General features: G+C 58.9%; 50 protein-coding genes (1 of these 50 running past the window's edge). 17 read left to right on the forward strand and 33 right to left on the reverse strand.

Annotated elements, in window-relative coordinates; genetic code table 11:
* On the reverse strand, positions 1-953 hold a 953-nt coding region (locus B071_RS0110070), incomplete at its 3' end, for a nucleotide sugar dehydrogenase (RefSeq protein WP_498365808.1).
* Between the two features lie 151 nt (positions 954-1,104).
* On the opposite strand from B071_RS0110070, the gene B071_RS17010 reads away from it, so the two are divergent.
* Positions 1,105-1,707, forward strand: a complete 603-nt coding sequence (locus B071_RS17010; RefSeq protein WP_018526969.1) for a nitroreductase family protein — start codon at positions 1,105-1,107, stop codon at positions 1,705-1,707.
* Here the strand turns inward: B071_RS17010 and B071_RS0110080 are convergent.
* The 6 genes from B071_RS0110080 to B071_RS0110105 form a co-directional block, all read right to left on the reverse strand.
* Entirely contained in the window at positions 1,662-3,713 is a 2,052-nt protein-coding gene (locus B071_RS0110080; protein ID WP_018526970.1) for an alpha-amylase family protein, read from the reverse strand. The two genes, B071_RS17010 and B071_RS0110080, sit on opposite strands and share 46 nt — an antisense overlap.
* 5 nt (positions 3,714-3,718) lie before the next feature.
* A complete protein-coding gene (locus B071_RS17015) occupies positions 3,719-4,570 on the reverse strand; it encodes a carbohydrate ABC transporter permease (RefSeq protein WP_018526971.1) in 852 nt (283 codons plus the stop codon).
* Positions 4,567-5,454, reverse strand: a complete 888-nt coding sequence (locus B071_RS0110090) for a carbohydrate ABC transporter permease (protein ID WP_040588086.1) — start codon at positions 5,452-5,454, stop codon at positions 4,567-4,569. Before B071_RS0110090 ends, B071_RS17015 begins: the two co-directional genes overlap by 4 nt.
* Before the next feature lie 31 nt (positions 5,455-5,485).
* Positions 5,486-6,796, reverse strand: coding sequence for an ABC transporter substrate-binding protein (locus tag B071_RS17020; protein WP_018526973.1), 1,311 nt, complete (start codon positions 6,794-6,796; stop codon positions 5,486-5,488).
* Positions 6,797-6,901: 105 nt separating this feature from the next.
* Positions 6,902-8,401: a response regulator transcription factor gene (locus B071_RS0110100; protein WP_018526974.1), complete on the reverse strand. Its 1,500-nt coding sequence runs from the start codon at positions 8,399-8,401 to the stop codon at positions 6,902-6,904.
* On the reverse strand, positions 8,398-10,164 hold the full coding sequence (locus B071_RS0110105) for a cache domain-containing sensor histidine kinase (RefSeq protein ID WP_018526975.1): 1,767 nt from the start codon (positions 10,162-10,164) through the stop codon (positions 8,398-8,400). The genes B071_RS0110100 and B071_RS0110105 overlap by 4 nt, the downstream gene beginning before the upstream one ends.
* 63 nt (positions 10,165-10,227) lie before the next feature.
* On the opposite strand from B071_RS0110105, the gene B071_RS0110110 reads away from it, so the two are divergent.
* Positions 10,228-11,370 (forward strand): PHP domain-containing protein, encoded by a 1,143-nt coding sequence (locus B071_RS0110110; protein WP_018526976.1) that lies wholly within the window; start codon positions 10,228-10,230, stop codon positions 11,368-11,370.
* A gap of 19 nt (positions 11,371-11,389) precedes the next feature.
* Here B071_RS0110110 and B071_RS18545 read toward each other — a convergent pair whose 3' ends face one another.
* Entirely contained in the window at positions 11,390-12,229 is an 840-nt protein-coding gene (locus tag B071_RS18545) for a phosphatase PAP2 family protein (RefSeq protein WP_018526977.1), read from the reverse strand.
* A 1,476-nt stretch (positions 12,230-13,705) separates the two neighbouring features.
* Here B071_RS18545 and B071_RS18550 point away from each other — a divergent pair.
* From B071_RS18550 to B071_RS0110145, 4 genes are all read left to right on the forward strand, one after another.
* Positions 13,706-14,629: an adenylyltransferase/cytidyltransferase family protein gene (locus tag B071_RS18550; protein ID WP_169336337.1), complete on the forward strand. Its 924-nt coding sequence runs from the start codon at positions 13,706-13,708 to the stop codon at positions 14,627-14,629.
* A gap of 33 nt (positions 14,630-14,662) precedes the next feature.
* On the forward strand, positions 14,663-15,193 hold the full coding sequence (locus tag B071_RS17035; protein ID WP_018526980.1) for an NfeD family protein: 531 nt from the start codon (positions 14,663-14,665) through the stop codon (positions 15,191-15,193).
* A gap of 10 nt (positions 15,194-15,203) precedes the next feature.
* Positions 15,204-16,151 carry an SPFH domain-containing protein gene (locus B071_RS0110140; RefSeq protein WP_018526981.1) on the forward strand — a complete coding sequence of 316 codons (948 nt, stop codon included), beginning with the start codon at positions 15,204-15,206 and terminating at the stop codon, positions 16,149-16,151.
* Positions 16,148-17,068 (forward strand): SPFH domain-containing protein, encoded by a 921-nt coding sequence (locus B071_RS0110145; protein WP_018526982.1) that lies wholly within the window; start codon positions 16,148-16,150, stop codon positions 17,066-17,068. Before B071_RS0110140 ends, B071_RS0110145 begins: the two co-directional genes overlap by 4 nt.
* A 54-nt stretch (positions 17,069-17,122) precedes the next feature.
* Here the strand turns inward: B071_RS0110145 and B071_RS17040 are convergent, their stop codons facing one another.
* Positions 17,123-18,547: a chloride channel protein gene (locus B071_RS17040; RefSeq protein ID WP_018526983.1), complete on the reverse strand. Its 1,425-nt coding sequence runs from the start codon at positions 18,545-18,547 to the stop codon at positions 17,123-17,125.
* Positions 18,548-18,698: 151 nt separating this feature from the next.
* On the opposite strand from B071_RS17040, the gene B071_RS0110155 reads away from it, so the two are divergent.
* Complete coding sequence (locus B071_RS0110155) at positions 18,699-20,354, forward strand: putative manganese-dependent inorganic diphosphatase (protein WP_083914829.1); 1,656 nt, start codon at positions 18,699-18,701, stop codon at positions 20,352-20,354.
* Positions 20,355-20,369: 15 nt separating this feature from the next.
* Here B071_RS0110155 and B071_RS0110160 read toward each other — a convergent pair whose 3' ends face one another.
* The 5 genes from B071_RS0110160 to gatC all read right to left on the reverse strand — a co-directional run bounded on the left by B071_RS0110160 (position 20,370) and on the right by gatC (position 26,716).
* Positions 20,370-20,996 carry a MarC family protein gene (locus B071_RS0110160; RefSeq protein WP_018526985.1) on the reverse strand — a complete coding sequence of 209 codons (627 nt, stop codon included), beginning with the start codon at positions 20,994-20,996 and terminating at the stop codon, positions 20,370-20,372.
* Between the two features lie 92 nt (positions 20,997-21,088).
* Positions 21,089-22,360 (reverse strand): aspartate--tRNA(Asn) ligase, encoded by a 1,272-nt coding sequence (aspS, locus tag B071_RS0110165; RefSeq protein ID WP_018526986.1) that lies wholly within the window; start codon positions 22,358-22,360, stop codon positions 21,089-21,091.
* Positions 22,361-22,458: 98 nt separating this feature from the next.
* Positions 22,459-24,903, reverse strand: a complete 2,445-nt coding sequence (gene gatB, locus B071_RS19230) for an Asp-tRNA(Asn)/Glu-tRNA(Gln) amidotransferase subunit GatB (protein ID WP_018526987.1) — start codon at positions 24,901-24,903, stop codon at positions 22,459-22,461.
* Positions 24,903-26,384 (reverse strand): amidase family protein, encoded by a 1,482-nt coding sequence (locus B071_RS0110175; RefSeq protein ID WP_018526988.1) that lies wholly within the window; start codon positions 26,382-26,384, stop codon positions 24,903-24,905. The genes gatB and B071_RS0110175 overlap by 1 nt, the downstream gene beginning before the upstream one ends.
* 35 nt (positions 26,385-26,419) lie before the next feature.
* A complete protein-coding gene (gatC, locus tag B071_RS19690) occupies positions 26,420-26,716 on the reverse strand; it encodes an Asp-tRNA(Asn)/Glu-tRNA(Gln) amidotransferase subunit GatC (RefSeq protein WP_026245148.1) in 297 nt (98 codons plus the stop codon).
* Positions 26,717-26,912: 196 nt separating this feature from the next.
* Between gatC and B071_RS0110185 the strand changes: the two genes are divergently transcribed.
* Positions 26,913-28,346, forward strand: coding sequence for an MGH1-like glycoside hydrolase domain-containing protein (locus B071_RS0110185; RefSeq protein ID WP_018526990.1), 1,434 nt, complete (start codon positions 26,913-26,915; stop codon positions 28,344-28,346).
* 36 nt (positions 28,347-28,382) lie between these two features.
* Here the strand turns inward: B071_RS0110185 and B071_RS17045 are convergent, their stop codons facing one another.
* The 4 genes from B071_RS17045 to B071_RS0110205 all read right to left on the reverse strand — a co-directional run bounded on the left by B071_RS17045 (position 28,383) and on the right by B071_RS0110205 (position 31,873).
* A complete protein-coding gene (locus B071_RS17045; protein WP_018526991.1) occupies positions 28,383-29,183 on the reverse strand; it encodes a succinate dehydrogenase/fumarate reductase iron-sulfur subunit in 801 nt (266 codons plus the stop codon).
* Complete coding sequence (locus B071_RS0110195) at positions 29,180-30,376, reverse strand: FAD-dependent oxidoreductase (RefSeq protein WP_040588089.1); 1,197 nt, start codon at positions 30,374-30,376, stop codon at positions 29,180-29,182. The genes B071_RS17045 and B071_RS0110195 overlap by 4 nt, the downstream gene beginning before the upstream one ends.
* Positions 30,377-30,461: 85 nt before the next feature.
* Positions 30,462-31,349 (reverse strand): NAD(+) diphosphatase, encoded by an 888-nt coding sequence (gene nudC, locus B071_RS17050; RefSeq protein ID WP_018526993.1) that lies wholly within the window; start codon positions 31,347-31,349, stop codon positions 30,462-30,464.
* Positions 31,346-31,873 carry a hypothetical protein gene (locus B071_RS0110205; protein WP_018526994.1) on the reverse strand — a complete coding sequence of 176 codons (528 nt, stop codon included), beginning with the start codon at positions 31,871-31,873 and terminating at the stop codon, positions 31,346-31,348. Before B071_RS0110205 ends, nudC begins: the two co-directional genes overlap by 4 nt.
* Before the next feature lie 45 nt (positions 31,874-31,918).
* Here B071_RS0110205 and B071_RS0110210 point away from each other — a divergent pair, with 45 nt between their 5' ends.
* Positions 31,919-32,836 (forward strand): DMT family transporter, encoded by a 918-nt coding sequence (locus tag B071_RS0110210; protein WP_026245149.1) that lies wholly within the window; start codon positions 31,919-31,921, stop codon positions 32,834-32,836.
* 13 nt (positions 32,837-32,849) lie between these two features.
* Here the strand turns inward: B071_RS0110210 and deoD are convergent, their stop codons facing one another.
* On the reverse strand, positions 32,850-33,587 hold the full coding sequence (gene deoD / locus B071_RS17055; RefSeq protein WP_018526996.1) for a purine-nucleoside phosphorylase: 738 nt from the start codon (positions 33,585-33,587) through the stop codon (positions 32,850-32,852).
* A gap of 102 nt (positions 33,588-33,689) precedes the next feature.
* Positions 33,690-34,652, reverse strand: coding sequence for a lipoyl protein ligase domain-containing protein (locus tag B071_RS17060; protein ID WP_083914833.1), 963 nt, complete (start codon positions 34,650-34,652; stop codon positions 33,690-33,692).
* Between the two features lie 15 nt (positions 34,653-34,667).
* Here B071_RS17060 and pth point away from each other — a divergent pair, with 15 nt between their 5' ends.
* Entirely contained in the window at positions 34,668-35,249 is a 582-nt protein-coding gene (pth, locus tag B071_RS17065; RefSeq protein ID WP_051075297.1) for an aminoacyl-tRNA hydrolase, read from the forward strand.
* Between the two features lie 81 nt (positions 35,250-35,330).
* Complete coding sequence (locus B071_RS0110230) at positions 35,331-36,878, forward strand: BamA/TamA family outer membrane protein (RefSeq protein ID WP_018526999.1); 1,548 nt, start codon at positions 35,331-35,333, stop codon at positions 36,876-36,878.
* Positions 36,879-36,931: 53 nt separating this feature from the next.
* On the opposite strand, the gene metF is transcribed toward B071_RS0110230, so the two are convergent.
* From metF to dnaA, 12 genes are all read right to left on the reverse strand, one after another.
* Positions 36,932-37,822 (reverse strand): methylenetetrahydrofolate reductase [NAD(P)H], encoded by an 891-nt coding sequence (gene metF / locus B071_RS0110235; protein WP_018527000.1) that lies wholly within the window; start codon positions 37,820-37,822, stop codon positions 36,932-36,934.
* Positions 37,823-37,833: 11 nt separating this feature from the next.
* A complete protein-coding gene (gene metK / locus B071_RS0110240; protein ID WP_018527001.1) occupies positions 37,834-39,021 on the reverse strand; it encodes a methionine adenosyltransferase in 1,188 nt (395 codons plus the stop codon).
* Positions 39,022-39,039: 18 nt separating this feature from the next.
* On the reverse strand, positions 39,040-40,563 hold the full coding sequence (gene ahcY, locus B071_RS0110245) for an adenosylhomocysteinase (RefSeq protein WP_018527002.1): 1,524 nt from the start codon (positions 40,561-40,563) through the stop codon (positions 39,040-39,042).
* Between the two features lie 104 nt (positions 40,564-40,667).
* Positions 40,668-41,057: a glycine cleavage system protein GcvH gene (gene gcvH, locus B071_RS0110250; RefSeq protein WP_018527003.1), complete on the reverse strand. Its 390-nt coding sequence runs from the start codon at positions 41,055-41,057 to the stop codon at positions 40,668-40,670.
* 219 nt (positions 41,058-41,276) lie between these two features.
* A complete protein-coding gene (jag, locus tag B071_RS0110255; RefSeq protein ID WP_018527004.1) occupies positions 41,277-41,996 on the reverse strand; it encodes an RNA-binding cell elongation regulator Jag/EloR in 720 nt (239 codons plus the stop codon).
* Positions 41,997-41,999: 3 nt separating this feature from the next.
* Positions 42,000-43,787 (reverse strand): membrane protein insertase YidC, encoded by a 1,788-nt coding sequence (gene yidC, locus B071_RS0110260; RefSeq protein ID WP_018527005.1) that lies wholly within the window; start codon positions 43,785-43,787, stop codon positions 42,000-42,002.
* 9 nt (positions 43,788-43,796) lie between these two features.
* On the reverse strand, positions 43,797-44,144 hold the full coding sequence (gene rnpA / locus B071_RS17070) for a ribonuclease P protein component (RefSeq protein WP_018527006.1): 348 nt from the start codon (positions 44,142-44,144) through the stop codon (positions 43,797-43,799).
* Entirely contained in the window at positions 44,125-44,280 is a 156-nt protein-coding gene (rpmH, locus tag B071_RS19240) for a 50S ribosomal protein L34 (RefSeq protein ID WP_083914835.1), read from the reverse strand. The genes rnpA and rpmH overlap by 20 nt, the downstream gene beginning before the upstream one ends.
* A gap of 61 nt (positions 44,281-44,341) precedes the next feature.
* Positions 44,342-44,833 carry a DciA family protein gene (locus B071_RS0110270; RefSeq protein WP_018527007.1) on the reverse strand — a complete coding sequence of 164 codons (492 nt, stop codon included), beginning with the start codon at positions 44,831-44,833 and terminating at the stop codon, positions 44,342-44,344.
* Positions 44,811-45,890, reverse strand: a complete 1,080-nt coding sequence (gene recF, locus B071_RS0110275; protein WP_026245151.1) for a DNA replication/repair protein RecF — start codon at positions 45,888-45,890, stop codon at positions 44,811-44,813. Before recF ends, B071_RS0110270 begins: the two co-directional genes overlap by 23 nt.
* 16 nt (positions 45,891-45,906) lie before the next feature.
* Positions 45,907-47,019 (reverse strand): DNA polymerase III subunit beta, encoded by a 1,113-nt coding sequence (dnaN, locus tag B071_RS0110280; RefSeq protein WP_018527009.1) that lies wholly within the window; start codon positions 47,017-47,019, stop codon positions 45,907-45,909.
* 208 nt (positions 47,020-47,227) lie between these two features.
* Positions 47,228-48,631: a chromosomal replication initiator protein DnaA gene (dnaA, locus tag B071_RS0110285; protein ID WP_026245152.1), complete on the reverse strand. Its 1,404-nt coding sequence runs from the start codon at positions 48,629-48,631 to the stop codon at positions 47,228-47,230.
* A gap of 301 nt (positions 48,632-48,932) precedes the next feature.
* Between dnaA and gyrB the strand changes: the two genes are divergently transcribed.
* Genes gyrB through B071_RS0110300 form a run of 3 tightly spaced genes read left to right on the forward strand, consistent with a single transcriptional unit; the run spans position 48,933 to position 54,028 of the window.
* Positions 48,933-50,852, forward strand: a complete 1,920-nt coding sequence (gyrB, locus tag B071_RS0110290) for a DNA topoisomerase (ATP-hydrolyzing) subunit B (protein WP_018527011.1) — start codon at positions 48,933-48,935, stop codon at positions 50,850-50,852.
* A gap of 14 nt (positions 50,853-50,866) precedes the next feature.
* Positions 50,867-53,404: a DNA topoisomerase (ATP-hydrolyzing) subunit A gene (gene gyrA, locus B071_RS0110295; protein WP_018527012.1), complete on the forward strand. Its 2,538-nt coding sequence runs from the start codon at positions 50,867-50,869 to the stop codon at positions 53,402-53,404.
* Positions 53,405-53,425: 21 nt separating this feature from the next.
* Positions 53,426-54,028, forward strand: a complete 603-nt coding sequence (locus tag B071_RS0110300; protein ID WP_018527013.1) for an IMPACT family protein — start codon at positions 53,426-53,428, stop codon at positions 54,026-54,028.
* Positions 54,029-54,090: 62 nt separating this feature from the next.
* On the opposite strand, the gene add is transcribed toward B071_RS0110300, so the two are convergent.
* Positions 54,091-55,152 carry an adenosine deaminase gene (add, locus tag B071_RS0110305; RefSeq protein WP_018527014.1) on the reverse strand — a complete coding sequence of 354 codons (1,062 nt, stop codon included), beginning with the start codon at positions 55,150-55,152 and terminating at the stop codon, positions 54,091-54,093.
* Between the two features lie 180 nt (positions 55,153-55,332).
* On the opposite strand from add, the gene B071_RS0110310 reads away from it, so the two are divergent.
* The 3 genes in view from B071_RS0110310 to B071_RS0110320 are tightly spaced (each overlapping or abutting the next) and all read left to right on the forward strand, a layout consistent with a single transcriptional unit that may run on beyond the window.
* On the forward strand, positions 55,333-56,106 hold the full coding sequence (locus tag B071_RS0110310; protein ID WP_018527015.1) for a ParA family protein: 774 nt from the start codon (positions 55,333-55,335) through the stop codon (positions 56,104-56,106).
* On the forward strand, positions 56,081-57,121 hold the full coding sequence (locus tag B071_RS0110315; protein ID WP_018527016.1) for a ParB/RepB/Spo0J family partition protein: 1,041 nt from the start codon (positions 56,081-56,083) through the stop codon (positions 57,119-57,121). Before B071_RS0110310 ends, B071_RS0110315 begins: the two co-directional genes overlap by 26 nt.
* Positions 57,118-57,671, forward strand: the 5' portion of a protein-coding gene (locus B071_RS0110320; RefSeq protein WP_018527017.1) for an arginase family protein. It continues 472 nt past the right edge of the window; 554 of the gene's 1,026 nt are visible here — the first part of the coding sequence; its start codon is at positions 57,118-57,120; its stop codon lies off the right edge, out of view. The genes B071_RS0110315 and B071_RS0110320 overlap by 4 nt, the downstream gene beginning before the upstream one ends.

Genomic DNA, 57,671 nt, shown 5'->3' on the forward strand with positions numbered 1-57,671 from the left:
CGGTCGGCCACGTAGTCTTTCCTGGTCCTGTTGGCGTCCACGATGGCCTTGATGATATTGTTGGGCACGGCATCGTAGTTTGCCAGGAGCTGTTTGGTGTCCTTGGGCAGACAGTAGCCCCCGTANCCGAAGCTGGGGTTGTTGTAATGATCACCGATCCGGGGGTCCAGGCCGACTCCTTCGATAATCTGCCGGGCATCCAGCCCGTTCGTCTCGGCGTAGCTGTCCAGCTCGTTAAAGTAGGCCACCCGCAGGGCCAGGAAGGTGTTGGAAAAGAGTTTTACCGCCTCGGCCTCGGTGGAGTTGGTGAAGAGCACGGGAATGTCCTTTTTTTCTGCCCCCTGGACGAGCAGGTCCGCGAACCCCCGGGCCCGGGCCGAATCCTCGCCCACGATGATCCTGCTGGGGTAGAGGTTGTCGTAGAGCGCGCGNCCCTCCCGCAAAAACTCCGGTGAGAAGATAATGTTCTCCACCCCGAAACGCTGGCGGATTTCCCGGGTATACCCCACGGGTACGGTAGATTTGATCACCATGACCGTCCCGGGGTTTATCTCCAGAACATCCTGAATCACCGCCTCTACCGTGGAGGTATTAAAATAGTTTGTCTTTGGATCGTAGTCGGTGGGCGTGGCGATGATCACGTAGTCGGCACCGGTGTAGGCTGTTTTCTTGTCCGTTGTAGCGGTGAGATCCAGCTCTTTCTCTGCCAGGTACTGTTCTATTTCGGCGTCCACAATGGGCGAACGACGCTCGTTGATCAGCTGGACCTTCTCCTCAAGAATGTCCAGGGCAACCACCCTATTCTGCTGTGCCAGAAGCACTGCATTGGAGAGACCCACGTAGCCGGTCCCGGCAACTGCTATTTTCACTTNGCTTCTCCTTGGAATAATCTCCCGCTCCGCAGGCACCGCTGCGGCCCACAGGATATCTCCACACAAGCCTAGCGCGAACACCAAAAGAAGTCTATCGATATTCTTTTACCATTGCCGGCCCGAGGGCCGTTCCAAGGGCCGGCACGAGGTCAGTCCTGAGGCCGTTCCGAGGCCTCTCCCGAAGGGGATCTCCCCCTGTGACAGGCGGCTCTTCCCGGTGTAGTCTGGTCTCATGAGCTTTCAGGAACTGGTTCAGCTGCGCCGCAGCCTTCGATCCTACGCACCCCGGGAGGTGGCGTCGGCCGATATCCAGGCCTGTCTTGAGGCAGCGCGCCTGGCACCCTCGGCCTGCAACTCCCAGCCCTGGCACTACGTGGTGGTAACCGATCCCCCCAGGGTACGCGCCCTGGCGGCACTCACCCGTGGCCCCGGGGGGCGACTCAACGGCTTTGCCAGTCAGGCCCCGGTTATGGTNGCCCTCGTGGCAGAACGGCCCAATATCAGCGCCCGCCTCGGAGGATTCCTGAAGAGAAAACCCTTCTACCTCCTGGACATCGGCATATCGGCCCAGCATTTCTGCCTTCAGGCGGAAGAGCTGGGCCTGGGGACCTGCATGATCGGCTGGTTCCGGGAGCGGGCNACGGCCCGCCTCCTGGGCGTCCCCCGGTCGCGAAGAATCCCCCTCATGATCACCCTGGGCTATCCCGGCACCCCCGCAGGGGAAGAACCAGCCCCGGCCAGGCCACCAAAAAAACGCAAGCCCCTGGAGCAGATCGCCAGCTCCGGCACCTACGGAACCCCCTGGCAGGAGCAGGCCAGAATCGCCCAGCCCTGAAGACGGGGAAGCCTTATCCGCACCTGGCCATCCCCCCCGGCCTGCACCGGCAGCTCCTCCCCGTCGGGAAGAATCCCGGCGCGGATAACCTCGAACTTCCCTCGCGTCCGCAACGTGATCGTCAGGTCGTGCAGGGGCACAACGTCCTCAATCACATCGAGGGAGCGACCCCGTCGCTCGGGAACATAATAGAGCAGGTGAATCAGAAGGCAGGCTTTTTCCGGATGATACCTGGCGGTCACGATGAGACCTGAAGGGCCGTCGTGGCTGCACAGATCGGGACCTATCAGCTCCTCCACAGCGTTGCGAACCAGCAGTTTCACCCACCGGGGACTCCGCTCAAAATAGGTGGTGAAGAGGGGATGGCAGAAATAGAGCGACCGNTCCGTAGATATCACCCCGGGAAGTCCCTGGCGGGAGCGGTCGGGAGGACTCTGCTGGTGNGAACAGTATCGTCGGGGAGACCTGTCAAAACAGGAGGGTGTGATCGCGAGTTCTACCCTCCCCTCCGGCCCGGGAATCACCTCCCGGCCCCGCAGGTACATCACGTGGGGAGTCTCGGGGAGATCCCGCCCCAGCGGACCCCGGGGCACCAGATAGTCGGCAAAATCGTTACGCTCGTAGGCCCTGCCGTGGGGGTCGCACCCCGCACCATCCCGGAGGGCCTGCGGTGCGGCGACAACACCGGCGGNGGAAAAGGTGGAATCGAAGGTTGCCAGGACACGCCCGCCGCCCTGCAAAAAGGACTCGACAAAGGCGGTCGTCCCGGGCGTCACGGGAACCCTGTCNGGAAAAATCAGGAGCTCGTAATGCGACGGGTCCGAGGCGAGGTCGATCACGGAAAACTGAAANCCGCACTCCTGGAGAAGTCGCACGGCGCCGATCATCTCTCCGGGCTGTTCCGACTGCGACCACTCCTCCGTGGTGACCAGGGCGATCCTGCCCAGGGGCCTGCTCCCCCGCACCCAGGGTTCCACAGCCCGTACCTTCCCGAAAACTTCGCCGATCAGCTCGTAGGCGCGTTCATCGAGTTCNCCCGAGGGAACCAGCTGATCNCCCACGGAACACCCCGCNCCGTGGGCGAGCATCTGAAAGCACTCAAACTCCAGGGCCGCCTCGTTCTTGTAGGAATGAAAATCCCCCCAGTAGGTATGAAATCTGCCGGTCATGCCGATCATCTCTTTTCCCAGCCCCTGGGCGTAGCGGGCAACGTAGGGAAAGTGCGTATACCCCCACCCTCCCGAGGGAAGCGATTCGATCTCCAGGTGAGAAAAACTCTCCAGGGAGGAACGGAGCCGAGGTGCCACATGAGAAGCGTTGTAGAACAGGGTGCAGTCGGGATTTTCCTTCCTGACCAGGCTGGACATATCGCGCCGGAACCGGTCCGCCACCAGCCGTGCAAAACGGGCCCGCTCCTCTTCGTTCCAGGGGTCCAGCCCCTCCTCTTCCATTCCCGCCAGACACCGGGGACAAACACAGGGCACATCCCGCACAATATCAAAAAACAGACCCTGGGGATCGAAGCGCTCCAGAAGCTCCCGGGTATGGTCAAAGAGAAAGTCCCGGTAGGAGCTGTTCACGCACAGCGTCGCGTAGAACCCCGGTTCCAGAGGCGCCTGACCGTGCCATCCCCCCCGGGGATCCTGACAGCACCATTCGGGGTGTTCGCGCATCATCCAGCCGTCCCACTGGACGGTTGTATACAGCGGAACTCTGATACCCCTTTCGCGGAGCGCGAGAATCTGTTCATCCAGCAGATTGGGCCGTTCCAGAAAGGGATGAACAAGGTGGGGGTGTTTTTCCGACTGGTAGTAGAGGTACCCGTGATGGCACCGGGCAAAACAGGTGATCGAATCAACCTGCGCCCTGGCGAGGCGCTCGGCAAACTCCTGGGGGTCGAAGGCCGATCCTACCCCGCGAATATGGCCACTGGTGTGNAAGTCCAGGTGAACCTGGCGAAACGAGATATCGCTCTGTCCGGTCTTTCGGTGTGTCTCATCTGTCATGGCTGTTACTCCTTCAGGGCTCCCGCCGCCAAACCGTGCTCGATCCTCTCCTGAAAGAGCATGTAAATGACGATCATGGGGATGACCGCCACCGTCACCGCTGCAAANACAGGGCCCAGCTCGATATGCCAGGATCCCTGGAAACGCAGAAGTGCCAGAGAGATGGTATTCATCCGGGGACGATTGATAAAAAGCAGGGCAAAGATCAGGTCGTTGTAGATACCCCGAAAGGTAATGATCCCCGCCGTGGCGAGCGCGGGTGTGCTCAGGGGCAGCACCACCCGAAAGAGCACGTGGCCCGGTNTGGCGCCATCGATGATCGCGCTCTCCTCCAGTTGCGCCGGGATACCCCGCATGAACCCCGTAATGATCAACACTGCCATGGGAACACTGAACCCGCTGTAGAGAACAATCAGCGAAGAGTAGCGGTTCGCCAGACCTGCCCGGTTAATCATTCGAACCAGGGGAATCAGGGTCGAGTGGATCGGAATCATAATACCCAGCGCAAAGAAGAGAAACACCCAGGGCAGGTAGCGCAACCGGTACCGGGCCAGCGCAAAGGCAGCCATACTCGCCGCTCCCAGCACCAGCGCAGTTGCCCCAACCGCGAAAAAGAGACTGTTCCCGATCGCCAGAACCATGTTATGGCGCCCGAAAGCAGCCGCGTAGTTTCCAACCCGCCAGATCCCGGGCAAGGAAAAGGGGTTGTAGTAAATCTCGTCGGTGGATTTGAAGGACGAGAGGAAGGAAAAGATCAGGGGATACAGAGTCAGNAGGCCCCATAACGCTGCAAATCCGTANCCCCCCAGACGNCCTGCCGAGATAAAACGCCTGGAACCNCTGGTCCGAACGATCATATATCCTCCCTGGGTGCAAAGACCTTCTGGAGCACCCCCGTCGCGAGCAGACTCAGGACCAGCACAATGACCCCGATGGCGCTTCCCACACCAAAACGGGAGTAGTTAAAGGCCTGATAATAGAGCATCGTCACGGGAACATCGGACGCACCGTTTGGCCCTCCACCGGTCATCACAAAAATCATGTCGAACACCTTCAGGGATCCCGTCACCATGAGAATGAAGTAGAGGCGAAAGCTCTCCCGCATCAGGGGAATCGTGATGTGNAGCAACCTCCCTCCGTACCCTACGCCGTCGATAGCCCCNGCCTGATACAACTCGTCGGGAATGGAAACCAGCCCCGCCGAGAATATGATCATGTTCAACCCCGCAAAGACCCAGGCGCTCACAAAGGCCACCGAGAAAATCGCCATCTGGGGATNNCCCAGCCAGTTTTGGGCAAGTCCGGGGAGCCCCGCCACCCGAAANAAGGTATTTATCGCCCCCGTGGCGGGATTCATGATGTGCTTCCAGAGGATGCCCACGGCCGTGACGGGAAGAACCACCGGCAGGAAGTAGGCAACCTTGAAAAACCGGGCACCCCGCAGCGTCGACGTGACCACCAGCGCCAGGACAAAGGCCAGAGGCCCCTGGAACAAGACGCCCTGAAGCAGAAAGACCCCCACGTTTCGCAGGGCCANGCGAAACTCCTGGCTCTCCAGAACGAACCGGTAATTATCGAACCCGCGAAACTCCAGCGGNGAAACGGGAATACCGTTCCAGGAGTGAAAACTCAGGTGAATTGCATCGAGGATCGGGTAGATCATGCAACCCACGTACAGAAGCAACGCCGGCAGCAAAAAACAGAAGGTCGATAACACCGGCCTGGCCGACCTNGACTCCATCACGGGGCACCTCCTTGCTCCATCACCGGACCTACCGGCNGCCCCGGTTCACTTCCTGNTGGATCTCACGGGCCGCTTCCCGGGGGGACTGGCCGGCGAACATTCCCTGGATGCTGTTTCGCAGACGGTCCGTCATCTGCGGCAGGGGATCGTAGGAGTCCAGATCGGTTCGAAGNGCCCGGGCTTCGGCGAGCGCCTGGGCGTGCTCTGCCGTCAGGCGATCTACGGCGTCCTGGTCTGCCTCGAGACGAACGGGGTACACTCCGCCGCCCACAGCCTTCTGGATCGTGGCGAAAGCCTCGGGAGAGGTGAGAAACTTCAGCAGCGACACAACGATNTCCTGCCGTTCCGGGGACATGGTGCCGGACAGGGAGAGCCCTCCCGCNGCGCCGCCCATCCAGACATCCCGGTAGCGGGGATAGTCGGCAAAGGAGGGAAAGGGGATAAACCCGATGTGCTCGGCCAGGGGCGATGCGTTGGCAGATCCGATGTACCAGCTGCCGTCCATGTGCATGGCGGTATCNCCGGCGTGAAAGAGAGCGACCTCTTCGTTGTGGGAAGCCGTGACCACGTTATCGCCGAAGAAGCCACGCCTGTGCCAGTCGTCGATCAGGGTGAGCACCTCGATCACCTCGGGGCCATCCCACGGGACCGATCGATCGGCGAGCTTNCGGGCAATCTCCTCGCCGTGCCGCTTGAGCATCAGGTTCGTAAAGAGATGCCCTCCCCGCCAGATCGCGTGGTTTCCGATCGCCATGGGAATGATCCCCTCACCCAGGAGCACGTCGGCCACCGCCTCAAAATCTTCAACCGTCCGGGGAGGTTCGAGCCCCAGATCCCGAAAAATCTGTCTGTTATAAAATATTCCCACCCCGAAGGACTCGTAGGGAACACCGTAGATTCCGTCGAGATCGTCGAACTGCCAGTTTTCGAAGAGCGGGAGGAAAAAGTCCCGCCACTGCGGGTCGGCNGTCAGAAAGGGTTCCAAATCAAGATAGACCCCGTTCTCGGCGTACTGGCGGAACGCAGCGCCTCCCAGGGTGTACACCACGTCGGGGGTATTTCCCGTGGCGATGGCCGTTCTCAGACGGTCGTTGAAGGATATCTCGTTTCCCACGGACTCATCGACAACGCGCACGTTCTCGTGGAGCGCGTCAAAATCCCGCAGCAGCTGCTGAAACGCCGCCTCGTGGGGGGCATCGCTGGCCCAGCGAGTCTGAACCCGAATTTCCTGACGCCTCCCCTGGCCCTCTCCGGCACCGCCGGCCCGGACCTCACCGGAGATACCACAAAAAAGCAAGAGACCCATGGCAATAGCCACGGCNGTTCGAACTGTTCCCATACCAACTCCTTTCGTTATTCCAGATCGCGGCGTGCATCTGGCCTGACGGTATTGTCCCCCTCCTTTTTCGTGCCGTGAATGGATTCTTTTTGGGAGATTCGGGATTTATTTTGTCTTTTGCCGGAATCGCCGGAGGACAACCGAGGGNGCCTCGCCGTAGTGACGCTTGAAACAGCGGCTGAAGTAGTAGGGATCCTGGTACCCGCAGGCCGACGCGACCTCGGCCAGATCGGCAGCGCCCTCGCTCATAACCGTGAGAGCGTGGGCCAGCCGCCGGGCCGTAAGATACTCGGTCACGGATTGTCCCGTGTGCTGCTTGAAAATTGTGGAGAGATAACTCGGGTTAGCCGCNGAGCCCTGGGCAATATCGTTGAGCGAGAGCCGGGAGTCGGCAAAGCGTTCTTCCATCACCTGCCGCGCCGCATCGACGTGGCGCAAAGCCGGTGAATAGGGAGCAGCGGCGTGGGGAAAATCCCNGGTCAGCCGTTCCACCAGCCGGCACCGGGCATCGTCCAGATCGCAGGACTCCCCCAGAATCTCTTCGGCCTCCCGGGGAAGAGGCCTTCGCGTTCCCCGGGTATCGTAGGCAAAGACGTACAGAAAGAGATCAGCCAGGACGTGTTCCAGCACGGAGTAGGCAGGAAGACGTTCCTGTACCAGCGAAAAGAGCCGTCCCAGAAGCTCTCCAACCATTTCCGCATCGTTCTGCATCAGCGCGGCAAAAATCTGTACCTGAATGCCCCGCATCACGTCGGGTTCAATCGCACCAGAGCCCCCCCGCTCGTTCGTGAAACGGGAAGAGCCGAAGGGCGAACCCGGAAAAAACCGCTCCGTTCGGGCACGCTCCCGGGCCAGAGCGGCCCGNCCCCGAAGCGCAGCGTCCCCGGGATCCCGCTCTCCCGCCTCATCCAGAACAAACCCCGCGCATAACCCCCGGCGCAGGGGCCGGCCCGGATCGGGCACCANCCTCCCCGCGAGGGCCTCCACGGCCCGACCCCGGCAAAAGAAGACAACCCCCGACGAATCCCTCTCCTGGCCGAGNAGAAACTCCCGCGCCGGGGTACCGGAGAAGCAGGCCGCTTCCACCCAGGAGAGAACCTCGCAACAGAGCCGTTCCGGGGCATCGGGGAGAAAGGGAAACCCCTGGATCGCCACGGAGAGCAGAGCCGATCCCTCGCCGGGAAGAGCACCACCGCTCCAGGAGAGCTCGGGAAGCTCCGATTCCCTGCGGGAATTCACCACCTCCTGCACCACCCGCAGCAGTTCCGCCGAATCCACCGGCTTGAGTACATAATCGCGCACGCGGGAGCGCAGGGCNCGGCGCGCAAAAGAGAAATCATCGTGCCCCGTAAGAACCACCACGGCGCCCTCGTACCCCTCACGACGAAGCTCCTCAACCAGCGAGAGGCCATCGAGACGCGGCATAACCACATCGGTGACGATCAGGTCGATATCCTCTTCCCGGTACCGCCGCAGTGCCTCCAGACCATCGGAGGCCTCAAGAATACGGGAAAACCCCGCCTCCTCCCAGGCAAGCGCCCCCCGGAGCCGTTCGAGGGCGAGCGGTTCGTCGTCTACAAGTAGTACGGTCCTGCTGTCCCTCATCCCTGCCTCAGGCCTCCCTCGCGCGCAGCATATCCCCCTGCCCGGGGGATCAGGATAGTCACTTCCGTCCCCTGGCCCGGCGCAGAGGAGACAGAAACAAGATCGGCCAGACCGAAGGCCGCCTCGAGCCGCTGGCGTACGCTGGACAGGCCGAACCNCTCTTTCTGGTGGCGGGGAGAGAACCCCACCCCGTTGTCCTGAACCCGGATCAGGGCGCCCCGTGCTCCGGAGTCAGCGGTGATGTGACACACCCCTCCCGGAACCATCGGCTTCAACCCGTGAAAAATGGCATTTTCCACCACCGGCTGCAGAAGCATGCGCGGCAGGGGAATCCCCGAAACCTCGGGATCAGCCGCTATGCTCCAGGAAAAGCCCCCCCGGTACCGGACCTGCAGGAGCTTGAGGTAGTCATCGCAGAGAGCGAGCTCCTCGCCAATCGTCGAAACCCCGCGACCTTCCCCCAGAACCCTGCGGTAAAATCGGCACAAGGTCTGAATNAAGGGTGGAATATCGCCGACCGCTCCCCGTTCGGCCAGGCCTGCCACGGTGTCCAGGGTGTTATAGAGAAAGTGGGGGTTCATGCGTANCCGCATCGCCTCCAGAGCCTGCTCCCGTTCTGCTTCGTGGCTGTGNCTGATCTCTTCCAGGAGCGCCGAGGTCTTGTCCAGCATTGCATTGAACGTCCGCGCCAGCTGGCCCACCTCGTCCTGGCTTGTCACCTCGACCCGAACCTCCATGTCCCCCGAGGCAACGTCGTTCATCGTCTCTGCCATGGCGCGNAGGGGTCGGGAAAACCAGGAAGCGATAACTCTGGCAGCCACCAGGGTGATCGCCACGGCCAGAACTCCCAGAAAGCCAAAACCCAGGAGCGCCGGCAAAAGATCCCGAAAGACCACCCCCCGGGGAATCACCCCCGCCACGGCCCATCCCGTGGCCGGCAGGGGCTCCATGAAGAGAATGCTCTGCCCCCGGGAGATCTGAATCGACTCCCATCCCCTGGAACCGGTTGTGGCGGGCAGGGCGGCTTCGATTATCCCGGGACGGGTGAAGAGCCGGTCCGTATCTGGAGCCGAGATGATCCTCCCCTGGTGATCCACCAGACAGATCTTCCCCCCAGGCCCCAGGGAAACCTCCTGGTACAGCCCTGCCAGGGTTCGCTCGGCGAGATGGATCTCGACAAACCCCAGATGAACACCGGTGTTCCAGCTGTAAATTGCCCGGGCAAGCGAAAGAAGCGGAAGGGGCCTGCCGTCGCGGGTATGTTCGCTGCTATGGGTTGGTCGCCAGAGCAGACTTCCCCGGTCTTTCAACAACCGCTGCCGCGCCTCATCGGGGAGGCCCTCAACCGCCGAGAGAAATCCCGAGGAGAACCGGTAGCCCCGGTGATCGTAAATTATCAGGGAATCCACCTTGGACCGGGGATAGACGATACTGTTCATGGGACCCTGGAGCCGCGTTATCACTTCAAAGGGGGGCGGCCCCTGCGCATGACGCCTCTCTTCAAGCACCTCCTGAACCGCAGGCGAGGCACTGATGAGCAGGGAATAATGATCCAGGCTCTCGCCGAGGAGTTCCATCTTGTCCCTCACCAGAACCAGGCTCTGCCTGGTTGCCTCCAGACGCTGCACACGAAGCCGCCTGTAGGCCTGGTGGCCAAGAACAAGTGTCACCAGGGCAATGAGCGTAACCGCGAAAATCGAGATAACCAGCCGGACCTTTCGCTCGATCGATACCGCGCTCCGGCCAGGCCACAGCCATTTCATAATGGCCACCAGTATACGCGCCCCGGCGCGTGCAGACCAGTCAAAGACTGCTATAATTATTCCATGGTCAAGACGATTCTGGGGGCTGCCCTGGCGGCGCCTCTTCTGCTCGTGGCGCTCCCCCTTCTGTTTCGCGCTGCCCCCGGTTCGCCCGCACCGGCGAGCCCCCCTGCCGAGGGGCACCCTCTCTACACCATTCCCCTGCCGGAGGATCTGCCCCCCCGGGAAATCCTCCTTCATAACCCCTATCAGGGAATCGACTGGGCCGGGGCAACCCGGCACACGGCGAACCTCCACACCCATACCCGCTTCAGCGATGGCCTCTACTCGCCCCGGCGCATGATCAGGGAGTACCGGGAACGGGGCTACACCATCCTCGCCATCACCGATCACAACCACGTGACCTGGCCCTGGCCCGACCTCGGTCACGGGGCAGAACAGAAACCGGAGCACCACGGGTTCCGCGCCATGACGGCGATCATGGGAAACGAGATCTCCGATGTACACCACCTGGGGAGTTATTTCACCAATTACAATATCGCGGGCCGCCGTTACCGCCCCATCCTGGGCCGTCTTGGCCAGCGCCGGGCCGACATCACCATCCAGGAGGTGCTCCACCAGATCGGCCAGCGCCGGGGCGCAGCCGTGCTCTTTCACCCGGGTCGCTATTCCCTCCCCCTGGAATGGTACTACGATCTCTTCCTCGACTATCCCCACCTGCTGGGGCTCGAAGTGATCAACCGGAACAACCGGTATCCCCGGGACGTATACCTCTGGGATGCCCTTCTCTCGGCCCTGATGCCCGAACGCCCCCTCTGGGGGTTTGCCTCGGACGACTCCCACCGGCTCGGCCACATAGGCTACGCCTTTTCAGTCTTTCCCCTGGAAGAAGCCACTCCCCGGAGGGTGCGGGCGGCCATGGAAGGAGGAGCGTTCTATTTCTCCCACGCCGGGAGGGGCAGAAAGGCTCCGGTGATCACCGAAATTATTCACGATCCCCGGGAGGGGGTCATCACGATCGTGCCCGACGAGGAGCACCTCTCGCTGCGCTGGATATCCCTGGGAAGAGAGATCCACCGGGGAGAGACCCTGCGCTACCGGGAAACTCCGGGGATCGGTCGCTACGTCCGGGCAGAGCTGCGCCGCCCGGGGGGCGAGGGGGTCACCTTCACCAACCCCTTTGCGGTCCTGCCCGCCACACCCTGAGCACCCGCGCCCGGCTGTTTCAGAAGGGGACGCTCACCTGCAGCCCCAGGCCCTCCTCCCCCAGGAGGGGGCTCAGGTGAAAGGGAGCGGCCTCGCTTCTGCGGTGCAACGCCGGCACGAGCCACCCCACGGCGCTCCCCCAGACCATTCCCGCAGCAACATCGGTGATGAAATGCCTCCCTGCTGCCACACGGGAGACGGCGACACCCGTGGCAAGCCCGTAGGAGGTGGCACTCACCAGATACCGGGTCCTGCGCTCCATCTCCAGATCGGCCATAATCACCGTAGCAAAGGTGGCTGCTGCGAAGGTATGGGTGGCGTGCCCCGAGAAGAAGGATTTTCGGGACCCCTGATCGGTCATGTGCTCGTCGGGAGTATCGTCGTAGTAGGCGTGGGGGCGGTAGCGCGGGAAAAAATGGAGCAGCGTCTCCTTGGATCCGTAGGAAAGAAGCAGGGTCTGCCCGTACATCATCCCCAGGGTAAAGAGTTCGGAAAAGTTCCGGTTGGCCGCAGCGGGGAAGGGTGCCAGGAGCGCCACAAAAAAGAGCGCGTGCCCCGTGACCTGAAGGGTCTCGTTATAGCGGTTCACTGCCAGCCGGTCCAGGGGATTGATATCACCCTTGTCGAGCCGTTCGGGGCCGTATTCCGCCGCCGTGGTGTGGGGATTGGTCTCTTCCAGAAGATAACTGAGACCGGTGAGTCCCAGACCGGTGGCAGTGATCGCCACCTCGCGGCGGAGCGAGAGTTCGTAGGGAAAATCGGGCGATACCTCGTACCAGTCCCAGGGAANCGCTCCCAGGGAGCCCCCCGGCAGAACCAGGATCGCCAGGGCGAGAAAAGAAAAAATCCTTCGTGTCATGGAGGGCGGAGCGTATCAGGAATCGGGCACCCAGAAAAGCTCCGGCCCCCGAAAAATCAGACCGGTCTAAGGAAACTGCCGGGGGCCGACCCGGGAAAACGCAGGCACTGCCGACGGCCACTGCTGGTACTGCTGGCGACACGCCCAGGGGGCACACGTCCGGGGGTACGTCCGGGGGTACGTCCGGGGGTACGCCCGGGGAAGGACACTCCCCGAGGGGATGGCAGCTAGAGCCGAACCCCCGCAAAAAGCCGCAGCACCAGGTCCTCCTGAAAAGCGCCAAACTCGCTGTCGGCGGCTCCGCTGGTCCAGATGATCTCGGCCCCCGCCTCAAAGGGGGCCATCCCCAGAAAGAGGATTTCCTGCTCCACCAGCATGCTCTGGTCGTCCAGATTTCGCGTAAGACGATGCTCGCTCCGCCACCGCGAGGAGCCCTCCAGCAGGAACCGCATGTGGAGGTAGTGCTCCCCGGGACGCAAGAACGCCCCCGCTCCATCGCTGGTCACCGGAAAGGGCATCTCTGTTCCCGTATGGTTCAGGGCAAGACCGTTATAATGATACTCCCCCGTCAGCTCCAGAGACCCTCCCCCGGGGAGGTCCTCGCGGATCCCCCCGGAGACCCCCGCCAGAAAACGGGGCTGCCACTCCTGCCGGTGGGGGTTATACCACTCCAGGGCGAGTTCTGTTCCCCCCCGCAGACGGTCCCCGGCCAGCCTGGCGTACAGCCCGGGCCGCACCATGGTGTCTCTCTGCATCACCACNGTTCCNCCCATCCGTCGCTCTTCCCCNGCGCTTTTCCCGACCCTTCGCTCCGCTGTGAGCGCGGCCCTGACCAGGCGCCAGGGCGTGTCGGTCCCCTGGGTGTCATCAAAGGCATCCTGAAAGGCCAGACNCGCCGAGAGGATTCCCCGGGATCCGTCCCCGAACCGGAGCTCCGCCCCGTCAAAGCCGGGGGATCTCTCCCGAAGAGCTCCCCGGGGGTGCAGGCCATCGGTGACAGAGAAGAAGAGGCCCGCCGGGTTCCCCTCCTCCCACAGCCTCTGCCGGCCCGCCGTAAGCTCCACCCCCGGGGCCAGGGTGGTCCTCAGAAAGNCCTGNTANAGCTCGTGGGAGAGCTCTGCCCGGGCGGGATTCTCCGCCCCTGTTCCCCCCGTTCCCGCTCCGGACCAGCTCCGCGGAGCGGGAAAGTAAAATATCCCGTGATCGGCAAAAAAAAGAGTGCCCTCCGANANAACCCGGTGGCGCGCCAGAATCTCCCCGGCAGAGCCCGATTCCCAGGTATCACGCTTGTCCTCATCCACCACGGCCAGGGAGTCCCGACTGTGGGCCGTCTCTCCGTAGATTCGAACCGTGGCCTCCACCGAATAGGGAGCTTCTGCCGCGAGCGGAATCACACTGCCCAGCACAAGAAACCCCGCAAGCACCCCTCTTCGCATTGATTCTCCCTCTTCAGATATGCATACTCTACCACTCTCAATGATAGGCGTCATCCTGGGGCGGTTCATGCCCCCTCACACAGGTCATCTCTACCTGGTCGATTTTGCCCGTGCCATGGTAGATCACCTCTATATTCTGGTCTGTACCCTCTCGTCGGAGCAAATCCCCGGTGAAAAACGGTTTGCCTGGATGCAGGAGCTGGCCCCTCACTCCACGGTCCTGCACATCACCCGGGAGATTCCCCAGGCACACCGGGATTCGCCCCAGGCTCCGGCCCTCTGGGCCCAGGCGATCCGCCAGGCCGTGCCGGACGAAATAACCCGCGTCTTTGCCTCCGAGAGCTACGGCCACGACCTTGCCCGGCACCTGAAGGCACAATTTATTCCCCTGGACCCCTCGCGGCACAACATTCCCGTATCGGCCTCGATGATCCGGCAGGACCCCTGGAAGCACTGGGACTATATCCCGCCCCCCGTGCGGCCCTGGTTTCTCCGACGCCTGGCCGTCCTGGGAAACCCNGCCCTGGCACGAACCCTGGCGGCCGACCTGGGCACCGTAGCGGCCCACCCCTACGAGGAGTTTCTGGGGACGACCGGCACCACCCTCTCCGGGGAAGAGTGCCGCCGTGCAAACCGGGCCACCCTGGAGGCCCTCTCCCGACAGGCCCGGCGNGTCCTCGTTCTGGATCTTCCCTCGGAGCGCTCCCTCGGGGACCTTCCCGCCGGGCACCTCCCCCACCTCGTTATCGGCGAGACCCCTCCCGGGCCCAAACCGGGGAGATCTCCCGGCACACCCTTTCTGCGAACCACCGAGGCCACGGTGCACCGGGTGGAGAGAATTCTCGCCCCGCCCGGCCCCGACCGTCTGCCCGAGGGGGACNCTTCCCGACTCGAGAACAGCTCTGTCCAGCTCGACCCAGGCCCTGCCCGCCCCGAAGAGAACTCTGCCCGGCAGAAGAATTGACATCCTGCCCCGAGACACCTAGAGTTATACCCTATGGACAGTGCAATCTGGGCAATCCTGGGCGGAGTTCTGCTCCTGGCGGAGTTTGGCTTTCCCGAGTTCATCCTGGTCTTTTTTGGCCTGGGAGCCCTNCTGAACGCCCTGGTGATCGCCCTGGCTCCCCACCTTCAGGGGGCCTACCACCTGCAAATCATCCTCTGGGCAGCCACCAGTTGCCTGAGCCTCCTGGCGTTGCGCCGCTATCTTTCGGCCTGGTTTTGCGGCACCCCGGGGAATCCCCCGCCCACCCCCTTCGAGGATGATCTGGGAGCCTCGGCCGAGACGATTGAACCGATCACCCCGGAAGAGCCCGGCCGGATCCGCTTCCGGGGTACCTCCTGGCAGGCGATCTCGGCGGGCGAAACCATCCCCCGGGGAACGACTGTAACAATCCTGGGCCGTGACAACGTCACGTATCTGGTCACTCCGGAAAAGATCACTCCGGAACAGAAGGAGGAACCGGAGCACCCAGAGACAGACCCCTCGTCCTCTGCCCGCGAGGGCAGAGATCATCCACTCACGTAAGGAGCATACCATGTCCATTTTTGGCGCCTATATCAGCTCGGTACTACTACTGCTGCTGGTATTCACCATCTTCTTCAAGCTGATCCGGATNGTCCCCGAACAGCAGGCCTGGGTTGTGGAACAACTGGGAAAGTTTCACGCCATCCTCGGTCCGGGGCTCCACCTGGTTATTCCCGTAATCCAGCGGGTCTCCTACAAGCAGGTCATGAAAGAAGAAGTCATCGACGTCCCGCCCCAGCTCTGCATTACCAAAGACAACGTCCAGGTCTCGGTGGACGGCATCCTCTATCTTCAGGTGGTTGATCCGGAAAAAGCAAGCTACGGCATCGACAACTACCGCTTTGCCACGGCCCAGCTCGCCCAGACAACCATGCGTTCCGAGATAGGAAAGATCGAGCTGGACCGCAGCTTCTCCGAACGGGACCAGATCAACGACGCCATCGTCCGGAGCGTGGACCTGGCCAGCGACCCCTGGGGTATCAAGGTAACCCGCTACGAGATCCGCGACATCACGCCCTCAGCCACGGTGATGGAGGCGATGCAACAGCAGGTTCGGGCAGAACGGGAAAAACGGGCCGAGATCCTCTCGAGCGAGGGAATTCGCGAAGCCAGAATCAACAGCTCCAAGGGAGACCGGCAACAATCGATCAACCTCTCCCAGGGTGAGCGGCAGCGGCGGATCAACGAGGCCGAAGGCCGGGCCCGGGCCACGGAGATCATCGCCTCGGCCACGGCCGAAGGAATCAGCCAGGTGGCATCGGCGATCAACCTTCCCCAGGGGAAATCAGCCGTGGCGGGCCGGGTGGCCCAGCAGTTCCTCGCCGGACTGGGTGATATCCTCCGGAAAAGCGATACCGCCGTTCTCCCCGCCGATCTCGCCCAGTTGCGGGCCGTGGTCGATTCCCTTCGGTCGGGTGATCCCCTTCGATCCGGTACAAACCAGGGAGGTGCCTCGTGAATCCCCTCTTCCCCTTGCAAGTCGTCCTGGCAGCCCTCTCGCTGGTGCTGGTGGTATCTATCCTCCGCAGCATCCGGGTTGTCCCGGCAAAATCGGTTCTGGTGATCGAGCGTCTTGGAAAATACGCCAAAACCCTCCACGCCGGATTTCACATCCTGGTACCCTTTCTGGACCGCGTGGCCTACACCCACAGCCTGAAAGAACAGGCCATCGACGTTCCTACCCAGCCCTGTTTCACCTGGGATAACGTCAAGGTCGATGTGGATGGGGTCCTCTACTACCGCGTGGTAGACCCCAGGAAGGCGAGCTACGGAATCACCAATTACGAGTACGCCACGGTTCAACTCGCCCAGACCACCATGCGGTCGGTAATCGGCAAGCTGGAGCTGGACAAAACCTTCGAGGAGCGGGACAGCATTAACGCCGCCATCGTTGCCGAGGTGGACGCCGCCGGCAGCGCCTGGGGCGTGGAAGTGACCCGCTACGAGATCCAGAACATCGATGTCCCCGCCGAGATTCTGCAGGCCATGGAGGCCCAGCTCAGGGCAGAGCGGGAAAAACGCGGGCAGATCGCACGTTCCCTGGGGGAGATGGAATCAAAAATCAACCACTCCGTGGGAGAAATGGAAGAGTCCATCAACCGGTCCGAGGGCGAAAAGGAAAAATGGATTAACGAGGCCGAGGGGCAGGCAGCGGAAATTCGTGCCCTGGCCACCGCCACGGCAGCCTCGCTGCGGGAGATCGCCAAAGCCCTGGAGACTCCCGGCGGCGACGAGGCCCTCTCGCTGCAACTGGCAGAACAGTATCTGGGGGAGCTCCGTCATCTGGCACGCGGCGAAACCCGGGTCATCCTTCCCCTGGACCTGACCGATATGGAGGGCATCCTCGGATCGGTCCGGGCGCTCATCAAGTCCTGACACTCGCGGCCGCCCCGATCCAGGGGCGGCACTGCGCGGCACCGCAGAGCGGTATCAGAAATCCATCCGGTCGTCGGTCGTGGTGCCCGATCCCAGGGATTCTTCCTCGATCGTCTTTCCCTCCAACGAGAGCCCCCGACCGGGATTATCCCGGTATCCCCGGAAAAAGCAGCGAAACAAATTGCTGATTCCCCGGCGATCGAAGACCTGCTCTACCTGGTGCACCTCGAGATCCATGAAAAAGGGCTTCTTCTGGTGAATAATCTGACTCGGGTACACACTCACGTGGCCCACCACAAGGTACGCCACGGCGCACGCCACGGCGGCATAACTCCCCGTGGCGACCCCGAAGAGCTCCATGGCCATCATGATCGCGGCGATCGGGGTATTCGCTGCCGCCGCAAGAAAGGCCACCATGCCAATCGCCGAGAACATACCCACGTTTTGCCCCAGAAGTTGCGCCCAGTAGTTCCCCGAGGTGGCTCCGATAAAAAAGATCGGCCCCAGGATTCCCCCGCTTCCCCCTGACCCCAGGGTGAGGGAGGTGGTAATAATCTTGAAAAACGGAGCGATTCCCCGGAAAGCCTGCCCGTCCAGAGCCGCATCGACAACGCCCGTCCCCACCCCCAGATAATTGGTTGTTCCCGTAAGAAAGACGATCCCCACAAGAACCAGACCGGCCAGAGCACCCTTCAGGGGCTTCCAGAGAGGAATCCCCCCGATCAGGTGCTCCGTCCGGTTCAGCCCCGACACCAGGAGGATCGCCATAAGCCCCAGGAGTGCCCCGAAGCCGACCATATGGAGGAGCATAATGATCTCCGTCTCGATCTCCAGGGGCACAGTGTAGCTCAGGTGCCGGACCCCCAGCGCGCGGGTAACCATGAGAGCCGAATAGGAGGCGATCAGGGAAGGAAGAAACCGGTTATAGGAAAAGCGGCCGATATGGAGCACCTCGGCCGCAAAGAGCGCCGCCGCGATGGGCGTACCGAAGACACCGGAGAAGCCTGCACTGATCCCGCACTGGACAAAGCGCTGTCTGTCGATGGGCGTCATCCGGAGCAGCGAAGCAACACCCGAAGCAACACCCGCCCCGATCTGCGCGCTGGGCCCCTCTTTTCCGGCTGACCCGCCCAGAATCAGGGTGATCAGGGTTGCCACCATCTTCACCGGAATGACCCGGAGGCGCATCATCCCTTCCTTCTCGTGCAGGGCCTCGATCACCTTTTCCGTGCCGTGGCCCTGCGCGTCGGGCGCGAGCCAGTTAACCAGAAAACTGCTGAGAAAGAGCCCCAGGGGAACCAGAAGAAAATACCACTGCCACTGGCGCACCACCCCGGTACCAGCATCAAGGAGAATCAGGAAGGCTGCCACGGGGATCCCCACCACCACCCCGGCCAGAGCCGCCAGAATCACCCACTTACCGGTGGTAAGCAGAATCAGCGTCTGCAGTACCGCAAAACGCACCCATCGATTGATCATGATGGGGTATCATTACCCCAAAGGGGAAAAAAATCAACTCAAAGGATTGATATTCAGACAATCTGATATTTGGCCGCTGATTCGCTCAGAGACCCGCGAGACATCCCTCCGGAATCTGTGATATTCTGTGGTACCCGGAAGATTTTCACTGATGCGGAGAACCACCTTGGAACGAGTATACGTTGCAGGACACAAGAATCCTGACATGGACAGCACCTGTGCGGCCCATTGCTACGCCGCCCTCAAACAGCGGCTCAACCCGAACTTCACCTATCTGCCCATTCGCAGTGGCCCCCTGAGCGACCAGATCCAGGACGTCTTTGCCCAGGCAGAGCTTCCCGTTCCTCCCCACTACGATACAATCGCTCCCACGGTGGGTCTCGTGGCGCGCCGGAGCCCCGCCCTGATCTCCCCCGACGATCCCGTGCTGGAGGTCTTCAACGCCGTCAAGGTACGGACCATCAGCTCCGTCCCCGTTATTGACCAGGACTCCACCTTTGTCGCCATGGTGGGGGTAAACGAGATCACCTCCTACGTGGCATCGCAAAACCAGGAACACCGCCCGGTGTACACCTTCCTGGTGGAGAACTTCGAGAAGGTCCTGCCGGGGACGTTCCTTCGGCGGGGTGCTCCTGACCGCTTCGAGGCCTCCCTGGTCACCTCGGCCATGCCCGTGGAGCAGTCCCTGAAACGGCTGAAGCGCATGGAGAAGCCCCCCCTCCTGGTGGTGGGCCATATACCGGAGATCATCGCCTGCGCCGTGAAGAATCAGTTCCCTGCGATCGTTCTCACGGGAATTGACTCGCCCCGGGAGATCGAAAAACTGCTTGCGGGGTACAAGGGATCGGTCTTTCTCTCCGAAACCGACACGGCCGAATCGATCAGGATGCTTCGCCTGAGTTCACCGGTTTCCACCATTATGGATACCCGGGTACCACGCCTGGACGCCGATATGCCCTTCGACGAGGCCAAGGCGCTCCTTCTCAGCTCTTCCTACCGGGGTCTTCCCGTCTTCGAGAAAGAGGAGTTTATCGGGATCGTGAGCCGCCGCTCCTTCATAGAGCGGCCCCGCCCCAAACTGATCATGGTGGATCACAACGAGCTCTCCCAGGCCGTGGACGGTGCGGAACAGGCCGAGCTCCTGGAGATCGTCGATCACCACCGCCTCGCTCCCCCCTCCACCAACAACCCCATCGAGGTGACAACCCGCGTGGTGGGTAGCACCTGCACCCTGATCTACGAGGAGTTCTCCGCCCGGGGCTTCGCCATCGAGCCCGATATTGCCCTGCTGCTCCTGTCTGGTATTATCTCGGATACGGTAAACCTTCAGTCCCCCACCACCACCGAGGCGGACCGCCGGGCAATCCTCCGGCTCGAGACGATCACGGGCATCTCCGCCGCAGAGCACGCCCAGAAACTCTTTGCCCAGATCAAGGCCCTGGGCCAGCGGGAACCCCAGGAGATCATCCTCTCGGACTTCAAGCTCTACGAGCAGTCGGGTATTCCCTTCGGAATCGGCCAGGTCGAGGTCACCACGCTGAGCGATTCCGATTCCTACCGCGACCGCCTGCTTCAGGCGCTGGAGGATGTGGCAGGCCGGAAACGTATCGACTGGGCCATGCTGATGGTAACCGATGTGATCAAGCGGGACAGCCTGCTCCTCTCCAGCGGCTATCCTGCGGCAGAGGGGCTCCTTCCCTTCCGGAAACAGGCCGAACGAACCTTCGACCTTCCCGGGGTTCTCTCACGGAAGAAGCAGCTTCTGCCGGAGATTATGCGGGTTCTCGCGAAGGCGGGAGCAACATAACCCCCGGGCGGGGGGCTACAGCCCCACCATGCCCAGGGTCTCCATAAACATCTCCACCCCGCCCAGGAGCATCTGTACGGCCATGGTGGTGAGGATCATCCCCATGAGCCGCTCCACCGCCGCCAGCCCCCGGCGCCCCAGAACACGCCGCAGCCCCTCGGCAGANAAGAGCACCAGGGCTGCGCAGAACCAGGCAACCAGCAACGCCAGAAACCAGTCCATGATCCGGTCCGGGTGCTGCGTTGCCAGAAGAATCAGCGTGGCCATGGTGGAAGGACCGGCAATGAGGGGCACCGCCATGGGAACCACCAAAGGTTCCTCGGCGGACCGTCCCCCGGCGTCGCCCTTTCCCTCCGTAGCAGGAACTGCGTGGTGGGGAAAGATCATGCGCAGGGCGATCAGGAAGAGAATCACCCCCCCGCCGATGCTCAGGGCCGGCTGGGATATATGCATCCCCTGGAGAATATATTTCCCGAAAAAGAGAAAGGCCGAGAGAATCGCCAGGGCAATCACCATCTCGCGCAGAATGATTGCCTTTCTGCGGGCGGGGTCCACATTACTCAGAAGCCCCAGAAAGATCGGAATATTGCCCAGGGGATCCACCACCAGAAAAAGCGTCATCGCCGCTGCGTAGATACTCATAGAAACACCAGCCTATCAGAAAAGTCCGGCTCTCATGAACCCCGCAGGAACCCTGGGGGAAGCACCCTGGAAGAACCCCGCAGCGATACCCCTCAGGGCCGAAACCGCTTCCTGTCCCGGGGAAAGAGCGAAGCCTCCTTCACGTTCTGCAGACCCAGTATCTTCTGGGTGAGCCGCTCCAGACCGATCGCAAAGCCCCCGTGGGGCGGGCAGCCGTAACGGAAAACGGAACAGTAATCACCCAGCCCCTCCTCGGTGAGTCCGAACCGGGGAAGCGCCTCCAGAAGCTCCTGGTACTGGTGGATCCGCTGCCCCCCCGTGGTGATCTCCAGCCCGCGAAAGAGCAAATCGAAGCTCCGGGTTTTCATCCCCTCGGGAGAGGTATAGAAGGGCCTCTTCTTGCGGGGAAAGGCCGTGACAAAGACCGCCTCCACCCCCTTCTCGTCCAGCGCCCACAGGCAGAGTTCGCGCTCCCCCTCGGGGGTAATCTCGAAGACGCTCTTTCCCGTCCGATCCTTCAGGATCTGTCGCGCCTCGTCGTAGGTCACCCGGGGAGTTTCCTGGAACTCCTCGGCCCGGGGAACCCGGGCTCCGTAGTCTTCCAGGGTTTTCCCCTGCCGCTCTTCCAGAGACTGGAACATCTCGCCCAGAATCTCCGTCTCCAGATCCATCAAATCCGAATCGGAATCGATAAAGGCCATCTCCACGTCCAGAGAGACATATTCGTTCAGGTGGCGGGCTGTATCGTGCTTCTCGGCCCGGTAGGCCGCACCGATCTCGAAAACCCGTTCCAGACCGCTCGCAACCATCGCCTGCTTGTAGAACTGCGGACTCTGGGCAAGACAGAGGGTCTCGCCAAAATAATCCACCGGAAAGAGCCCCGTGCCGCCCTCGGTGCCGGACCCGATGAGCTTGCTCGACTTTATCTCCGTAAACCCCCGTTTTCGCAGAGCCTCCGAAAAGGAGGCCAGCAGGTCCGACTGAACCTCAAAAATCCGCCGTATCCGGGGGTTCCGCAGGGAGACGATCCGGTGGTCCAGAATCGCCTCCAGACCGACCTGGTCGAGTTCCTTATTCACGGGCAGGGGCAGCTCGGCCTGGGGAGCCCCCAGAACCTCCGTGGATTCAGCCCTGATCTCGTACCCCCCCGGAGCTTTCTCGCTGGCACCAACGGTACCGCGAACCCGCAGCACCGCCTCCTGGCCAAAAGAAGGTTCCTCGTCGTAGACCAGCTGCACCATACCCGAACGGTCGCGCAGGAGCACGAAGGTGATCCCCCCGAGGTTCCGGATTCGGTGAACCCATCCGCACAATTCCACCGACTGGCCTTCGCGGCCCGGTATATCGCAGGCTAGTTGTCTCATGGTCTTCTCCTTTTCGCGATGCTCTTATTCTTGCGCTGCCACTATTTCTTGCGGTGCCACCTGCCACCATGGTGACGACGTCACTATCTCCGCCTTCCTCAGTCCTCCATCAACGCCAGAACACGCTCTCTCCAGGCATCCCGGGACCGGGCCTCGCCCTCGCAGAGGACCTCGACCTGGGCGGTCACCAGGCGGGTGAAGGCACTTTCCGTGGTGAGCCGTCCCATGGGAACCGCTCCCTCCCGCCAGAGGGCGTGAGCCGTAACGTAGCCGGAAAAGTCCACCACCCCCTCCTGCTGGGAAGTACAGAAAAAGAGAACGCCCCGTTCGCGGCCCTGTATCAGAGCGTTCCGAAGCGAGAAGGGCCCCTCCCGAAGGCTGGCCGTTCCCCTGTCAAAGATCTCCAGGACGAAACAGCGAATCCCTGCCTCCATGAGGGTCACCAGAATATCACCCCGCATTCCAGGGTAGACCCGGACGATGCAGGTCTGCCCCAGAACCTCTTCGAGACAACGGGTCAGCTCCTCCTGCTCAACACCTCGCGCCACCGGTGCCAGGGATGAGCCGCTCCGCAGGAGCTCCTCGGGATTCCAGGTACGGAAGGAATTGCCGCCCCCCGAATCGACCCGCTCGAACTTCAGGTTCAGGGGAAGAAAGTCAGTGTCTCCGTAGACCACGTGAATACCGGCGCTCCCGCTGGCAGCGCAGAGCACGGCCCTGCGCAGATTTTCCCCCGATTCTCCCCGGGAGCCCTCCCCGGGCGGGCCCTCGCCCGCTGTGAGCACGATCGGCACCGGTGTGTCGGCGAAGAACCAGTGAACCAGACTGGCCGTGTAGGCCAGGGTATCGGTACCGTGGGCGATCACAATCCCCTGGACACCTCCCTGGTCGAGAGTCCCGGCGATCCGGACCAGGAGCGTCGCCCAGTCAGCGGGGGTAATCTCCTCGCTCAGAAACCGTCCGAGCCGGAGCTCCTCAAAGAGAATCGAATCGGGCAGCTCCGGGTCGGCCTGAAAGAGTTCGGCCAGACTCACCAGATCTCCCGGTTCGATCATCCCGTCCTCCCGACGGGTACCGGCGATGGCCCCCCCGAAGGAGAGGACCTGAACCGACGACACCCTGCGGGGAGCTTCGATCAGCTCCTGCAGGAGGGTCCGGGCTGCGGCAGGCTCTGCCCTCCCGCCGGTGGCCTTCATCACCTTCCCCATAAGAAACCCCAGGGGTCGGGTCGCGCCCTGACGAAGCTCCTCCACTGGAAGGGGGTTCTCCTCCAGCACTCTCTCCAGCACGGGCAGGAGCTCTTCCCGCGACGAGAGCTGTTTCCACCCCCGCTCGTGGATGATCGCCGAAGGGTCCCGGTCTTCCAGAAAGACCTGCTCCAGCGTTTGCTTGGCAATTTTTCCGTGAATCCTTCCCCGGGCGAGGAGGTCCAGAAGCTCTGCAAGTCGTTGCGGCGTCAGGGGCGAGGTCAGCAGATCGCCGCCACTGCGCTTCAGGAGCTTGCGCACGTCTCCCGCAAGCCAGAACAACGCCTGATCGGGGGCTCCTCCGGCAGCCACCACGGCCTCGAAGAAATCAGCCGTACTCTTCTGGTCGCAGAGAAAATCAACCTGACTCGCCGAGAAGCCCCACTGCTCGCGGAACCTGGCCCGCCGCGCCGCAGGAAGCTCCACCAGCCGTTCCTCGAGCCCCTCCAGAAAGGGCTGGTCGGCCCTGAACGGAGGCAGATCCGGTTCGGGAAAGTAGCGGTAATCGTGAGCACGCTCTTTGCTGCGCATACTCTCGGTCTGATCGCGATTCTCGTTCCAGAGGCGCGTCTCCTGCGTCACCGTACCGCCGCGATCAAGGATCTCCTGGTGCCGGGCGATCTCCCAGGTCAGAGCCTTGCGGACAAACCTCGAGCTGTTGAGGTTCTTGATCTCCACCTTCTGCCCCAGCCCCTCCCCCCGGTGATTCACCGAGACGTTGGCATCGCAGCGGAGCGAACCCTCTTCCATATTGCCGTCGGAGACCTGAAGGTACTGCACGATCCTGCGCAGTTCCTGGAGCAAGAGCTCCGCCTCTTCTCCTATCTCCAGGTCCGGCTCGGTAACGATCTCCAGAAGGGGGGTTCCGGCCCGGTTATAATCGAGCAGCGACATATCACCGGCGTGGATCATCTTTCCCGCGTCCTCTTCCAGGTGAACCTGGTGTATGCGAACCCTTTTTTTCTTCTTTCGAAACTCCAGATCGATAAACCCATCTCTCCCCAGAGGTTGATAGTACTGGGTAATCTGATAGTTCTTGGGGAGATCGGGGTAAAAGTAGTTTTTCCGGTCGAAAGAAGAAACCGGGGAAAGCCGGCAATTCAGAGCCCGGGCAAGCAGGTATCCCAGGGTGATCGCCTCTCCGTTCAGGGCGGGCAAAACACCGGGATAGCCCATACAAACGGGGCACACTCTGGTGTTCGGTTCGTCGCCAAAGGTAACGGGACAATCGCAGAACACCTTGGTCTTTGTCTGGAGCTGCACGTGGATCTCCAGACCGATAAAGGACTGATACATCAGGAACCTCCCCGGGCCGCATCGGAGCCCTGGCGCCATTCAGAAAAGGAACGGGATGTCCCGGGAAACTGCAGCGGAAAAACGGCAGAAAGATCCCGTGCCACCCGACAGAGTCTCTCCTCGGAGAAAGCCGGCCCCATGAGCTGCATCCCCGCAGGAAGCCCATCCTGGACCCCCGCCGGAAAAGCCAGAGCGGGAAGACCCGCCAGATTTGCCGTACAGGTGAAGCGATCTGCCACCTTCTGCCGGAAGGAATCCATCCCCTCTTCCTGATCCCGGAGGAAGGCCTGACAGGGAAAGACCGGCATCAGCAGGGCCTGAACCCCCTGATACACCCGGTCGAGCTCCCCGGCGATCAGGGTGCGGATCTTCTGGGCCCGCAGATAAAACTGATCCTGGAACCCGCTGCGCAGCACGAAGGTCCCCAGGAGTATCCGCAGTTTTACCTCCTCGCCCAGGGCCTCGCTCCGGGCCGAACTCATCAGTTCCCCGGGGTTCTCGGCGAAAACCGGCCGGTGACCGTAGCGAATTCCGTTGTACCGCGCCAGATTTGCGCTTGCCTCGGCCGCAGCGATGGTATAGTAGGCGGGAACGGTGTAGTCCAGGGTGGTGAGAGTTACCGGCTCCAACCGGTAGCCAAGATCGGTCAGGGCCTCCTGCGTGGCCCGGTAGCTCTTCTCCATCCCGGGAGAAAGACCCAGTTCCCCCTGAAGCACACCAATCGTTCCCGGGGGCGCATCATCGCGGGAGCCCTCCCCTTCGTCGTCCCCCCGGGGCCAGGCCCGCGAGGTCTGATCCCGGGCATCCTCACCCCGAATCACCCGGAAGACCGCTTCCAGCTCATCCAGGCGCGATCCCAGAATCCCGATCGTCTCCAGGGAAGAGGCGTAGGCCGTCAGGCCAAAGCGGGAAACGGCACCGTAGGTAGGCTTGAGGCCGTAGACACCGCAGAAGGCTGCCGGTTGGCGCACGGACCCTCCCGTATCGCTCCCCAGCGCCACGGGAACCAGCTGGTGCGCCACAGCAGCGGCGGATCCCCCGCTGGACCCCCCGGCGACCCGGGAATGGTCCCAGGGGTTCACCGTCGTACCCAGGGGCGTATTGGACGTGGAACTTCCCATGCCGAACTCGTCCATATTCGTCTTGCCCACCACCAGAGCCCCCGCCTCCACCAGTTTCTCCACAGCCGTGGCTGTGTAGGGTGCCTTCAGGGACTGGAGCATGGGTGAACCGCAGGTGAGGTGATACCCCTCGACGGCGATGTTATCCTTCACAGCCAGGGGGAGGTCGGTCAGGTGAGGGCCGTTTTCCCCGCTGCACTCACCCCGGGGAGGATCGTCCCCGGAAGCAGAACCGTTCCCCGGAGCGCAATCCCAGACCCCGGGGGCTCCTATCTCCAGAAAGGACCCTATCGCCCGATCCTGGTGCTCCAGAAACGACCGATACCTCTCGCGCGGAAGCGCTTTCGTCTTGTTGTTCATGGCAATGTTCTCTGGGCCGGTACGGGGTACCTGGCCTACAATACGTTGGGAATAGCGATCAGGCGATCCTCGAGATCGGGCGCCTGTTCCAGCACAGCGTCAGCACGGGCAACGGTATTGGCGGGATTATTATTGTGCGCCCCCTCAGGGCGCAGGCGATTGGAAGCGGCGAGAATCTGCGTGGTGGGCTCCACATTTTTCACATCAATTGCCGCCATAGTGGTAAAATACTCGAGCATCTGGTCTACCGCACCGGCCAGCGCGGCAACCCCCGATTCATCCAGCTCAACCATGGCCATGGCGGCGGTTGTTTTGAGCTCTTGGGGATCCATAGAAAAAACTATGCCGGTGTGGTATAAGCGTGTCAAGTAAATCGCAATCTTTTGTGGATATCCAGAGCGATTTGACGTATGATTCGGGATGCGATACGTTCTACCCTTTCCTTTCGGGCAGTAGCTATATTTATATAGTCGAAGCATATGGTCAGGAAGTATCATCAGGAAATTTGTGTAATCGGGATATAACAGCGTGGTCAAAAAAGAGTTTCCAACAGTACATTTTTACGATCAGGATTTTGTAGACCTCTACGAACAGACATGGGCCTGGGTGCGGGACTACTGGCGCGAACCCACCGACGGAACCGGAGAGAACCCCTTCGGAGTCCGCTTTTTTGTGGATCCCCAGGAAACACGGATCAACCAGTTTGATGCGGTCTTCTCCACCTTTTTTCTGGTCTACAGCAACCGCCTCTATCCGGTCTCGAACCAGCTGGACGGATTCTACAACCGCCAGGAAGAAAACGGAGCGATCCGCAGCGACTATAACCTGGAAACGGGGGAGCCCCTCTTCTCGCCGGAAAACCCCCAGGGAGTAGCACCGCCTCTCTTCGCCTGGGCAGAGTACAATCTCTACCACAAGGTGGGCAACAAAAAACGGATCAAGGAAATCATGCCCGTTCTGGAACGCCACTATCAGTGGCTGGAGGAGACCTTCAAGGACGAAACAGGCCTGTACCACGTTCCCCTGGCCGCAACGGGCATGGTGAACGCCCCCCGGGAAGAAGCCTACTACCCCGTGGACTTCAACACCCAACAAGCCATGAACTCCTCCTTCATGGCCGAACTGGGCCACGTTCTGAACGACAAGGACATCGAATTCCGTTACCGCAGGCAGTACTTCTCCCTCAAGACCCGCATCAACCAGCACATGTGGGACGAAGAGAGCGGCTTTTACTACGACCTTAACAAGGAGCAACAGCGGGTGGGCGTCAAGACCGCCGCCAGCTTCTGGACACTCCTCACGGACATTCCCAACGAGGTTCGTTCGAGCAGCATGATCGAGCACCTGAAGGATCCTGCGGGGTTCGCCACGGAAAATCCCTTTCCCACGGTGGCCGTCTCGGAACCCTCCTTCTCGGAAAACGGCGAGGGCTATCGCGGCTCCGTCTTTCCTCCCTACACCTTCATGATCATCAAGGGGCTGGAAAAACAGCACCAGTGGGAGCTCGCCCGGGAGTACGCCATCCGCCACCTCTACTGCATGCTGGACACCCTCCATCCCGAGGGGAACAAGCGGGGTAACGTCTACGAGGCCTACCGGCCGAACCGGGAGGGGAAAGCCTCCTGGACGGGCAACCCCGCCTTTCCCCGGGCCATGCATCTCCCCTCGGTGGGACTCTCCACAGTTGCCCTGATGATCGAGAACGTGATCGGTCTTTTGGTGAGTCTCCCCCGAAAAACCGTGCGCTGGGTCGTTCCCACCCTGGAGATCATGGGAATCGAAAACCTGAATCTCCGGCGCAACACCATCACCATCCTCAGCAAGAAGAGCGGCCGGGGGTGGGAGATCCGACACGAATCGGAAAAGCTCTATTATTTCACCCTGGATCTGCTCGATCAGGGCAAGGAAAAGACCCTTCCCATCCCTTCGGGGAAGTGTTCGATGCTGGTGGACAAGATGTAAGATTTCGGGGCGGCGCCCTGCCGCCCCCGGGGGCTGCTATTCCTGCCCGGATTCCTGCTTTGTCTTCTTGATCTTCTTCTGGAGCTGCACGATATGTTTGGCCGGGTAGACCCCCGTGGGACACACCTGGCTGCAGGCCAGATGGCGATCGCACCCCCAGACACCCCGATCAGAATCAACCCGGGGAAGCAGTTCCCCCGATCGTTCGGGGTGTTTGGTAACCTCCCGGTTATAGGCAGCAAGCCCCGCAGGGCCCATAAAATCCCGCATTGTTACCACGGGGCAGGAAGAAACGCACAGACCGCACTCGATACAGTTTTCAAACCGCTGATACCCCGTGATCTCCCCGGGAACCTCGCTCCCCTTGTTGGCCTCGCTGGGGCGCAGATAATCGGCATCGACGGGAAAATCCCGAAAGAGGCGGGCCGGATCTACCGCCAGATCACCCAGGTGATCCATGGTCTGGAGGGGACGAACCTCGATGGCAAAGGATTTTCGATCCTCTCCCGCTGCTTCGGCCTCCTCCACCAGGTCCATAACCCGGGTTGTACAAGCCAGCGCCTGTTTGTTGTTCACAATCATGCCGCAGGTTCCGCAGGACCCGTGGTGGCAGGAGTGACGGAACATCAGGGTCAGATCGATGTTGCTCTTGATCCATTCCAGGGCATCCACCAGCGTGGTGTGGCCCTTCACGGGCACCACGTACTGCCCCCACTGTTCTTCCCGCTGGGGCCGGGCAATACGGAACCGCACCATTCGTACAGGTTCACCCGAAAGAGTCTGAAACTCCTGGGGCTGATCGTTATGTCGAGAATCGTTCTGCGGAGAATCGCTCATGAGGCCGCTCCTTTCGTGACAAGATGGGGGTTGTAAAAAGCCCGGTGCTGCAAAAGAGGTGTCTCGGCGGTGCGGCAGGGTTCCTGCACACCAACAAGATCGCAAATCAGATCGACTGTTTTTTCTCCCATGGCGCGCAGTACCGTGGCCTTTCCGCCGATGATCGAGATAAACCCCTTCACCCCGTCGGAGCGACCGTGATCGATCGCGATAAAGTCCCGGGAGAGCTTTCGCCCGTCCTCAACGTTGCTGGAAGCTCCCGCCAGGGGCCTGCTCGCAGACCAGGCCGCATGAAAGGGCGTCTCCCCGAAAACCGGCATCAGTTCCGTAGCCCGGCGCGTCAGGTAGTCGATATCGGCCCGGGGAACCTCTACCGTGTCGGGATCGTCGGTCTTCCACTGGGTGGAACCGATGATGGAAAGTCCCCGCTGGGGTACGATGATGTCACCATCACCGGCGGGATGAAGGTGGCTCACCACCATATTGTTCAGCCGTTTTTTTACCGCCACCATCGTCCCCGGCGCGGGCGTAACGGGGATATGAATCCCCGCCAGGGCCGCAACCTTTTCGGCCCAGGCCCCGGTGGCGCTCACCACCAGATCGGCCGCTATGTCCGATTCTTCCTGGGTGGCGTGGTTCAGCACCCGCACTCCCGTGACCGCACCGGCCCTGCTGTGAATACCCACCACCTCTGTAAAGGTCCTGATATCGGCACCGGCAGCGCGGGCCGTGGCAAAGAAATGAAGGGGCAGACGCCAGGCATCGATGGTACCATCGGGAACCTGCAGGGCCATCTTGATCTCCGGGTTAAGGTGGGGCTCCATCCGAAAGGCCTGATCCAGGGGAATCTCCCGGACGGGAATCGTCGCCTCGCGACAGGCCTGAATGAATTCGGGAGCAAAGGCCACATCCTCGTCGGTGAGCGCCACAAACAGCCCGTAGTTCATCTCCAGCGCCTGGGGTGCGATCGCCTGCAGTATACGCACCTCCTCCATACATTCCCGGGCAATTTCCCGGTCACCCACGGCGTACCGGGCACCGGAGTGAAGCTGCCCGTGGTGCCTTCCCGTGGTGCCACTGGTGAGTTCTCCCCGCTCAACCAGGGTGGCGGTAAAACCCCGTTGTATCAAATCATGGATAATCGCGGCACCCGTTCCACCGCCGCCGATAACCACTACGTGCCCGTGTGACATGCTGGCCCTCCTCGGAAAATCTCGGGAATAATGATAACTCGACTTGTCAGCATTAGCAACTGTAAATTGTGACAGTTACATTTGTTCATCTGCTCAGAAGACGCTGGAGATCCTGGGGCGTCCCGTGGTCGCTCACAAAACGCTCTATCAACCGTCGGGCGATACTGTAGGCGTCGGGTATCTCCCGGGGCAGCTCCCCCGGTGCAAACCAGTCCGCCGAGACAATCTCCTCGTCCTGGAGGGCAATCTCCCCTCCGGCGTAGTCCGCCGTGAACGCCGCCATGAGGGCCGTGGGAAAGGGCCAGGGCTGGCTTGCCAGGTAACGCACATTTTTTATGGTGATCCCGCACTCCTCCTGGACCTCCCGGGCTGCGGCCTGCTCCAAGGTCTCTCCGGCCTCGACAAATCCGGCAAGGACGCTGTACATCTTTCCGCTGTGTCGGCGAGAATGAGCCAGAAGAAGCTTGCCCTGACGAACAACCGCCACAATCACGGCTGGCGATATCCGGGGGTAGCTCGTCGCGCCACAGGCGCTGCACTGCTTTGCCATCTCCCCGGAGATCATCTCCATGGGGGCCGCGCAGGTCCCGCAGAAGCGGGATGCCCGATCCCAGTAGGCGAGATGGAACACCCGGTTTGCCACGGTGCATTCTTCAGGGTCCATCGTATCCGGCGCGTTGCGCCGGCTGATCAGGAGAAACCGATCGCCCTCGCTGGTACGCAGGGGGCGGTCAACCAGGGGGGCAAGATACTGGCGGTCCACAAACGATGCCCTGCCCCTGAGGGAGGAACCTGAGGGAAACTCCAGGGCCGAATCGGGGGAAACGATACCCAGACTCCGAAGCTCCTCCTCCCGGGGAAGCTCGTGAAGAGGGTGTCGCGCTTGATCACGGGCAACCTCTTTTTTTTCCAGAACCAGAAGATTCCAGTTATCGGGAAAGAGCGCGAGGCGACGCTCTTCACGGGAGGTCACCGGCGTGACCTCGATTTCGCCGTGGCCATCAGAAGCAGCAATTCCAGGATAAGGAAAACCAGCACAACCATCACCAGCGCCGTATAGAGGGGCGGGCCGGGGATGAGCCAGAGACCGGTCAGATAGAGGGCACCACCGGCGCTCCAGGCCAGAGCCCAGAAGAAAACAAGCACCAGCGGATGCCGAACCGTGGCAAGATACCGGTAGGCCACGGCCCGGCGCACGGCGAGAACCGTCACAACCCAGGACACTCCCGAGAGGCCCAGAAGCACGCGGGGAACCCCGGAATCACCGATCCCGCCTCCCCGAAGGATGTACAAAACCACCAGGGCGCAGAGGAAGGAAAAGGCCCCCGTACTTACCTGAACGATCAGGGCGTACCAGTGGCACCAGGGCCCCCGGCGACCATCGTAGACCCCGTGAACGGCACTGGTGGCCAGGGCACCGAGGGGAAGGAGGAGAAAGGGCACCAGCGCCCCCATACCAGAAGAATCGAGGGACGAAAAAATAGTATCGACGGTCATGGCTCTTCCGGGTATTGTAAACGACTCTGAGAGGGCAGGCAACGGATGAATGTACATATAATCGGTCAAACAGCAGCGCTCGCCACGGCCCTGTGCTGGGCAATTACCAGTCTCTCCTTCGAAGCCGCAGGAAAGCGCGTGGGCTCCCTCCAGGTCAACCTTCTGCGGCTGGCCTTTGCCCTCCCCGTTTTCACGGCCTATCTGGTCGCCCGCCAGGGGCAGATCTTCCCCGGCGACGCCGACTGGCATATCTGGTTCTGGCTCTCATCCTCGGGGATCGTGGGGTTCTTTCTGGGAGATCTCTTTCTCTTTCAGGCCTTTGTCGACGTGGGAGCACGAATGGCCATGCTCATCTACGCCTCGGTACCGCCCATGACAGCGCTCCTGGGATGGCTCATTCTGGGGGAAGCGCTCACACCGGGCCAGTTTGGCGCCATGGCGGTCACCATGGCGGGAATTGTTCTGGTCACCACGGTACAACCTCCGGGTCCGCCAAAATCAGCGGCCCCGTCACCGGCAATTCACCACCCCGGCATTCGGGGTATCTGGTTTGCCCTGCTGGGGTCTCTGGGGCAAGCCCTCGGTCTTGTTCTGAGCCGGTTCGGCGCACCCGACTACGATCCCTTTGCAGCGACCCAGATCCGTGCCCTGGCCGGTTTCGTGGCCTTTTTGCTTTTCTTTCTGTTTACCGGCCGGCTCGGCCGGGCCCTGAAAGCGCTTCGGGATGCACCGGCCTGTCGTCACATCCTGCGGGGAGCCTTCTTCGGACCCTTTCTCGGCGTCTCTCTGGGCCTTCTGGCCGCGCAGAACACCTCCACGGCGATCGCCTCGACCATTATGGCCACGGTCCCGATTATTCTTATTCCCATCACCGTCTTTGGTTTTCGCCAGACCGTGACGCTCCGGGAACTGGCGGGAGCGCTCCTGGCGGTAGCCGGGGTGGCGCTGCTTTTTACGGGATAACCTCGGGAGGGGGTTACTCCCTCCCCGATACCTCCCCCTGGGCCCTGCGGGCGACTTCCAGAGCCACCTCCACCATCTGGTGAAAACCGGTCTGCCGGTCTTCGGCGCTCAACTCCTTTTCCTGCACCAGGCTGTCGCTTACCGTGAGAAGCGCCAGAGCTTCCCTTCCGTGACGCGCCGCCAGGGTATAGAGCTGATTTGCCTCCATCTCCACGGCAAGAACCCCGTGACGGGCCCAGACCTTCCACTGTGAGGGGTCATCATCGTAAAAGGTATCGCTCGAGAGGATACTCCCCGCGTGGAAGGGGATTCCCTGCTCTTCCACCACGGCCAGGGCCTTCCTGAAGAGACTCCAGCTGGCCGTGGCAGCGTAGTCCATTCCCCCGAAACGACTGCGGTTCATGGCAGAGTTGGTGGAGGCGCTTATGGCGAGGATAAGTTCCCGCAGAGCAATCTCGGATTGCATCGCCCCGCAGGACCCGATGCGAATCAACCGCTGAACCCCGAAAAACCGCATCAGTTCCGTAGCATAGATAGCCATGGAGGGCATCCCCATGCCCGACCCCTGGACGGAGATCCGCTCTCCCTTCCAGAGCCCGGTAAAACCCAGCATCCCCCTGACGCTGTTGTACTGATGCACCTCAGAAAGCCAGTTTTCCGCGACAAAGGCGGCCCTCAGGGGATCCCCCGGCATCAAAACCGTTTCTGCGATCTCTCCCGGTTGTGCCCCTATATGAATACTCACGAACATTTCCTCCTTCTACCCGGGGATTCTGCCACCCCTTTTTTCTTTTGTTTCCCGATCTTCTGTTTCCCGATCTTCCGTTTCCTGATCTTGTATCTCTTGAGCGTTTTATCCCTTGATCTTCTGGTCTTCCTGACCGCTCATGATCTCGTCCCAGGGCATCCCCAGAAAGGCTTCCTTCCTGAAACGTCCGGGATCGCTGCAGTGTACCATGATATCCCGGATTCTGCCCTCGTCGATCACCACCTCGGCCCGCCCCTGACCGTTCCCCGGGATATGGCCGCCCAGCTGCGCGAGAGGAACCTCCAGAACGAACTCCGGCGTGGCGCCGTATCGCCATTCCCAGGACCGCATCTTCCGGTAGTAGTTCTCAACCTCGGGAAGGACGGCCAGATCCTCCTGGTGAAGGGTCTCCTCGCTACAGGCCCCACCGTAGAAGGCAGCAAAAGCCTCCCGCAGAGCCACTCCCAGGGAATCGTGAGAGATGGTTTTGCACAGATCCCCGAGATTTGCCACGGGAGACGAGACCGATCTGGTTCCCCTGGCCCGAAGAGGCCTCTCCGAGGGACGCAGGTATTCCTGGAGCCGATCCAGGTCTGCCCTGATCAGGAGCGTTCCATGGTGAAAGCACCGCTCCCGGGTATGCTTGAAGGCGTTTCCCGAGACTTTCCGTTTTCCCCCATCGGTGGAGACCAGAAGATCGTTCCGCTCCGACCGGTACGCCTGAAGGCCAAACCAGGCCAGGGCGTCCACGAGAATCCGGAAATTATGGTCCTGCTGGTAGGAATCAGCCGGAGAGATAAAGGTAAAATTGGTGTTTCCCCGGTCGTGATACACCGTCCCACCCCCGCTCTGGCGACGCACCAGGTGAACCCCCGCAGCATTCATGGCAGGAAGATTACATTCCACCCAGGGGTTCTGGTATCGGCCGATTACCACGGAAGGATCGTTCCGCCACAGGAAAAGGGTCTGCCGTTCGGGTGGGTTTGTCCGGAAAATCCACTCTTCCAGGGCCAGATTAAACCAGGGATCACCCGAGGTTGAATGGAAGACACGCACATCAGGTCTCATGATACTCTACTTACTATGAAGCAGAGATCTCTACAACCGCCTCTTCCACGACTGGTTGTTTTCCTGGGAAATCCCGGAAAACGCTACGCTCGCAGCCGCCACAACTTCGCCTGGATGGTGATGGAATCGCTCTTCACCATCCAGGGAGGACTCAGTCAGGAGGGGTGGAAGGAAAAGTTTCACGGCCTCTTTTTGCGCCGGGACAACCAGGTGTTCCTGCAACCCCAGACGTTCATGAACCACAGCGGCAAGAGCGTCGTGGCGGCTCTCCAATTTTTCGGGTGGTCCCTGGAGGAACTTCTGGTTGTCCACGACGATCTGGAGACACCCTTCGGGACGGTTCAGTCCAGCTTCGGGGGCGGGCACCGGGGAAACAACGGCCTGCGCTCCATCATTACCCTGAGCGGCGGGAGTGATTTCTGGCGCCTGCGTCTGGGCATCGGGCGCCCGCCCCGGGGAAGGGCTCCGGGCGACTGGGTCCTGGAGCGCTTTTCCCCCCACGAGGAGGCCTGCCTTGGGGAGATAACAGAAGGATCCGCTGCCTTCCTCCTGGAGCAGTGCAGAAAGGCCACGGAAAAGACCCTGGTTTTTACGTGACAAAACCTTAAAATATGATATGCTTCGCAGACATTTTAAGATACGTTTCCGGAATTTCAATTGAAACCTGACAGGTACACTATGACGAAACACTTTTTTTCGCACTTCCTCCTGGCCTTCCCGGGAATCATCTTTCTCGTCGGAGTCATCCCTGGCCTCCCGGCGGAGGAACGGGCGATCCCGGCCGTGGAGGCCCCACACACAGCGGAGAGGACGCTTCAGGGCCCCCTGGTAATCCACGAAGTATCCTGGACTCTCCAGGGGAGGACCCGACGCTGGGTTCTGGAGCAGCTGCTTGAGATAAAAGAAGGACTCGAGTTTCCCTCGGAGGAAGCCCTGGAGGAGTTTATCCGGGAACAGCAGCAGCTCCTTACCAACCAGCGGGAGCTCCAGAGCAGCTCCATCTCCTACGAGATCCTCCCCCCCGATGCTCCCGATACCCATGACCCTCTGGCCCCCCGGCTCCTCCACGTAACGGTGGAAACCCAGGATACCTGGAACGTGATCGCCCTTCCCTATGTCCGCTACGACTCCAACGACGGATTGCTGTTGAGCTTCCGCATCAGGGACTACAATTTTTTCGGCACCCTTCAGGATCTCCGGATCGACCTGGACTACGAGTTCACCGACGACGATGAGAACATCGTAACCCTCTCGTCGGAGTTCAAGCTTCCCTTCCAGGTTTTCCAGCGGGATTGGGCCCTTGTGATGGAACAGTCCCTCTCTCTGGAGGAAGACGAGTTCGATCTTGAACTCGGCATCGGTCTGGAGTATTACTTCTCCTGGCTCAGGCGGGACTGGACCCTGGGATTCATGCAGGAATACCGCTACCTCACCGACGACGACGAGGACGACAACGACTACTTTACCAACTCCCTCACCCTGGGAACGGGGATCAATCTTCCCCTGCGGCTTCCCGGTTTCGGCCAGCTTCGTTACCTTCCCTCGGTGAAGGGTGAGGTAAAATACCGCCCTGGCGGGATCAGCGAGGAACGCAAGGGGACCACGGCGGGATTTGAACACGGTCTGCGAGCGGGCCGGGCAAACTGGGACGGGAACTACCGCCAGGGACTCACCCTGGCCCTGGAAAACGAAAACACCTACAACATCACCACCGATTCCTGGGACCAGGAGATCACCACCCGCATCTCGGGATACCGGGCCTTCCTCCGGGGAGGGCGCGATGGGTGGCCCCGGCTCGGAATCAGCGGGAGCCTCTCCTCCTTTTACCTGATCAACGGCGCCGACGATGACCAGGACGATGCCGCGAAGGATGCCCGGGGTATCATGAACGACAAGATGAATGGAGACCTGGGGATTTTCCTGAACCTCGATGTGCTTTTTACAGTCTGGACCCTCAGGCCCATCTTCGAAATGCAGATCGGTCCCTTCTTTGATATCGCCTACGTGCGGGACACCCGGGGAGATTTCCACGAGTCCTCTTCCTTCGACCGCCACCGCGATATCCAGTACAGCGCTGGCTTCTCCGTCATCGGCTTTCCCCTTTTTGCCCGCAGCCTCTTCCTCAGGGGAACCTACGGACTGGACCTGGAAGAGATTTACGACGGTACCAGCCCGCTTGACGGGAACGCCCGAGTCATCTTCATCGGGCTGGGACACCACTACTGAGAGATGGTCCTGCCGGGGCCTCTGGCCCTGGCAGGAGCGCCCCTACAACCGCTCTACAGCCGGTAGCTCTCGAGCCCCAGATTTCTGCAAATATGGATCGTTGACCAGGAATTGTTCAGCGTATAGAGGTGGACACCGGGGACATCCCGGTTCAGCAGATCGGCCACCTGGGCCGTGGCCCAGTGGGTCCCAACGCGGTTCACTCCCTGGTCATCGTGGGTTCGCTCCACCGCCCGCAGAAGGGCAGCGGGGAAACGGGCTCCCGCTGCAAGCTCGGCCATGCGCTGCATTCCCTTTCTCGTTGTGACGGGCATGATTCCCGGAACAACGGGAAGGGTGATCCCGGCAAGAGCCAGCCGCTCCACGTAATCAAAGTAATCCCGGTTATCAAAAAAGAGCTGGGTTACAATGTAATCGGCCCCGGCATCCACCTTCCGGCGCAGGTACTCGATCTCCAGAAGCCGGTTCGGTGTATCGGGGTGCCCCTCGGGGAACCCGGCAACACCGATCGATGCCTCGGGCATATAATTTCGCACAAAGGAAACCAGCTCGGCAGCACAGGAAAAATCGCTCCTCCTGCTCTCTTCGCCCCCCTGGCGGGGAAGATCTCCCCGGAGCGCCAGGATATTGCAGACCCCGGCAGCCCGGTATTGATCGAGAATTCCGGCGATCTCGGCCCGGCTGGAGCCGACGCAGGTCAGATGGGCCACCACGGTGAGGTTAAACTCGCTCTGTATCCGCGTGACCAGGCGGTGCGTGTACTCCCGGGTTGATCCGCCCGCCCCGTAGGTAACGCTCACGTAGGCCGGTTCCAGAGGTAGAAGGTCCGTCCCTATGCTGTGAAAAAGTCTGTTCCAGCCCTGCTCGGTTCGGGGCGGAAAAAACTCGAAACTGAAGAGCGTCTTTCCCCGACCCAGAAGGTCCGATACCCGTTCAATTGCCACGACGGGAACCCCTAGCCAACTGCCCGCTGAAGATCGTTCACGCGATCTGTCTGCTCCCAGGAAAACTCAGGGCGCCCAAAGTGACCGTAGGCGGCGGTTTGCGCGTATATGGGCTTCAGCAGATCCAGCGTTGCAATAATTCCCCCGGGTGTGAGATCGAAGGTCTTTTCCACAGCCCCCTCGATGACACTCTCGGGAGCAACCGCCGTGCCAAAGGTTTCAACCATAACACTCACGGGAAAGGGAACCCCGATCGCGTAGGAAAGCTGCACCTCGCACCGGTCAGCCAGACCGGCGGCAACAATATGCTTCGCCACATATCTCGCCATATAGGCTGCGCTCCGGTCAACCTTGCTGGGATCCTTGCCGCTGAAAGCGCCTCCACCGTGACGGCCCATACCCCCGTAGGTATCGACGATAATCTTTCTGCCCGTGAGACCCGAGTCTCCGTGGGGGCCACCAATGACAAAACGCCCCGTGGGATTCACCAGATAACGGGTCTTTCCGTCCAGCAATCCGGCAGGTTCCAGAACCGGTTTGATCACCTGCTCCACCAGAGTCCGGGTAATCTCCTCGTGGGAAACCTCGGGATCGTGCTGATGGCTCACCACAACGGTGTCTATTCTCCTGGGCTTCATTCCCTCGTATTCAACGGTAACCTGACTCTTGGAATCGGGCCTCATCCAGGGAATGACCCCGCCCTTTCTCAACTCTGCAGCCTTCTGAAGAATCTGATGGGAGAACATGATCGGTGCCGGCATGAACTCCGGTGTTTCCCGGCACGCATAGCCGAACATCATGCCCTGATCACCGGCACCCTGCTGCCCCTGATACTCTTTCAGCCCCGCTCCGCTCACCCCCTGGGAGATATCGGGACTCTGGGAATGGATCGCGTTCAGGACGCTCATGGATTCATAATCAAGACCGTAGGAAGGGTTGGTGTATCCAATGGACCTGGCTACTTCCCGGGCAACCTGCTGCACATCGACATAGGTCGAAGTTGTGATCTCCCCCCCCACCAGAACCAGTCCCGTGGTGGTAAAGGTCTCGCAGGCGACACGACTTCGGGGGTCATCGGCAAGACAGGCATCCAGAATTGCATCGGAAATCTGGTCCGCGAGCTTGTCGGGGTGCCCCTCGCTCACAGACTCCGAGGTAAAAAGGTACCGGCTCCTGGCCGGCACACTCTGTGGGTTCATCTCTTTTTGCTCCTTCGATCAGTACCGGTAGGCCTCGGGCTTGAAGGGCCCCGTAGGGGAAACACCGATGTACTCAGCCTGTTCCGGCGTCAGTCTGGTGAGTTCAACACCCAGCTTGTCCAGGTGTAACCGGGCAACCTCCTCATCGAGAAGTTTGTCAAGAACTCGGACACCGGGCTTGTAGTCCTCCCGGTGGTTCCACAGGTCGAGCTGCGCCAGAACCTGGTTGGTAAAACTGTTGCTCATGACAAAACTCGGGTGTCCCGTGGCGTTCCCCAAATTCACCAGCCGCCCCTCGCTCAGAAGATAGATCGAATGGGCCTTGATGGTGTTTCCCGCATCGTCCTGACCGTCTTCCCAGGTGTATTTGTCGACCTGGGGCTTGATATTTTCCCGGACCACACCGCTCGAGGCGTTCAGGCGTTCCACCTGAATCTCGTTATCGAAGTGCCCGATATTCGCTACAATAGCCTGGTCTTTCATTCCCTGCAGGTGCTCCAGGGTTATGATGTCCCGGTTTCCCGTGGTGGTTACAAAAATATCCCCCCGGGAAAGAACCGTCTCCAGCCGTTTTACCTCGTAGCCTTCCATGGAGGCCTGGAGTGCACAAATAGGATCGATCTCCGTTACGATCACCCGGGCTCCCTGATTCCGGAGACTCTGGGCGCAACCCTTGCCCACATCACCGTAACCACAGACCACAGCAACCTTTCCGGCGATCATCACATCGGTTCCCCGCTTGATTCCGTCGATCAGGCTCTCGCGGCATCCATAGAGGTTGTCAAACTTGCTCTTGGTAACGCTGTCGTTTACGTTGATCGCCGGAACCAGGAGCGTTCCTTCCTGGGCCATCCGGTATAACCGGTGGACCCCGGTGGTTGTCTCCTCGCTCACTCCGCACCACTGGGAAACCAGACGGCGGAAAAAACCGGAATCTTCCTGGTGAACCCGCTTGAGAAGGGCCTTGATCACGCCCTCCTCGTGGCTCTCCGCCGGACCCTCGACCCAGGCATCACCCGCTTCCATCTGCACACCCTTGTGAAGCAAAAGCGTGGCATCGCCTCCGTCGTCGACGATAAGCTGCGGGCCTCTGGCCGGGGAAGCGCTCCCCTCTCCGGTATCACCCTCCCCGGGAAAGGAAAGCGCCTTCAGGGTCATCTCCCAATACTCCTCCAGCGTCTCGCCCTTGAAGGCAAACACGGGAACGCCCCGGGGCTCGTCGGGGGATCCTCCCGCCTGGGGAGGTCCCACCACAACGGCTGCAGCGGCGTGATCCTGGGTGGAAAAGATATTACAACTGGCCCATCGAAGATCGGCGCCGAGCTCCGCCAGGGTCTCCACGAGAACCGCTGTCTGCACCGTCATATGGAGGGACCCCGTGATCCGAACACCTGCAAGAGGTTTCAGGGGGCCGTACTTTTCCCGGGTAGCCATGAGTCCGGGCATCTCGTGTTCGGCGATGGTGAGCTCTTTTCGCCCCCATTCGGCCAGAGAGAGATCGCGGACATGATAATCCGCCGGGGAAAGGGGTGACCTTTTCATATAGTCTCCTTGTTCGATACAGAAGAAGCGTAAAACAATACCCTCCTGCAGTCAACCGAACAAGGATGTGCCCGCTCACAGAGTCAGGAGGGTCTGGGGAAAGACTAGTCCTTCAAACCCTCGGTATAGTTCTTGTAGGCTACACTGTCCATGAGCGCTTCCATCTCAGCGGGATCATCGAGTTTCACCGTAATGATCCAGCCTGCGCCAAAAGGATCCTGGTTGATCGTTTCGGGAGCATCCTTCAGCGCCTCATTGCAGGATACCACGGTACCGCTTACGGGCATGTACAGGTCGCTCGCTGCCTTCACGCTCTCCACGACCCCCAGAGGCTGCCCCTTCTTGAGGGAAGTTCCCGCTTCGGGAAGCTCAACAAAGACCACATCCCCCAGTTCATCCTGGGCATAATCGGAAATGCCGATCCGTGCTGTCTCTCCCTCGGACCGAACCCATTCGTGGCTGTCCTGGTACCGTACCGTCTCGTCGAAGGTCATGTAGGTCTCCTATCGTTTTCCACAACTTATCCACATTCCGTGGACAAATAACTCCTCCCCCGGGGGGGGAGAATACATCAAAATATCACAAATATTTCGCTGATTTTTCTATTCTTGCAGAAATTGTGGGGCCCTTTTGCGCCTTCTTCAGGGATATCCGTGAAGGTATCCAAAAGTTATCCACAACAATTCCACAATAATTGCTTTTGCGTGAAAACCCTACTTGCTCCCTCGATAGAAAATTCGGACCTGCTTGTAGAGCCCTTCACCTTCGCTTTCGGTACCAATATCGGCAATATCGTTCAACGTGGTGTGTATCAAGCGACGTTCAAAGGGATTCATCGGTTCGAGTAGTTTGCTTCCGCGCGTCCGCTTTACCTGGTCCCCCACCTTGTGGGCAAGCTGGATCAACTGCTCTTCCCGGCGTCCCCGATACCCTTCGGTATCAAGAATAACCTTTATCTCGGAATCAACAAACCGCCCGGAAAGAACATTTGCCAAAAGCTGCAGGGCATCCAGATTTTTTCCCTTGCGTCCGATCAAAATGTTCGTATGCTCCGACTCGAGCCGGATTCCAAGTTTTTGCGGTTCCCGAAAGGAAATCGAAACCTTTGAGGGAAATCCCATTTTTTCCGTAACGGTGGTAACAAAATCAACCACGGCGTGCTCAAAATCAGTCTCGGGGTGCAGCGCCTCTCCTGTGGCACGGGTACTACCGGCTGCCCGCTGCCGGGGAGCATCGCTTTTCTTTTCCGTCTCCCGTGAGTCTTCCGTGCCGGCGTAGTGCACAGCAATACGAACTGCCTTGTTTCGTCCAAAGAGTCCGCCGCTCCGGGTCGAGACGATCTCCACCTCAAACTCGTGCGCCTCGAGGCCAAGCGCCTCCACAGCAGCGTCGATCGCGTCCTGCTCGGTGCGCCCTTCAAATTCTTGTACCATTATCTACTCCGTTGCCTGGTGTTTTCGCTTCCTTGTGATGTACGCCTGCTGCCCTACCGTGAGAACGTTCGAAAAAATCCAGTAGACCAGCAACCCGCTCGGCATATTGTAGAGGATGAAAAAGAACATCAGCGGTAAACCGTACTGCATCATTTTCATCTGACTGTTACTGGTTCCCGCAGCGGGGTTCTGCATTAGTTTACTCGATAACAGCTGACTTGCAACAAATAATATCGGCAACAAACGCAAATCGTTCCAGCCCAGAAGAGGGAGAACAAAATCCCCAAAATTCCAGATCGATTCAGGCGCCGAGAGATCGGTGATCCACCCCGCAATGAAGGTGGCTCCACGCAGATCGAAGTGGTTGTTGAAGACACCGAACATGGCGATGAAAAAGGGAAACTGCACCAGCATCGGCAGACATCCCCCAAGAGGATTTACACCCTCCTTTTTGTAGAGCTCGCCCATGGCCTGGTTCATTTTCTGGGGATTATCTTTGTGCTTTTCCCGTAACTCCTGAATCTTCGGATTCAGAAGCTGCATCTTGCTGGTGCTCTCGAAGCTTTTGTGCGTAAGGGGAAAGAGGAGAATTTTCACGATAATAGTGAGAATAATGATGGCAGCGCCGTAATTGGGAACAAACCGGTAGATGACCTGCATGGCAAACTTCAGGATATTCTCCAACCAGCCGAAAAGAAGACGCCGATCCTCGATGCGGCCGAAGTTCATGTTCTGCAGACCCAGGGCGTTACTGTCCGATCGGTCGTAACGATTCAGGATACTCGTAACTTTTGGCCCCACATAAAATCTCTGCACATCGCGGTTTGCAGAACTTCTGAAAAGAGGCCGGGAAAGATACATGGCCGCCCCGTCGTCAAGACCACGTGGTGTCTCGTTGGAGAAGGTCCAGGTGTAGTTGGCAGATCCGGGAACAGCGATAACAGCGAAATACTTGCCCGCGATCGAGGCCCAGTGGAGGCGCTCCTCTTTCTGGCTTCGATCCTCGGTGCGCAACCGTAATTCGCGCCGTCTTCCCCCGTCGTAGTAGAAAAATTTCCGGTATTCGTTCCTTCCGTCCAGTTCGGCGTAGGAAGGACCAATTTGGGGACCAAAGGAGATGGTGTAGGAAGACCCGGCGTAATCCAGGGGAATTACCTGGTTTACGGAGTTTGTTATCTCCACGGCTGTTTCGATTACATATTCCCCGGGGTAAAACCGGAAGGTTCGTTTCACTTCGAAGGGCTGACCGGGAGTTCCCTCGATATAAAAATCCCGACGAAACACCAGGGTATGCTGATCATCGGAGGGAACTTTCTCAAAGAGAGTCCTCACGGGGGGAGCTGTCTCGTTCCCAAAGTGAAACTCCAGGGCACCCCGATCGGTTCCGCCCCGCTTGATCATCTCCACCGGCCCCTCACCGTCGGTGTAGGAAAGAAGCTGGAGAGAAATAATTCGTGCTCCTGCGGGATCAAAGACTACACGCATGGTCTCGTTTTGGTAGGTTACGGGATCGCCCGAAATTCCCTCCCTGGGAACTTCTCGTACAGGATTGCCCGGAACGGGGCGTTCCGAGGGAGCAACCCCTTCCCGTGGCAGCTGTTCCTGCCCGCTTTCACCTTCCGGTCGCGACGGCGACTCGGCATCCCGGGAATCGATTCGTTCTGCGGTTCCTGCATCTGTGGTCTCTGCAAGTGATACGGGTTCCGGCGGGTACAGAATGTTCTGTACCGTGAAACCAATCGTGATAACTATGACCGACAGAACAACCGCAAGAAGGGTGTTCTTTTCCATTATTGTTCCTTAGCTCTGAGGAATCGCTTCCGCCCGGTGAAGCAGGGATTCTACCTGCGAAAACCGGTCGGAAAACTCATACAATCCGGGATACAGGACAAAGACCATATCGTAATGGCCCCGTAACTGCCCTTTTATCAGCCGGTATGCTTCGCGTACATGTCGCCGTGCCCGATTTCGGGCTACCGCTCCCCGGAACATCCGGGGCGTAGTGAATAAAACACGGCTCCATCCCAGATCATTTTCGACAATCCGAAGATGGAGCCCCTGCGTGCGATACACGACCTTACTGGCAAAAACAATTGAAATCTCCGGTTTTTTCCGAAGAATTTCCGCCTTAGTAAGGTTTTTTCTCATCTGCAACCGAAAGTTTCTTTCGTCCCTTGGCACGCCGCCGCTTGAGGACAAGCCGTCCTGCAGCGGTCTTCATGCGGGCCCGGAAGCCGAATTTTCGGTTACGTTTGACGCGACTCGGTTGATAGGTTCGCTTCATGGGGTATTCTCCTCGTCAGTTCGTAACAGGCGCGCAGTATAACGGCCGTGATCGCCCCATGTCAACGCGAATCGTCCCGTTTCCGCAAGGCCTCTTCAAGTCCCCTGAGATGACTCATGAAATCATGATCATTTTGGGCACTACCCAGCCCTTCCTGGTTCGTTTCCCCAGTCTCTTCCGGCCGAATCTCTTCCGGGGAAGATCTCTGGCCCGATTCTTTCGGGGGGGAAAAATCTGTTACCTCGCCCTCCAGGGACGACACAATCGTAAAATGGAGAGTCTTCACCCCGAGATCGGGAAATTTCCGTTGAATTGACGCAACAATTTTTCTTTGCTCCATGTGCATCCGCTGGAGCCACCCGGGGTGATCAACGCCGATACGGACAGATCCGTTCCGCACATCGAGAACGCGGGAATGGGCAGCGAAGTCGGTCCCTGCTATCCGGGGCCAGGCTGCAACGAAGGGAACTATTCCCTTCTCGTCCTTCGCTCCCAGGGAATTCACCAGCCGAAGAACCAGCTCGCGAGCGCTACTCTCGTTGAAACCTTCCATCGGCGATAGTATATACCATCGTCTCATCGGTACGGTAGTCCTGAAGGCTATTCCCGGGGAGGAAGGTAAAGATCCTCTGCTCCGCAGGAGGAAGCCTGGAAACAAACCGCTCACGCCGAAGAGGATCCAGCTCCAGCAGAACATCATCGAGAAGCAAAAGAGGCTTGCGTCCTGTTTCTTTCAAAAAAAACTTCGCCTGGGCAACACGAAGAATAAGCGAAACAAGTCGTATTTGCCCTGTAGAGGCGAGGGACAAAAAATCCCGGGAACCGTAGCGAAATAAAAACTTGTCCCGATGGGGGCCACTCGTCGTTGTACGAAGAGCTCTTTCGCGATACTGGTTTTTTTCCAGACAGGCAAGAACAGCTTCCGTTGTCTCACACCCCGTCCAGCTTTCCTGATATTCCAGGGTAAGATCCTCGGGAAGATCCGCAATGTAGCGAAATTCCTGGGAAAAAACATCGTTGAAGGAGTGTAAAACTTCAGCTCGTCGGCGTTGAAGGGAAAGTCCCGCCTCAGCGAGATGATGGTTATATACAGGAATAATATCGTATTTTTGGTCTTTTAGAAGCTGATTTCTGTTTTTCAGTATTTTTCGGTATCTTCGAAGATCATCGATATAGAGGGGATAGTTCATACTCAGGGTCTGATCTATGAACCATCGCTGTTTTTCGGGAGATCCCTTGACAAAGACCATATCATCGTGACGAAAGAGAACCGTCGGGATCAGGGAAACCATGTCTCTCCGATCCTGTATCGCCTTTCCATCGCGATAAATTGTTTTCCGCTGTTCCTCGTAACGAACCTCTATGCGAAAACGATCCTCCCGGGAGGTAAAGGAGCCGCCCAGGGACATTTCTTCCTCCCCGTGACGACATACCTCCTGGTCATAGCGAGTACGAAAACTTCCCCCATAACTCAAATAATACAGGGTCTCAAGAAAATTGCTCTTTCCTTGACCATTTTCACCTCTCAGAAATACCTGAGGAGCGGAAATATCGATCGTTCCATCGTGCAAGTTCCGAAAATGAAACAATCGAACCCATTCAAACCCCACAATCGTTTATAGTCCCTTACTGGAGCTGCATGGGCATTACAATGTGATAATACCGGTCAAGGGGTTCCGAGTAAATTGTGAGCGCCTTGTTGGGTTCTGTGAAATGAATCGATATGGTATCGGTGTTGATCACACGAAGAGGATCCACGAGATACATATAATTCAGGGCAATCGTGGTATCGGGTCCCTCAAAATCAACAGCGACGCTTTCGCGCGCTACGCCGACCTCGCTCTCTTCGCTGCGAATCTGAATTTGACCCGCCGAAATATCAAGATAGATTCTTCTCGATTTTTCTACCATCAGGGCAACCCTTTTGAGTGCCTCGGAAAAAACAGCTTTTTCCAGCTGGATGCTGTAGTGCTGCGTTTCGGGGATAACACGGCGATAATTTGGAAACTGCCCCTCAATGAGGGAAGAGGAGATATAATGGTTTTCAAAGGCAAAAAAGATGTGCTTGTCGGCAATTGCCATCTGAAGGGTTCCCTCGCCTGTTGAAAGCCGACGAACAAGATTGAGAACCTTAGGAGGAATGATAACGCCTTCGAAGTGTTCGAGACCTTCGGGTATCTCGTGAGATATGAGAGATAACCGGCGACCATCGGTGGCGACCATGATCAGCTTGTCCTCGGCAGTTTCCAGATAAACCCCGTTCATGAAAAACCTGGTTTCATCGTCAGAAACAGCAAAGGCTGTTTGGGTAACCATTTCAGCAAAATCTGCCTGGGGAAAATCAAAATACCCCGAATCGATATGGGTCTGGAGTTCGGGAAACTTGTCTGCAGGAATACTGCGAAGACGAAAATCGATCTCCTTGAACTTCGGGCGAATAACAAAATTTTCCCCCGTGGCGGCCGACCCCTGCTCGAACTCTATTTCGCCCTCCGGAAGGGAGCGCAAAATACCCTGAAGCTTGTCACAGAATACCGTGGTTATACCCGGTTCCGTGACAACCACGGGTATTCGTGTCTCAAAACTGACCTTGAGGTCAGTGGCGCGAACGATAAGTTCTCCCTCGGCTGCGTGCAACAGAACGTTGGAGAGAATTGACATGTTTGAGCGGGATGCAATGATCTCCTGCGCGATCTGTACCTCGCGAAGGATCAGGTCTTTTTCTACGGTGAACTTCACTTTCCAGAACTCCTTTCCCCATGGGGAGTATATATATATAACAGTAGTAGTAATAGCAGAGACTGTGGATTTGTGGAAAACCCCCTCAATCTCATACACCACCTGTTCTTAAGAGGGGGATAACCCGGTCATGGTTATCCCGGGTTTATCCCCTTTTCCACAGCGGGTGAGGTTTTCCCCCGGTTATCCCGAGGAAACTCCCCGGTTATCAGGCCCGACTGCCCTCCTCTTTTATCTTCCGGATCAGGGTTTGGATGATATCTTCGATGGTGGGGTCCGTTCTCATGCGACTGCTAATTCGCTGACAGGCGTGCATCACCGTTGTGTGGTCCCGCCCTCCAAATTCGAGCCCCACATCGGTCATGGAAGCTTCGGTTATCTCCCGGGTGATGTACATGGCCATTTGCCGGGGAAAGGCCACCTGGCGTGTCCGTTTCTTTCCCTTCAGCTCGTTGGAGGAGAGATTGAAATAATCGGCCACAACCCGCTGTATGATGTCTACGGTAATGTTGTTTTGGGTGGGGCTCGAGAAAAAATCCTTGAGCTGCCGCTGGGCAACCTCCAGAGAGACTTCCTTATTCACCAGTTCTGCGTAGGCGATGATCCGTGTAAGAGCAGCTTCCAGATCGCGAACGTTGGTGGTTATTTTCTGGCAGATCAGGTTGATTACATCGTTCGCCACATAGACGCCCTGTTTCTCGGCCTTCTTTTTCAGAATAGCCACGGCTGTTTCCATTTGGGGAGGCTGAAGATCAACGGTCAGACCCCGGGTGAAACGATTCTGAAGTCGTTCGGTAATATCCTTGATTTCACTCACGGGACGGTCCGAGGTGAAGATCATCTGCTTTTTCGCATCGAAGAGCGCGTTAAAGGTATGGAAGAGTTCTTCCTGGGTTTCGTGTTTCTTCTGAAGAAAGTGAATGTCGTCGATGAGGAGAACATCTGCCTTGCGGTATTTGTTCTTGAAGAGGTGAGTCTTGTTTTCCTGGATCGATCGTATGAACTCGTTGGTAAAATCCTCGGCTGTTACATAGACGATCTTTGCCTCGTCTTTCTCCTGCCAGACGGCGTTTCCGATCGACTGGAGGAGATGAGTTTTTCCCAGACCTACACCGCCGTAGATAAGGCAGGGGTTATAGGTTGTTCCGGGGTTTTTTGCGATTGCAATCGCTGCATTCGCAGCGAAGCGATTATTGTCGCCTACAACAAAGTTTGTAAAAGTATATTCTTCGTTCAGCCCCGGGGCGGGAAGGGTATTCCCCGGTTTTTTTTCCCTTTCTCTCGCTGAGGGTCCTCCGGGTGTTTCCGGAAGGTCTTCCGATGAGTCCTGACGGGATTTTTCCTGAACAAGTTCGGTCTTTGTAATACTGAAATGAATCTGAAACGATCGCCCCGAGAGTTCTCTCAGGGTCTTCATGATAAGATCGAGATACCGCTGTTTCACCTGGTCCCGGTAAAATGATGAAGGAACGGTGACGGTTATGGAATCTTCATCGGATTCGGTATATTCAATTTGCTGGAACCACATTACGTATTCCTGTTCGGAAATCTGCTGTTGTATTATTTTCAGCGCTTCGTCCCAGAATACTCTGTTACCTTGCCATTCGCTCATGCTAACCCCAAATTATCCACATATTATCCACATATTGGTACACTATTTATCCCCAATGATGAAGCCCATAATACCATAGGGAGAGAACGTTTCCAGTGGGTTGGACGGGGTTTTTCCCGGATTTTACCCTACAACTGTGGTATTTGAAGGTATTATAAAAAAGAGTCGGCTTTTTCCACAATGAGATCCACAAATTATCCACATCTTGTCCACTTCCCGGTGTATGGATTGTGGATAATATCCGGTGGTTTACGTTTACCCCATAAGTCCGTATAATGGCGGGACTTCGCGAAGGAAAAACATGCCTGGAAACTATTCTGCAGAAAATATTCAGATCCTGACGGGTCTGGATCCAGTCCGTAAGCGGCCTGGAATGTATATCGGCAGTACCGGATCAGAGGGACTGCATCACCTGGTATACGAGGTTGTCGACAACAGCATCGACGAGGCTCTGGCTGGCCACTGTGAGACGATTGCCGTGGTCATAGAGAAAAACAACGTGATCACCGTTGTGGATGATGGACGGGGGATTCCCGTTGATCATCACGCCGGAGAAAACGTGAGTGCCCTCGAAATCGTCATGACCCGCCTTCACGCGGGTGGAAAGTTCGACAAGGACACCTACAAGGTCTCGGGAGGTCTCCACGGGGTCGGTGTCTCCGTGGTGAACGCCCTGTCGGAATGGCTCGAGGTAGAGGTCTACCGGGATAATCGTATCTGGCACCAGCGCTACGAGCGGGGCATAGCCACAAAGCAGGTGGAGTCCATTGGGGAAACCCGCCTCACCGGAACCAAGGTTACCTTCAAGCCCGACGATCAGATCTTTGAGACCGTGACCTTCAGTTTTGATGTTCTGTCTCACCGGTTGCGCGAACTTGCCTTCCTGAACAAGGGTATTCGGATCACCATCGAGGATAGACGGCTTCCCCAGATCAAGAGTCACGATTTCAAGTTTGACGGAGGGCTCAAGGAATTTGTTCAGTACCTGAACAAAAACAAGACCATGATCCAGTCCGAACCGATCTGGTTTGAAGCGTCCCGGGATGAGGTGGAAGTCGAAATTTCCATGGAATACAACGACGGCTTCAACGAGATTCTCTTTGCCTTTGTGAACAACATCAATACCCGCGAGGGGGGAACCCACGTGACGGGTTTTCGCGGTGCCCTTACGCGGACCTTTAACGACTACCTGAAGCGGTCGAAGTTCGCAAAAAAAATGGATGAGAGCTTCAGTGGCGATGATGTCCGCGAGGGGCTCACGGCTGTTATCTCCGTGAAGGTGATGAACCCGCAGTTTGAGGGGCAGACCAAGGCAAAACTGGGGAACAGCGAGGTTCGGGGCATCGTGGAGAGTCTGGTCAACGAGAATCTCACGGCCTATTTTGATGAGAACCCGAAGATTATCGAGGCTATTCTCGAGAAGAGCGTTCTCGCGGCGAAGGCACGCCAGGCCGCGAGGCGTGCCAGGGATCTGACCCGACGCAAGAGCTTTCTGGAAAGCTCGGGGCTGCCCGGAAAACTCGCCGACTGCAGCGAGCGAAACCCCGAACTCGCTGAGGTTTACATTGTCGAGGGAGACTCTGCGGGAGGAAGCGCGAAGCAGGGAAGGGATCGGGAGTTTCAGGCGATTCTTCCCCTCTGGGGAAAGATGCTGAACGTTGAGAAGACCCGAATCGATAAGGTTCTCGCCAACGAAAAGCTCCAGCCGATCATCGCGTCTCTGGGAGCGGGAGTCGGAAACGAGTTCGATATTACCAAGGTGCGCTACCATAAGGTCTTCATCATGGCTGACGCCGATGTGGATGGTTCTCACATCAGGACGCTTCTGCTCACCTTCTTTTTCCGCTACATGCCGCAGCTGATCGAGGCGGGATACGTCTATATCGCCATGCCCCCTCTCTACAAGATAAGCTACGGAAAAATGGTAGCCTACGCTTATAACGAGGCGGAACGGGCCCGAATCATCGAAGAGATAACCCGGGAGAAGGGTGCCGACGAGGGAAAGATCGGGATACAGCGCTATAAGGGTTTGGGTGAGATGAATCCCGATCAGCTCTGGGATACCACGATGAATCCCGAGACGCGGAGTATCATGCAAGTTCGCCTGGAGGATGCCGTGGAGGCAGATTCGGTCTTTACCACACTTATGGGTGAACACGTTGCACCGCGGAGAGAGTTTATCGAAGAAAATGCCCTCTCCGTGAGCAACCTTGATATATAAACAGGAGTACAAGGGTGTCTGATAAACAGGCGGCTGCGCGGATTATACCCGTTGCGATTGAGGATGAAGTAAAAGAGTCGTATCTCAATTACGCCATGTCCGTTATTGTGAGCCGGGCTCTTCCGGACGTGCGGGACGGTTTGAAGCCGGTACACCGCCGGATTCTCTACGGCATGCATTCCATGGGGCTTCGTTCTGACCGGCCATTCAAGAAAGCCGCGCGTATCGTGGGAGACGTCCTGGGAAAGTTTCATCCCCACGGTGATCAGAGTGTCTACGATGCGCTGGTGCGGCTTGCCCAGACCTTTTCGCTGCGGTATCCCGTTGTAAACGGGCAGGGTAACTTCGGGTCTGTCGACGGGGACCCGCCGGCGGCGATGCGGTATACCGAGGCCAAGCTTCACAAGGTTGCCGAAGAAATTCTTCGCGATATAAATAAAGAAACAGTAGATTTTGGCCCTAATTACGATGATTCCGATGAGGAACCGCTGGTATTGCCCGGGGCTTTTCCCTTTCTCCTGGCAAACGGAGCGTCGGGGATCGCTGTGGGAATGGCCACAAATATTCCTCCCCATAACCTGCGGGAGATTGCCCACGCCGTGGGAGCAATGCTGGACGATCCCGATATCTCCGGTGAAAAACTCTGTGAACACATAAAAGGGCCTGATTTCCCCACGGGAGGTACCATCTACGGGTACCGGGGAATCCGGTCGGCCTATCTCACCGGTAAGGGGAGGGTGGTTGTCCGGGCCTGTTTCACCATCGAGGAGAGCAAGCGGGGCCGCGATGTGATCGTGGTGAACGAGATTCCCTATATGGTGAACAAGGCGAACCTGATCACCCGAATCGCCGATCTGGTGAGAGACCGAAAGATCGACGGTATTGCCGATTTACGCGACGAGTCTGACCGGAACGGCATGCGGATCGTGATAGAGCTGAAGCGGGATTCCAATGTAAAGGTTATTCTGAACCAGCTTTTCACTCATACCCAGATGCAGGTTAACTTCAACGTGAACTCCCTGGCCCTCGTTGAGGGACGTCCCCAGGTTCTTACCCTGCGCGACATGGTCCGCCACTTCATTGCGCACCGCCACGAGGTGGTGGTGCGGCGTACCAGGTTCGATCTTCGCAAGGCCGAGGAGCGGGAACACATCCTGCTGGGTCTCAAGATCGCTCTGGACAATATCGATGAGGTTATCCGGATTATTCGGGAGGCTGCCGATGTGGAGACGGCCCGAACCTCCCTGATGGCGACCTTTGAACTCTCGGAGCGGCAGGCCCAGGCGATTCTCGATATGCGGCTGCAAAAGCTCACCAGTCTCGAAACAAAGAAGATCGTCGATGAGCTCGAAGAGGTTCGTGCCCTGATCAGGGATCTTCGGGAATTGCTCGGGAGCGAACTCAAGATTCGGGAGCTCATCAAGCGCGAAACCTACGAAATCGCGGAAAAGTTCGGCGACGAACGGCGAACCAGGATAGAGCCCCACGAGATCGAAGCGATCGATATCGAAGATCTGATTCAAAAGGAGACCATGGTGGTTCTCTTGAGTCACCGCGGGTTTATCAAGCGTCTGCCCTACAGTTCGTACAAGACCCAGGGCAGGGGGGGCCGGGGGCTCAACTCTTCGAGCAACCTTCGGGACGACGATTTCATCGAGCACGTGTTTCTTGGGTCGACCCACGATCACGTTCTGTTCTTCACCAGCGTGGGCAAGGCCTATTATCTCAAGGTTCACGAGATTCCCGAGGCCTCGCGCCACGCCAAGGGAACCCACGTGAAGGGGCTTCTGGAGATATCGGCCGACGAGGATATCGCCTCGGTTCTTCCCTTGCGGGATTTTGACCCCACAATCCATCTCTTTTTTGCCACAGCCCGGGGGCAGGTGGTCAAGATAAAGGCAAACGCCTTCATCAACGCCCGTCGGCGGGGCATTCGGGCGGTAAAGCTGGACGACGGAAATCGGCTGGTGAGTGTGCTGATCACCTCGGGCAACGATACGATTCTTCTGGTGAGCCGTCAGGGCAGAGGGCTTCGTCTGAGCGAGACCGATGTTCGGCCCATGGGACGTAACACCGGGGGTGTTCGCGGATTGAAGCTTCTTCCCCAGGATGAGATAGCCGGTGCCTGCGCTGCTCCCGACGACGGACAGGTCCTTTTGCTCACCGAGTACGGTGCGGGCAAGAGGACGGCCTGTTCCGAATTTACTCTCCATGGCCGCGGTGGTCAGGGCATGAAGGCTTTTACGGTTGTACCCGGAGGGAGCGATACCCCGGGAACGGGGGAAGTGGTTGCTGTGTTGCCCGTCTCGGAGGGGAACGAGTTTATCGCCGTCTCTTCTCAGGGTCTCACGGTACGGCTTCGGGCAGAGGATGTCTCCGTTCAGGGACGCACCGCCAGGGGCGTGAGTGTGATGAATGTGGAGCCGCCCGATTACGTGGTGGGTGTCGCCACGATCGATGCCGATGCCGAAGAGGGAGGGGATCAGCCCCAGAATCCTGACGAGCGTGCTTCTGCAGAGTCCGGGACGGTCACGGGCGAGGGTGAAGCCTAGGGTTTCTTTGGGGGAGCATCCATGGATATTCCCGTTTTTCCGGTCCGGTCGGAAACCGAGGTACGGCGGTCCCGTTTTATTACCGATCTTGAGGGTGTGGCCGATCGTTCCCGGGCGGAGGAGCTGATACGATTCCGTCGGGAACAACACCCCGGAGCAACCCACGTGGTCTACGCCTTTATTGTGGGACCCGAAGGGAGTCAGCTCTGGGGCATGAGCGATGATGGTGAGCCCAAGGGAACGGCGGGGCGTCCGGTTCTGGAGATTCTCAAGGGAAGCGGTCTCACAAACCTTCTTGTCACGGTGGTTCGGTACTACGGCGGGATAAAGCTCGGTACGGGAGGGCTCGTTCGTGCCTACGGCGATGCCCTTCGCCAGGGGTTAGCCCTGGTTGAACGCCAACCCCTCCGGTTTCTCTCCTGCCGGGATATTACCTGTTCCTACGAGTTACAAAATCCTGTTCGAATGGTTCTGGCCCGTTTTGGGGCTGAAATCAGGCAGGAAGATTTTTCCGAGACCGTTCGTTTTCGCGTGGCGGTTGACCAGGAGAAACTGGATGCGCTGTGCGGGGAACTTCGGGATGTTTCACGTGGAACAATTTTGATCGAAGACTCCGACCGATGAAGGGCCACACCACGAGGGCGCACCCCCCTTTGTTTCACGTGAAACAGTTCTGATCGAAAAGACTAGAGGTTGTGCGCCGTGCGGAAGGCCGTAACCGCCCGAAGATACCGCTGCTTGAGCTCGCTCTTTTCTGTGTCGGGAAGAAAGGTTCCATCCAGGGCGTTCATGTTGAGCGTTACCAGATCGTCTACGGTAAGGTCAAAGTAGGTGCAGGCCTTCACATAATCGTCGGTGAGGTCCGTATCCTGGATTGTGGGGTCATCGGAGTTGATCGTGACGGGAACTCCCGCCCTGAAGAGCCTTCCCAGGGGGTGGTTTTTCTCGTCCGCCCAGGAACCGGTCTGATAGTTTGAGGTGATGCACTGTTCCAGAACCACCCCTTCCTCGATGAGACGTTTTTGTAACAGGGGATCGTCGATTGTGGAGGTTCCGTGGCCGATGCGCGCTGCGTGGAGAAGCTCGATCGCGTCCCAGACCTGTTGAGCTGGGGATACTTCCCCGGCATGGATGGTAGCCCCGTAGACACCGTCGTCGCGGACAACCTGAAAGAACTCGGTGAACTGCTGAGGCGGAAAGTTTGTCTCGTCCCCCGCCAGGTCTATGCCCACGATCTCGGGGATCTGCAAGCCCCTGAGTTCCCGATAGAGGGAGATCATCTCGTACTGGTTCTGTTTTGCCCGGTTGAAGGTAATGAGATAGCGGATCAGGACACCCGTTTCTGCTGCAGCCTCATTGGCAGCATCCACGATGAGCTTCGTTACCTCGAGACGGTCGAAATTATTGTGGAAGGCGAAGTGTTCGGGGGAAAAGCGAAGTTCGATGAAAAAGAGCCCGTCCTCGGCAAAGGAGAGGACCGAGTCCCGGACGATGTCGCGTATATCCTGGTGAGACCGATACCAGTCATTTTTGAATTTTGAGAGAAAAAGGAGAAAGTCTGGTTCGGCATCGCGGGGGAACTGAACCTCTTTCTGGAACCGGGCAAAATCCTCGGGATAGGGCAGCCCGTTTCTGAGCGCGATACGATGAAGCGTGGGTAACGCAAAGGTTCCCTCTAAATGCCGATGCAACTCCACCTTCGGAAACCTTCGCAACGCAGCGCCGTCAGTTATCACCTTGTTTGCCATCGTCCTAACTCTATGGTAAAAAATTGGGATACGCAAATTTTCCCGTTTATCAACTCCTGCTGTCCTTAGACTATCGGCAGGAAAGCCTTATTTTTTTACAGGGTAAATGAAAAAAGAAATATACCTGTAGATATACCATGACAACTCCGACAGACTTGGGGTATACTGGGGCCCACGATCATGGGAACAGTTATCACCTTTGCAAACCAGAAAGGCGGTGTGGGAAAGACCACCACCGCCGTTAACCTCGGGGCTGCGATTTCGGCAATGGGGAAAAAGGTCCTCCTGATTGATTTTGATTCCCAGGGGAACCTCTCCAGCAGTGTCGGCGCTGACCGATCCCGCCCCGGGATATATCAGGTGATCAGCGGCTCCTCTTCTCCCGCCGAGGCTGTTCAGGAGACGCCCCAGGCGGGGCTTTTTATTATTGCTGGCGGGGGTGAGCTCACCGGGGCAAGCGTGGAGCTGGTGAACCAGGAACGGCGGGAGTTTTTCCTCCGCGACGCCCTGGAACCCCTGCGTCAGGACTACGACTACATTTTTGTCGATAGCCCTCCCAGTCTGGGTCTTCTCACCCTGAACGCGCTGGTGGCAGCGCAGAACGTGATTATTCCTCTCCAGTGCGAGTATTTTGCCCTGGAAGGGCTCACCCAGCTTCTCCAGAACATCAAGCGCGTCCAGGGCGGTTTCAATCAGGAGCTGGAGCTCTTTGGTATCCTCTTTACCATGTACGATTCCCGAACCCGTCTCGCCAACGATGTGGTTCAGGAAGTGATCGGCTATTTCGGAAAACGGGTCTTCCGCACCATCATTCCTCGCAATATTCGTCTCTCCGAAGCCCCCTCTCACGGGATTCCCGTTAATCTCTACGATCCCGCCTGCGTGGGATCCCGGAGCTATCAGAAGCTCGCCGAGGAGGTTGAACAACGTGTCAACGCAGCGACGACTCGGTAAGGGCATAGAGGCGCTCCTCCAGAACAACGATCTCTCCCGGGATATGCCCGAGTCCACGGCGATGGTCACGGTGCCCCTGGACCGGATACACCCCAACCCCGATCAGCCCAGAAAGACCTTTCGGCACGAGGCGTTGCAGGAACTTGCCCAATCGATCAGGGAGCGGGGGGTTATCCAGCCGATTCTGGCAGAACAGCGGGAAGACGGCGATTATGTGATTATTGCGGGAGAACGGCGGTGGAGGGCGGCTCGCCTGGCGGGCCTCGAGGAGATTCCCCTCCTGCCTGGCGTCTTTAGTTTAGAAGAAAAACTTGAAATAGCATTAATAGAAAATATCCAGCGGCAGGATCTCTCGCCCCTGGAAGAGGCTCAGGCCTACGCCGACCTTATGGAGCGAACGGGGATCAGTCAGGATCTCCTGGCCCGTCGGCTGGGAAAGAGCCGTCCGGCGATCGCCAACAGTCTGCGGCTCCTGAAATTGCCGCCCTCTGTCCAGGAGCGTGTTTCTGCGGGGGATCTCTCGGCTGGTCACGCCAGGACGCTTTTGGCTCTCTCCGGAGATCTTTCCGTGACGATCGAGGAGGCGGCCGAGAGCGCCCTGGAAGCGGGGTTTTCCGTGCGAGACCTGGAGCGCTTTGTGGGTCTTCTGAACCGGGGGATCTCCCTGAAGGAGGCGCACCGCGAGGTGACCGGGGGAGGCGGGGTCTCCGCGACCGCTGAAGAAAGGGCTTCCCGGGAGCTGGATCGGGGTGGCGAGCCTTCAGGGACGTGGTCTGCTTCGCCCCGGGACGCTTCTGCCCCCGGGGGCGCGGTAGCGGGGTCCTCCGCGTCGGGAAGGGCGCGCAAGTCCGTGGAGATGAGTCAGCTCGAGGAAAAACTCATTCAGGTTCTGGGTACGCGGGTTCTCCTGTCGGGTTCGGAACATCGGGGAAAGATCGAGATATCCTACCTTTCCATGGATGATCTGGAACGGATAGCCGAGATTATCCTCGGGGAAGGGTCCTTGCCGGGATGATTCTCTGTGGTACCGATCCCGTTTACCCTGTCAGCTCCTTTGGTATTGATGTGCCTATTACCGGTTCCAACGCCGGGAGGACGCTGAAAGCGCTTCTGGCTCAGGNCGATCTTGCCCGGAGCAGCGATCAATGGCTCCGAAGAGAACCCCTTGTCCCCCTTTCCAGGGAGGAGCTGGCTCTGGTTCACCACCCAGACTACCTGGAGCGTCTTCTTGCCGATGACGAGCGCTGCGATCGGGAGATGGAGCGGACCTTTGAACTGGTTCATTCCGATGGCTCTTTTCACCGGTACAATCCGGATCGGGCAGAACGGTCCCTGCGGGATCTGCGCGATCAGTGTCTTCGTGCCGCTGGAGGAACCCTTCAGGCGGCCCGCTACGCCGTGGCTGGACCGGAAAACTTCTGGTTTTATTGCGGCGGAGGGATGCATCACGCCCTGGCCTCCCGCGGGAGCGGATTCTGCCCTGTGAACGACGTGGTTGTGGCTCTGCGGGTTCTGCAGGCTTCGGGGCAGATTGGATCTGCCTGGGTGGTTGATGTAGACGCCCA

The organism is Alkalispirochaeta alkalica DSM 8900, from assembly GCF_000373545.1.
GTDB classification, from domain to species: domain Bacteria; phylum Spirochaetota; class Spirochaetia; order DSM-27196; family Alkalispirochaetaceae; genus Alkalispirochaeta; species Alkalispirochaeta alkalica.

Excerpts from the sequence above, each read along its gene's own strand:
- B071_RS0110110 (WP_018526976.1), top strand. The coding sequence starts at position 10,228 with ATGGTCAAGACGATTCTGGGGGCTGCCCTGGCGGCGCCTCTTCTGCTC.
- B071_RS17040 (WP_018526983.1), bottom strand. The coding sequence starts at position 18,547 with ATGATCAATCGATGGGTGCGTTTTGCGGTACTGCAGACGCTGATTCTG.
- B071_RS0110155 (WP_083914829.1), top strand. The coding sequence starts at position 18,699 with ATGCGGAGAACCACCTTGGAACGAGTATACGTTGCAGGACACAAGAAT.
- aspS (WP_018526986.1), bottom strand. The coding sequence starts at position 22,360 with ATGAGACAACTAGCCTGCGATATACCGGGCCGCGAAGGCCAGTCGGTG.
- gatB (WP_018526987.1), bottom strand. The coding sequence starts at position 24,903 with ATGTATCAGTCCTTTATCGGTCTGGAGATCCACGTGCAGCTCCAGACA.
- B071_RS0110175 (WP_018526988.1), bottom strand. The coding sequence starts at position 26,384 with ATGAACAACAAGACGAAAGCGCTTCCGCGCGAGAGGTATCGGTCGTTT.
- gatC (WP_026245148.1), bottom strand. The coding sequence starts at position 26,716 with ATGGATCCCCAAGAGCTCAAAACAACCGCCGCCATGGCCATGGTTGAG.
- B071_RS17045 (WP_018526991.1), bottom strand. The coding sequence starts at position 29,183 with ATGAGCGATTCTCCGCAGAACGATTCTCGACATAACGATCAGCCCCAG.
- B071_RS0110195 (WP_040588089.1), bottom strand. The coding sequence starts at position 30,376 with ATGTCACACGGGCACGTAGTGGTTATCGGCGGCGGTGGAACGGGTGCC.
- B071_RS0110205 (WP_018526994.1), bottom strand. The coding sequence starts at position 31,873 with ATGACCGTCGATACTATTTTTTCGTCCCTCGATTCTTCTGGTATGGGG.
- B071_RS0110210 (WP_026245149.1), top strand. The coding sequence starts at position 31,919 with ATGAATGTACATATAATCGGTCAAACAGCAGCGCTCGCCACGGCCCTG.
- deoD (WP_018526996.1), bottom strand. The coding sequence starts at position 33,587 with ATGTTCGTGAGTATTCATATAGGGGCACAACCGGGAGAGATCGCAGAA.
- B071_RS17060 (WP_083914833.1), bottom strand. The coding sequence starts at position 34,652 with ATGAGACCTGATGTGCGTGTCTTCCATTCAACCTCGGGTGATCCCTGG.
- pth (WP_051075297.1), top strand. The coding sequence starts at position 34,668 with ATGAAGCAGAGATCTCTACAACCGCCTCTTCCACGACTGGTTGTTTTC.
- B071_RS0110230 (WP_018526999.1), top strand. The coding sequence starts at position 35,331 with ATGACGAAACACTTTTTTTCGCACTTCCTCCTGGCCTTCCCGGGAATC.
- metK (WP_018527001.1), bottom strand. The coding sequence starts at position 39,021 with ATGAACCCACAGAGTGTGCCGGCCAGGAGCCGGTACCTTTTTACCTCG.
- ahcY (WP_018527002.1), bottom strand. The coding sequence starts at position 40,563 with ATGAAAAGGTCACCCCTTTCCCCGGCGGATTATCATGTCCGCGATCTC.
- gcvH (WP_018527003.1), bottom strand. The coding sequence starts at position 41,057 with ATGACCTTCGACGAGACGGTACGGTACCAGGACAGCCACGAATGGGTT.
- jag (WP_018527004.1), bottom strand. The coding sequence starts at position 41,996 with ATGGTACAAGAATTTGAAGGGCGCACCGAGCAGGACGCGATCGACGCT.
- yidC (WP_018527005.1), bottom strand. The coding sequence starts at position 43,787 with ATGGAAAAGAACACCCTTCTTGCGGTTGTTCTGTCGGTCATAGTTATC.
- rnpA (WP_018527006.1), bottom strand. The coding sequence starts at position 44,144 with ATGAGAAAAAACCTTACTAAGGCGGAAATTCTTCGGAAAAAACCGGAG.
- rpmH (WP_083914835.1), bottom strand. The coding sequence starts at position 44,280 with ATGAAGCGAACCTATCAACCGAGTCGCGTCAAACGTAACCGAAAATTC.
- B071_RS0110270 (WP_018527007.1), bottom strand. The coding sequence starts at position 44,833 with ATGGAAGGTTTCAACGAGAGTAGCGCTCGCGAGCTGGTTCTTCGGCTG.
- dnaA (WP_026245152.1), bottom strand. The coding sequence starts at position 48,631 with ATGAGCGAATGGCAAGGTAACAGAGTATTCTGGGACGAAGCGCTGAAA.
- gyrB (WP_018527011.1), top strand. The coding sequence starts at position 48,933 with ATGCCTGGAAACTATTCTGCAGAAAATATTCAGATCCTGACGGGTCTG.
- B071_RS0110300 (WP_018527013.1), top strand. The coding sequence starts at position 53,426 with ATGGATATTCCCGTTTTTCCGGTCCGGTCGGAAACCGAGGTACGGCGG.
- add (WP_018527014.1), bottom strand. The coding sequence starts at position 55,152 with ATGGCAAACAAGGTGATAACTGACGGCGCTGCGTTGCGAAGGTTTCCG.
- B071_RS0110310 (WP_018527015.1), top strand. The coding sequence starts at position 55,333 with ATGGGAACAGTTATCACCTTTGCAAACCAGAAAGGCGGTGTGGGAAAG.